At 69.7% G+C, this 56,032-nt stretch carries 53 protein-coding genes and 2 pseudogenes (1 of these 55 cut by a window edge); 23 read left to right on the forward strand and 32 right to left on the reverse strand.

All coding sequences use genetic code 11. The features are described 5' to 3' along the window. From ACIQM0_RS28595 to ACIQM0_RS28625, 7 genes and pseudogenes are all read left to right on the forward strand, one after another. A protein-coding gene (locus tag ACIQM0_RS28595) for an SMI1/KNR4 family protein (RefSeq protein WP_401291988.1) crosses the window boundary here: on the forward strand, nt 1-553 show its 3' portion. It extends 35 nt beyond the left edge of the window; 553 of the gene's 588 nt are visible here — the last part of the coding sequence; the start codon falls outside the window, past its left edge; it ends in the stop codon at nt 551-553. 466 nt (nt 554-1,019) lie between these two features. After that, entirely contained in the window at nt 1,020-1,712 is a 693-nt protein-coding gene (locus ACIQM0_RS28600; RefSeq protein WP_401291991.1) for a DUF4232 domain-containing protein, read from the forward strand. 616 nt (nt 1,713-2,328) lie between these two features. Then, nucleotides 2,329-2,484 (forward strand): hypothetical protein, encoded by a 156-nt coding sequence (locus tag ACIQM0_RS28605; RefSeq protein ID WP_363030670.1) that lies wholly within the window; start codon nt 2,329-2,331, stop codon nt 2,482-2,484. Between the two features lie 255 nt (nt 2,485-2,739). Further along, complete coding sequence (locus tag ACIQM0_RS28610) at nt 2,740-3,324, forward strand: DinB family protein (RefSeq protein ID WP_401291993.1); 585 nt, start codon at nt 2,740-2,742, stop codon at nt 3,322-3,324. 242 nt (nt 3,325-3,566) lie between these two features. Further along, nucleotides 3,567-3,690, forward strand: a pseudogene (locus ACIQM0_RS28615) (transposase); the annotation flags it as partial. A 175-nt stretch (nt 3,691-3,865) separates the two neighbouring features. Further along, the gene (locus ACIQM0_RS28620; protein ID WP_401291996.1) at nt 3,866-4,615 is read left to right on the forward strand and encodes a hypothetical protein; all 750 of its coding nucleotides are present in this window, start codon (nt 3,866-3,868) and stop codon (nt 4,613-4,615) included. 484 nt (nt 4,616-5,099) lie between these two features. After that, nucleotides 5,100-6,065 (forward strand): S1 family peptidase, encoded by a 966-nt coding sequence (locus ACIQM0_RS28625; RefSeq protein ID WP_401291998.1) that lies wholly within the window; start codon nt 5,100-5,102, stop codon nt 6,063-6,065. A gap of 421 nt (nt 6,066-6,486) precedes the next feature. Here the strand turns inward: ACIQM0_RS28625 and ACIQM0_RS28630 are convergent, their stop codons facing one another. Further along, nucleotides 6,487-7,335, reverse strand: a complete 849-nt coding sequence (locus ACIQM0_RS28630) for a LysR family transcriptional regulator (RefSeq protein ID WP_401292001.1) — start codon at nt 7,333-7,335, stop codon at nt 6,487-6,489. A 95-nt stretch (nt 7,336-7,430) separates the two neighbouring features. Here ACIQM0_RS28630 and ACIQM0_RS28635 point away from each other — a divergent pair, with 95 nt between their 5' ends. Continuing rightward, entirely contained in the window at nt 7,431-8,162 is a 732-nt protein-coding gene (locus ACIQM0_RS28635; RefSeq protein WP_363030665.1) for an SDR family oxidoreductase, read from the forward strand. Nucleotides 8,163-9,250: 1,088 nt separating this feature from the next. Here the strand turns inward: ACIQM0_RS28635 and ACIQM0_RS28640 are convergent. The 4 genes from ACIQM0_RS28640 to ACIQM0_RS28655 all read right to left on the reverse strand — a co-directional run bounded on the left by ACIQM0_RS28640 (nt 9,251) and on the right by ACIQM0_RS28655 (nt 14,218). Continuing rightward, nucleotides 9,251-12,325, reverse strand: coding sequence for a glycosyl hydrolase (locus ACIQM0_RS28640; protein WP_401292004.1), 3,075 nt, complete (start codon nt 12,323-12,325; stop codon nt 9,251-9,253). Between the two features lie 94 nt (nt 12,326-12,419). Next, nucleotides 12,420-12,596, reverse strand: a complete 177-nt coding sequence (locus tag ACIQM0_RS28645; RefSeq protein ID WP_401292006.1) for a hypothetical protein — start codon at nt 12,594-12,596, stop codon at nt 12,420-12,422. A gap of 602 nt (nt 12,597-13,198) precedes the next feature. Further along, a complete protein-coding gene (locus ACIQM0_RS28650; RefSeq protein ID WP_401292009.1) occupies nt 13,199-13,327 on the reverse strand; it encodes a hypothetical protein in 129 nt (42 codons plus the stop codon). Nucleotides 13,328-13,360: 33 nt separating this feature from the next. Beyond that, on the reverse strand, nt 13,361-14,218 hold the full coding sequence (locus ACIQM0_RS28655) for a hypothetical protein (RefSeq protein ID WP_401292012.1): 858 nt from the start codon (nt 14,216-14,218) through the stop codon (nt 13,361-13,363). Nucleotides 14,219-14,607: 389 nt separating this feature from the next. Between ACIQM0_RS28655 and ACIQM0_RS28660 the strand changes: the two genes are divergently transcribed. Together ACIQM0_RS28660 and ACIQM0_RS28665 are read left to right on the forward strand one after the other, a co-directional pair. Further along, nucleotides 14,608-15,270, forward strand: a complete 663-nt coding sequence (locus tag ACIQM0_RS28660) for an IS5 family transposase (protein ID WP_401292015.1) — start codon at nt 14,608-14,610, stop codon at nt 15,268-15,270. Next, nucleotides 15,270-15,395, forward strand: a complete 126-nt coding sequence (locus tag ACIQM0_RS28665) for a hypothetical protein (RefSeq protein ID WP_401292306.1) — start codon at nt 15,270-15,272, stop codon at nt 15,393-15,395. Before ACIQM0_RS28660 ends, ACIQM0_RS28665 begins: the two co-directional genes overlap by 1 nt. Here the strand turns inward: ACIQM0_RS28665 and ACIQM0_RS28670 are convergent. Next, nucleotides 15,352-15,576 (reverse strand): annotated as a pseudogene (locus tag ACIQM0_RS28670) (hypothetical protein); the annotation flags it as partial. The gene ACIQM0_RS28665 and the pseudogene ACIQM0_RS28670 overlap by 44 nt on opposite strands. Before the next feature lie 437 nt (nt 15,577-16,013). Then, on the reverse strand, nt 16,014-16,166 hold the full coding sequence (locus ACIQM0_RS28675; protein WP_401292018.1) for a hypothetical protein: 153 nt from the start codon (nt 16,164-16,166) through the stop codon (nt 16,014-16,016). 446 nt (nt 16,167-16,612) lie between these two features. Between ACIQM0_RS28675 and ACIQM0_RS28680 the strand changes: the two genes are divergently transcribed. From ACIQM0_RS28680 to ACIQM0_RS28690, 3 genes are read left to right on the forward strand one after another with little or no spacing between them, the layout of a single operon-like run. Continuing rightward, nucleotides 16,613-17,911 carry an ABC transporter substrate-binding protein gene (locus tag ACIQM0_RS28680; protein WP_401292020.1) on the forward strand — a complete coding sequence of 433 codons (1,299 nt, stop codon included), beginning with the start codon at nt 16,613-16,615 and terminating at the stop codon, nt 17,909-17,911. Beyond that, a complete protein-coding gene (locus ACIQM0_RS28685) occupies nt 17,911-18,900 on the forward strand; it encodes a carbohydrate ABC transporter permease (RefSeq protein ID WP_401292023.1) in 990 nt (329 codons plus the stop codon). The genes ACIQM0_RS28680 and ACIQM0_RS28685 overlap by 1 nt, the downstream gene beginning before the upstream one ends. 58 nt (nt 18,901-18,958) lie before the next feature. Further along, nucleotides 18,959-19,762, forward strand: a complete 804-nt coding sequence (locus ACIQM0_RS28690) for a carbohydrate ABC transporter permease (protein WP_401292026.1) — start codon at nt 18,959-18,961, stop codon at nt 19,760-19,762. Between the two features lie 105 nt (nt 19,763-19,867). On the opposite strand, the gene ACIQM0_RS28695 is transcribed toward ACIQM0_RS28690, so the two are convergent. Next, a complete protein-coding gene (locus ACIQM0_RS28695) occupies nt 19,868-20,155 on the reverse strand; it encodes a hypothetical protein (RefSeq protein ID WP_401292029.1) in 288 nt (95 codons plus the stop codon). Between the two features lie 87 nt (nt 20,156-20,242). On the opposite strand from ACIQM0_RS28695, the gene ACIQM0_RS28700 reads away from it, so the two are divergent. Beyond that, nucleotides 20,243-21,250 carry a transposase gene (locus ACIQM0_RS28700; RefSeq protein WP_401292031.1) on the forward strand — a complete coding sequence of 336 codons (1,008 nt, stop codon included), beginning with the start codon at nt 20,243-20,245 and terminating at the stop codon, nt 21,248-21,250. 215 nt (nt 21,251-21,465) lie between these two features. Next, nucleotides 21,466-21,855 (forward strand): hypothetical protein, encoded by a 390-nt coding sequence (locus tag ACIQM0_RS28705; RefSeq protein ID WP_401292034.1) that lies wholly within the window; start codon nt 21,466-21,468, stop codon nt 21,853-21,855. Between the two features lie 964 nt (nt 21,856-22,819). Here the strand turns inward: ACIQM0_RS28705 and ACIQM0_RS28710 are convergent. Together ACIQM0_RS28710 and ACIQM0_RS28715 are read right to left on the reverse strand one after the other, a co-directional pair. Next, nucleotides 22,820-24,235 (reverse strand): class I SAM-dependent RNA methyltransferase, encoded by a 1,416-nt coding sequence (locus ACIQM0_RS28710; RefSeq protein ID WP_401292037.1) that lies wholly within the window; start codon nt 24,233-24,235, stop codon nt 22,820-22,822. 137 nt (nt 24,236-24,372) lie between these two features. Continuing rightward, nucleotides 24,373-26,421, reverse strand: coding sequence for an APC family permease (locus ACIQM0_RS28715; protein WP_363030638.1), 2,049 nt, complete (start codon nt 26,419-26,421; stop codon nt 24,373-24,375). Between the two features lie 352 nt (nt 26,422-26,773). On the opposite strand from ACIQM0_RS28715, the gene ACIQM0_RS28720 reads away from it, so the two are divergent. After that, the gene (locus ACIQM0_RS28720; protein ID WP_363030637.1) at nt 26,774-27,442 is read left to right on the forward strand and encodes a TrkA family potassium uptake protein; all 669 of its coding nucleotides are present in this window, start codon (nt 26,774-26,776) and stop codon (nt 27,440-27,442) included. Continuing rightward, entirely contained in the window at nt 27,442-28,119 is a 678-nt protein-coding gene (locus ACIQM0_RS28725; RefSeq protein ID WP_363030636.1) for a TrkA family potassium uptake protein, read from the forward strand. Before ACIQM0_RS28720 ends, ACIQM0_RS28725 begins: the two co-directional genes overlap by 1 nt. 84 nt (nt 28,120-28,203) lie before the next feature. Here ACIQM0_RS28725 and ACIQM0_RS28730 read toward each other — a convergent pair whose 3' ends face one another. The 12 genes from ACIQM0_RS28730 to ACIQM0_RS28785 form a co-directional block, all read right to left on the reverse strand. Further along, nucleotides 28,204-28,968: a DUF3159 domain-containing protein gene (locus tag ACIQM0_RS28730; protein ID WP_401292040.1), complete on the reverse strand. Its 765-nt coding sequence runs from the start codon at nt 28,966-28,968 to the stop codon at nt 28,204-28,206. 3 nt (nt 28,969-28,971) lie between these two features. Further along, entirely contained in the window at nt 28,972-29,388 is a 417-nt protein-coding gene (locus ACIQM0_RS28735; protein WP_363025965.1) for an OB-fold nucleic acid binding domain-containing protein, read from the reverse strand. An 87-nt stretch (nt 29,389-29,475) separates the two neighbouring features. Next, entirely contained in the window at nt 29,476-30,168 is a 693-nt protein-coding gene (locus ACIQM0_RS28740; RefSeq protein ID WP_401292043.1) for a response regulator, read from the reverse strand. A 50-nt stretch (nt 30,169-30,218) separates the two neighbouring features. After that, nucleotides 30,219-32,762, reverse strand: a complete 2,544-nt coding sequence (locus ACIQM0_RS28745) for a sensor histidine kinase KdpD (protein ID WP_363025968.1) — start codon at nt 32,760-32,762, stop codon at nt 30,219-30,221. A 169-nt stretch (nt 32,763-32,931) separates the two neighbouring features. Beyond that, a complete protein-coding gene (locus ACIQM0_RS28750; protein WP_401292046.1) occupies nt 32,932-33,669 on the reverse strand; it encodes an ABC transporter ATP-binding protein in 738 nt (245 codons plus the stop codon). Between the two features lie 107 nt (nt 33,670-33,776). Next, complete coding sequence (locus tag ACIQM0_RS28755; RefSeq protein ID WP_401292048.1) at nt 33,777-34,454, reverse strand: potassium-transporting ATPase subunit C; 678 nt, start codon at nt 34,452-34,454, stop codon at nt 33,777-33,779. A gap of 6 nt (nt 34,455-34,460) precedes the next feature. Continuing rightward, the gene (gene kdpB, locus ACIQM0_RS28760) at nt 34,461-36,587 is read right to left on the reverse strand and encodes a potassium-transporting ATPase subunit KdpB (protein ID WP_401292051.1); all 2,127 of its coding nucleotides are present in this window, start codon (nt 36,585-36,587) and stop codon (nt 34,461-34,463) included. Continuing rightward, nucleotides 36,584-38,248, reverse strand: coding sequence for a potassium-transporting ATPase subunit KdpA (gene kdpA, locus ACIQM0_RS28765; protein ID WP_401292054.1), 1,665 nt, complete (start codon nt 38,246-38,248; stop codon nt 36,584-36,586). Before kdpA ends, kdpB begins: the two co-directional genes overlap by 4 nt. A gap of 7 nt (nt 38,249-38,255) precedes the next feature. Then, nucleotides 38,256-38,345, reverse strand: coding sequence for a K(+)-transporting ATPase subunit F (kdpF, locus tag ACIQM0_RS28770; RefSeq protein WP_037777601.1), 90 nt, complete (start codon nt 38,343-38,345; stop codon nt 38,256-38,258). Between the two features lie 338 nt (nt 38,346-38,683). Next, nucleotides 38,684-39,457, reverse strand: coding sequence for a DUF3710 domain-containing protein (locus ACIQM0_RS28775; RefSeq protein WP_401292057.1), 774 nt, complete (start codon nt 39,455-39,457; stop codon nt 38,684-38,686). 1 nt (nt 39,458) lies between these two features. Then, nucleotides 39,459-39,992: a dUTP diphosphatase gene (dut, locus tag ACIQM0_RS28780; RefSeq protein ID WP_363025978.1), complete on the reverse strand. Its 534-nt coding sequence runs from the start codon at nt 39,990-39,992 to the stop codon at nt 39,459-39,461. Beyond that, nucleotides 39,992-40,576: a PaaI family thioesterase gene (locus ACIQM0_RS28785; RefSeq protein ID WP_401292060.1), complete on the reverse strand. Its 585-nt coding sequence runs from the start codon at nt 40,574-40,576 to the stop codon at nt 39,992-39,994. Before ACIQM0_RS28785 ends, dut begins: the two co-directional genes overlap by 1 nt. 58 nt (nt 40,577-40,634) lie before the next feature. On the opposite strand from ACIQM0_RS28785, the gene ACIQM0_RS28790 reads away from it, so the two are divergent. Continuing rightward, nucleotides 40,635-41,093, forward strand: coding sequence for a DUF3093 domain-containing protein (locus ACIQM0_RS28790; protein WP_401292063.1), 459 nt, complete (start codon nt 40,635-40,637; stop codon nt 41,091-41,093). A 21-nt stretch (nt 41,094-41,114) separates the two neighbouring features. Here ACIQM0_RS28790 and ACIQM0_RS28795 read toward each other — a convergent pair whose 3' ends face one another. From ACIQM0_RS28795 to ACIQM0_RS28810, 4 genes are all read right to left on the reverse strand, one after another. Further along, nucleotides 41,115-42,080 carry a hypothetical protein gene (locus ACIQM0_RS28795; RefSeq protein ID WP_401292065.1) on the reverse strand — a complete coding sequence of 322 codons (966 nt, stop codon included), beginning with the start codon at nt 42,078-42,080 and terminating at the stop codon, nt 41,115-41,117. Nucleotides 42,081-42,093: 13 nt separating this feature from the next. Further along, nucleotides 42,094-42,390, reverse strand: coding sequence for a DUF4193 domain-containing protein (locus ACIQM0_RS28800; RefSeq protein WP_003965732.1), 297 nt, complete (start codon nt 42,388-42,390; stop codon nt 42,094-42,096). Nucleotides 42,391-42,794: 404 nt separating this feature from the next. Continuing rightward, nucleotides 42,795-44,036: a sensor histidine kinase gene (locus ACIQM0_RS28805; RefSeq protein ID WP_401292068.1), complete on the reverse strand. Its 1,242-nt coding sequence runs from the start codon at nt 44,034-44,036 to the stop codon at nt 42,795-42,797. Further along, nucleotides 44,036-44,689, reverse strand: coding sequence for a response regulator transcription factor (locus ACIQM0_RS28810; RefSeq protein WP_024490544.1), 654 nt, complete (start codon nt 44,687-44,689; stop codon nt 44,036-44,038). The genes ACIQM0_RS28805 and ACIQM0_RS28810 overlap by 1 nt, the downstream gene beginning before the upstream one ends. 395 nt (nt 44,690-45,084) lie before the next feature. On the opposite strand from ACIQM0_RS28810, the gene ACIQM0_RS28815 reads away from it, so the two are divergent. After that, the gene (locus ACIQM0_RS28815; protein ID WP_401292071.1) at nt 45,085-45,258 is read left to right on the forward strand and encodes a hypothetical protein; all 174 of its coding nucleotides are present in this window, start codon (nt 45,085-45,087) and stop codon (nt 45,256-45,258) included. An 85-nt stretch (nt 45,259-45,343) separates the two neighbouring features. Here ACIQM0_RS28815 and ACIQM0_RS28820 read toward each other — a convergent pair whose 3' ends face one another. Next, nucleotides 45,344-46,165 carry an inositol monophosphatase family protein gene (locus ACIQM0_RS28820; protein ID WP_401292074.1) on the reverse strand — a complete coding sequence of 274 codons (822 nt, stop codon included), beginning with the start codon at nt 46,163-46,165 and terminating at the stop codon, nt 45,344-45,346. Nucleotides 46,166-46,211: 46 nt separating this feature from the next. After that, nucleotides 46,212-47,339: a ferrochelatase gene (locus ACIQM0_RS28825; protein WP_401292076.1), complete on the reverse strand. Its 1,128-nt coding sequence runs from the start codon at nt 47,337-47,339 to the stop codon at nt 46,212-46,214. 159 nt (nt 47,340-47,498) lie between these two features. Here ACIQM0_RS28825 and ACIQM0_RS28830 point away from each other — a divergent pair, with 159 nt between their 5' ends. After that, the gene (locus ACIQM0_RS28830; RefSeq protein WP_401292079.1) at nt 47,499-48,746 is read left to right on the forward strand and encodes an MFS transporter; all 1,248 of its coding nucleotides are present in this window, start codon (nt 47,499-47,501) and stop codon (nt 48,744-48,746) included. Continuing rightward, a complete protein-coding gene (locus ACIQM0_RS28835; protein ID WP_401292082.1) occupies nt 48,703-50,025 on the forward strand; it encodes a D-arabinono-1,4-lactone oxidase in 1,323 nt (440 codons plus the stop codon). The genes ACIQM0_RS28830 and ACIQM0_RS28835 overlap by 44 nt, the downstream gene beginning before the upstream one ends. A gap of 13 nt (nt 50,026-50,038) precedes the next feature. Here ACIQM0_RS28835 and ACIQM0_RS28840 read toward each other — a convergent pair whose 3' ends face one another. Beyond that, a complete protein-coding gene (locus tag ACIQM0_RS28840) occupies nt 50,039-51,130 on the reverse strand; it encodes a hypothetical protein (RefSeq protein ID WP_401292084.1) in 1,092 nt (363 codons plus the stop codon). Nucleotides 51,131-51,627: 497 nt separating this feature from the next. On the opposite strand from ACIQM0_RS28840, the gene sepH reads away from it, so the two are divergent. Beyond that, nucleotides 51,628-52,692: a septation protein SepH gene (gene sepH, locus ACIQM0_RS28845; RefSeq protein WP_401292087.1), complete on the forward strand. Its 1,065-nt coding sequence runs from the start codon at nt 51,628-51,630 to the stop codon at nt 52,690-52,692. A 163-nt stretch (nt 52,693-52,855) separates the two neighbouring features. Here the strand turns inward: sepH and ACIQM0_RS28850 are convergent, their stop codons facing one another. After that, complete coding sequence (locus tag ACIQM0_RS28850) at nt 52,856-53,686, reverse strand: sulfurtransferase (RefSeq protein ID WP_401292089.1); 831 nt, start codon at nt 53,684-53,686, stop codon at nt 52,856-52,858. A gap of 233 nt (nt 53,687-53,919) precedes the next feature. Between ACIQM0_RS28850 and ACIQM0_RS28855 the strand changes: the two genes are divergently transcribed. Beyond that, nucleotides 53,920-54,696 carry a VOC family protein gene (locus ACIQM0_RS28855; RefSeq protein WP_401292092.1) on the forward strand — a complete coding sequence of 259 codons (777 nt, stop codon included), beginning with the start codon at nt 53,920-53,922 and terminating at the stop codon, nt 54,694-54,696. Nucleotides 54,697-54,744: 48 nt separating this feature from the next. On the opposite strand, the gene hypB is transcribed toward ACIQM0_RS28855, so the two are convergent. Then, a complete protein-coding gene (hypB, locus tag ACIQM0_RS28860) occupies nt 54,745-55,470 on the reverse strand; it encodes a hydrogenase nickel incorporation protein HypB (RefSeq protein WP_401292095.1) in 726 nt (241 codons plus the stop codon). Between the two features lie 57 nt (nt 55,471-55,527). Beyond that, on the reverse strand, nt 55,528-55,857 hold the full coding sequence (locus ACIQM0_RS28865) for a hydrogenase maturation nickel metallochaperone HypA (protein WP_327339388.1): 330 nt from the start codon (nt 55,855-55,857) through the stop codon (nt 55,528-55,530). Nucleotides 55,858-56,032: the final 175 nt, after the last annotated feature.

The following is a 56,032-nucleotide window of genomic DNA, read 5'->3' on the forward strand; positions in this document are numbered from 1 at the left end:
GGCCGCGATCCCGTTCCAACCCCTGCGCAGCCACTCCTTCGGGGAAGAGCAACACGAGTTTCGCCTCGGTCCGAAACTGGCGGAAGCAAGCCTCGCAGCGTTTGAGGCCGAGCACGAGATCGTCCTGCCCGACGCCTATCGGCAGTTCCTCACACACATCGGCGGTTCAGGCGCGGCGCCGTTCTACGGCCTCATGCCGCTGGAGCGGTGTTCCCTCCTGTTCATGAATCCGCGCGGGGAGCCAGGAGCACCTCGCGGCTTCAGCGACACAGGATCCGGGACTCACGAACGCGACCGCTTTCTCCACGTCATCGAGATGGGCTGCACCGACGTATGCCTCATCGCGGTGACCGGTCCCCTCACCGGCCGCGTCCTCATCGGCAACGGTGACGGCCACTGGGGCCCCAACGTCTCCTCCGCCACCGACTTCCTCGACTGGTACGAACGTTGGCTCAACCACATGAGCGCCGGACGCGACAACCGGGCCCTGGAACTCACCTCACCCCAGCTTCGTGCCCATCCCGGCCGGCATCGCACGGCCCCAAAGATCTGACTCTCCATGACAGCCACACGGGATGCGCGCCAGAACCCGATCACCAGGCCGCCCGCCCTCGTCCTCGACGATCCCAGTGAAGCGCTGACGCGTGGCAACTGATCGTCGACCCCGCCGAAGCCAACGCCCTGCCCCGGGCATCCGTCTCCTGCCCCAACACCCCGCTCAAACCCTCCTCGCCCGCTAACCACGCCAAGAGTGGAGGACCGGGCTCACTCCCCGGCCCCGTCGTGCGCCTACTCGACAACGACGTCCCCTTTCGTCAGCGACCGGGCTCGAGCACCGACACCAGTAGTGCGACAAGTTGCGCATGAAGGAAGAAAATTCAGATGAGTGACCATACGGGTCGTTAGTTGGGCCGATACGCCTGTGACGGAACGGAGACGCCACGAAGAATCGCCTGTAACTCGGTGCGAGATACAAATTGTTCTGACCGCACAGGCCGCACTTCTCACGGGGGAAGACCATGAAGCACACCCGCATCACCGCTCTCGCCACCATCAGCCTCGCCGCCACCCTCTCCCTCACCGCCTGCAGCGGTGACGGCTCCGGCAAGGACTCGGCAGCCTCTTCCTCGGCCGCGTCTTCGTCTTCTTCGTCCTCGGACGGTGGCTCGAAGTCGGGGGGCAACGCGAACTCCAGCAACTCGAACTCCGGCAGCTCGACCGCCAACAACGCGGAGCCGGACTCCGCCAACCAGGACACCCAGGCGGGCGCCGGCAACACGAACAGCGCCGCGAAGTCCAGCGACAAGGTCACGTTCTGCAAGACCGAGGACCTCGCCATCGACGCCACCAACGCCGCGCCCGACCAGACCTCCGGCCGGATCAACATCGCCATGATCAACCGAGGTTCGACGACCTGCTCGGCCACCGGCTTCGCCGGCGTCGACATCAAGGACGCCGACCACACCTCGAACCCCATCGAGCGCGGCCCGGCCCAGCCGCGCGTCACCATCCTGAAGCCCGGTGACGCCGCGATCTTCGACCTCGCCTACACCATCGACACCACCGGCAACAGCCTCGCCTCCCCGACGAACATCCTGGTCACTCCGCCGAACGAGACCCACACCATCAGCCTGGAGTGGCCCACCGCCGCCGGCCAGATCAAGGGCGCCTACACCGACGTCCAGGTCTACCCCACCCACACCACCAAGTAGCCACGACGGCCCCTGCCCCAGCGGCGGACTGCTTCACCACCCCCAGACACGGGTAACGCCAACCGTCCGGAGCCGGACCTCGCAGCCCTGGAGCCGCAGTGAATTGCTGCGGAGAACTGACCGCGATCGAGGGCAGGCCGATGCTGCGGCAGCGGCTTGCCGTGAGCACGTCGTCGGCGGCGGCCGCGCTCATGATGGGGGACGTCTGGTTGCAGGCCCGCTTGTTCGCAGCAGCCCCAGCACTCTTCTCGATCAGCACGCGTATCCAGCTCTGCATCCATCGTTCCCCGGCCTGCTCAACGCCATCGCACCTCGACGACGCTGACAAAAGGGGTGCCGAAGGGGTGTCCCCCATTCGCGGCCAACCAAAATTACAGCAGACGGCGCGATCGGCCCGCCATCCGGCAACAGCGTCATGGCCCGCAGCACCAGCCGATGCATAGGCAGTCGAGAGTGGGGCACACGGTGAGAGCACGACAAGAATCCAGTCACCGCCGACTGCGGGTGACGAGGATTCTGCCCGGGTTCTGGTAACGCCGGGCTGGAAGAGGTGCTGCGAGCCGGGCAAGGCCAAAGGCTCGCATGCACCCAAGAGGAATGAAGATCTGGAGCTGAAATGATTATTCTTGGCGCTATTCTGCTCATCGTCGGCATGCTGGCCGGTGTATCGCTGCTGACGACCGTCGGCGGTGTGCTGGTCGTGGTCGGCGCGGTTCTGTGGATCCTGGGCGCAAGCGGTCGCAAGGTCGGCAGCCGCAAGCACTATTTCTAGGAGCCGCGCCTTTAAGCGCCCTTCGCCGATATGGCTGCATTACTGACGCGGTTTCCCCGGCAGAGTTCGCGCAGCCGGGGAAACCCTCTTCTTTTGCGACCACGGGGACCAATAAGTTGTCTCACGTGGCAAATTTTTCGAGTTTCTTGTAGCAGGGCAGGGCGGCGGCCCTGGCCAGTCCTCGGCTCTGCCGGCCGTTGCGGACCACGTACCGGATCTTGAGACTACGAGCAGCCCATGGCAGGCTCATGTCGCATGATCGATGAATTCGCGAAGGACAACCTGCACGGGAGACTGCGGCGGGACCGCAAGGCGCTGCTCTGGAAACTCGACGGTTTGTCCGAGTACGACGCCCGCCGACCTTTGACAGCGACCGGGACCAACCTCCTCGGCCTGGTCAAACACATGGCCACCGTCGAGGCCGGGTACTTCGGCGAGGTCTTCGACCGCCCTTCCCCGGAACCGCTGTCCCGGTGGCAGGACTCCGACGGCAGCGATCAGTGGGCGGCCGAGGACGAGACCCGCGACCAGATCATCGGGTTCTATCGGCGCACGTGGGAACACTCGGACGCGACGATCAACGGGCTTCCCCTCGACGCTCCCGGCCACGTGCCATGGTGGCCGGAGCCTTACACCAACACGAACCTGTTCGCTGTCATGACCCATGTCCTCAGCGAGACCGTCCGGCATGCCGGGCACGCCGACATCCTGCGCGAGGGCCTCGACGGCCGGACCGGGCTGCGCGCCGAACACGAGCAGCAGATCGACGAGGATGCCCGTGCAGCCCACCGCGCGAAGATCGAGCTGGCCGCCCGGTCGGCCGCACCGATCAAGGCTTAGAGGATGCCTCACGTAGCGAGTTTCGCGAGCCGCTTGTAGCAGGGCAGGGCTGCGTCAGGCCGAGAAAGGCAAGGAAGTGGCTTCCCTCTTCCAGCGGTGCCGGCCGAGTCGCTCGCCGGACTCAATGCCGCGAAGTCGTACGCCTTATCCGCGCGAGTCTTCACCGCCCGTCTCCGGCTGGGCCCGCGCCGGGAGCGGACGGCGGGTATGTCGAGGATCAGAGGACGGCGGAAGCAGTCGCAAACGGAACCCGAGGCAAGACTGTCCTGACCGATGTCGGCCCGGTCGGGACATCCCTGCCCGCGCGACCGTGAGGGCTCCTTCGAGCCGAGAACCGTCACGAGGCGACAGAAGCGCTTGTCCGGCTCCGGGAAAGCGCGTGGGAGGAGTTCCCTCCGCCCCTCCGTCTCGACGCCGAGAACCGCCGCATCACCTGTCCAACGAACACGACAGCACGTGAGCAGCCCTCAACAACCCGAGTCACAGCGCTCGTTTGACAGACCCGTGCAGACCGCCAAGTTCACCCGTTTATCCTGGCCAAATGATGGATGCGGGGGACTTCCGGGTCGGCGATGTGCTGTCGGTTTCCTGCCCCTTCACAACGACCACGGTCGAGCGGGGTCTCACGTGGGATGAAGTGGCGGTGCGATGGCCATGGTGGGAAATCGACACCACCGGCGAGTTCGGGCACTGGAACGGAATCGTCGCCCTCGGTGCAGGCAGCGGCGGGCGCGTCTCGCCTGACGTAGCGGCCGAGCTGTTTCGCACCGACCCTCCGCCCGAACAGCTGAAGGCGGGGGACGTCTGCCGGGTCGGTGTGCCACCCACCCTGGTGCACGTGACGGCTGTCGATCACCACGATCCTCCGCTCGAGACGGTCTGGCTGCCGCATCCCGCCCAGACCGTGTCCGTTCTGCGCCGAGGTCTGTCCTCTCGCGATTTTCCGGACGGGAGCCATCTCTATGGATCGGGGTACACCATCCACCCTGGCGACGGGATCCCCTTCTCCTACGAACTGCTGATGCGTCCGTACGCGTCCCTGCGGGTGGGCGACGAGGTCGCCGACGCCGTCGGCCGGGCATGGCGGTTCGGCGGGCCCTGGAACTGGACCGCCTTCGATGGAGAGTCTGTCGGCGCGGGCCCGGAGTGGCCCCTTGTCCTACTCACCCGAGCAGGAACGCCATGCTCTGCCGAGGGCGCGAAGGCAGTGGCTACGAGCACAGCGAGCGGTTCGCATCAGGAGACAGTCCGAGAGTGGGTGTCACTCACTGCGGCCTCGCCCACACCCTGACCCGCGAGGGGCACCTCCGGCGTCTCTCCCGTGGCTGAGCACTTTTCGAGATGGATGACATGTGGTCGAACTGGTCGACACTCCAAACGGCCAAGCTCTCGTCCCCCACTGAGGCGAAGCACGCCGCCGCCCGCTCCCAGCCCGCCGGACCCGAGTCTGCCCAAGGGTGATCAAAAAGACCCAATCGGTGGCCCAGTGATACGAACCCGCGCATACGCGGGCGGTCGAGCCGGGTCGCTGAGTCCTCGAAGTCTCCTCCAGCACCGGGCACGGTCCGTATCCGGTCCGTGTGCGGAGCGGGCGCTCCGCACAGTGGGACTGGCCCTCCTCTGCCGGGCAGTCACGTTCCGGGCCGCGAGCTTTCCCCAGTACAGAGGGGGGGCTAGCCACACGGCCGACCGGCCCGTTGCCCGGATGGTCCGGCAGACCTCGAACAACGAGGCTGAATACATACGGATCCACCATGCAGGAAAAGGAACGCTCTGTGTTCAGCTTCAAGCCGCCGCGCCGCCGTACCGCTCGCACTGCCACCATCGGCGCTCTCGCCGCCGCGGCCTGCGCCACCGTCATGGCCGGCAGTGCCGGCGCCATCGTCAATGGATCGGACTCCGCCGAGAAGTACCCGTTCATGGCGACCATCCCGGAGTCGGCCCCCACGCTGGGCCTGAACGACGGGACGTGCGGCGCGTCTCTGATCGATCAGCAGTGGGTGCTGACGGCGGCACACTGTGTGAAGGGCGACGGCCTCGAACTGGACGGCATCGTGCGCGTCGGCAGCGACCACCGCAAGTCCGGTGGCACGGTGCGGAAGATAGACCGGACCTTCATCCACCCCGGTTATGTGAACGGCGACGGCAAGGTCGCCAACAAGAAGGACATCGCGCTGATACGTCTGGACCGTCCGGTCGCCCAGCAACCCATCAAGATCGCCGAGCAGGCCGGACGGCCCGGCACACCGACCCGGCTCCTGGGCTTCGGCACGACCGTCGACACCACGTTCAAGTTTCCCGACCGGCTGCAGGAGCTGAACACCCGCAGGGGCGCCGTGTCCGAGTGCGCGCCCGGCTACGCGGACCGGACCAGGCTGTGCACCGTCACCACCGTGCCCAAGGCCATGGCGTGCTTCGGGGACTCCGGCGGACCGCAGGTCCAGAAGGGCCGGGACGGTCGCTGGGAGCTGATCGGGGTGACCTCAGGACCTGGTGCCCCGAAGGTGCCGTGCTCGCAGGGCCCCGGCCTCTACACCAGCGCGCCCGCCTACGTGGGCTGGATCGACGAGACCATGAAGACCAACAGCGCCCAGCCACCTGCGGCCCGGGGCTCCAACCTCGCCGAGACCGGTACGAACGACACCACCGCGGCGATCACTGGTGTGGCTGCCGCGCTGATCGTCGCCGGTGGCGTTACCGCCGTCGTGGTACGCCGGCGCAAGGCCCGCCGGGCCGCCTGAACGAAACCGGCGCAGCCCAAGGGCGGCCTCGAGTGCGATCCGATCCTGCCCTCGGACACTGTCACCGGGTCGAGCAACGTGTCGCACCCGCACGTGTGAGACCACAGCGCAGGGCGCATCGGCGGGTCGTTCTCGCCGCCGTCTTCTTGGGTTGTGCGGGTGGAGAAGGCAATCCCGTAGCGGTCTGACGCCCTCTTGATCACGCCACCTCCCCCCTGAGCCCCGCCTGATCTCCGAGGCCAGCAGGATGAGTCCACCCTCCACCTGCGGCCCGGGGTGTTGCTGTTGATGGGCAGGGCACGGCCGAGCGCCACAACTGGCCCCTGAGCGTTCTGGTTGACCAGCGCGGAGGATGGCCTCGCAGGACAGGTGAGACGGGACACGACGGGTGGAACCTGGTCAGACATGCGGGAACTGCTGGCTAGAGACGTGTCGCAGTCCGGACAAGGTCGGCGACGGCTCTGGACCGGCTGTGCGACGGCCAGGCGATCACGGTGGTGACTGTCGGCGCGTCCAGCACGCGCACGGCCGCAAGGTCACCGTGCAGTTCGGCTCGGCACGACTCCGGTGAGACCGCGCAAGCACGGCCGAGCGCGACGAGCTGCAACAACTGCGCGTGGTCGCGGACCTCCGGGCCGGGGCCGGGCGGATAGGTGCCGTCGGAATCGGGCCAGCGTGGCAGGGGCAGGCCCGGCAGCCCGGCGATGTCGGCCATGTACACATGGGGCCGGGCGGTGAGCGGATGTCCGGACGGCAGGACCACGACCTGGCCCTCCGTGCCGAGCTCTTCCGCGTCGAACCCGGCCGTCGAGTCGAACGGCCGGTGCAGCAACGCCACGTCGGCCCGGCCCTCGCGCAGGAATCGTTCCTGCTCGGCCGGACCGCACAGGATGACGTCGACGGCGACCGCGCCGGGTTCGGCGGCATACGCGTCGAGCAGTTTCGCCAGCAGTTCTCTGGACGCGCTGGCCTTCGTGACCAGAACCAGACCGGGACGGCCGGTCGCAGAAAGGGCAGCGCGGCGGGTCCGGCGCTCGGCGGCGTCGACCGCGTCGAGGGCCGCCCGGCCCTCGACCAACAGCATCCCGCCGGCCTCCGTGAGCGTGACGGTGCGGCTGGTCCGGTCCAGTAGAGCTGCTCCGAGCCGACGTTCGAGCTGCTGGATCGCCCGTGACAGCGGCGGCTGCGCGATCCCGAGCCTCTGTGCGGCGCGCCCGAAGTGCAACTCTTCTGCGACAGCGACGAAATAGCGCAGTTCCCGGGTCTCCATCTCGCCACGGTAACCCGGATCAATACCCTGACGGTATCGCCTTCCACCCGATCGGTCTTGGACGCCCACCGGGCTCCGCGGGCAGCATGGTCCCCATGAGCGAACGAACGATTGCGCTGGTCACCGGCGCGAACAAGGGAATCGGTTACGAGATCGCCGCGGGCCTGGGCGCCCTCGGCTGGAGCGTCGGCGTCGGCGCCCGCGACGATGAGCGCCGCAGGGCCGCGGTGGAGAGACTGCGCGCGGCCGGCGTCGACGCGTTCGGCGTACCACTGGACGTGACCGACGATGCGAGCGCGACCGCCGCCGCACGGCTGATCGAGGAGCAGGCCGGGCGCCTCGACGTGCTCGTCAACAACGCCGGCATCACCGGCGGCATGCCGCAGGAGCCCACCCTGGTCGATCCCGCCGTCATCCGGACGGTCGTGGAGACCAACGTGATCGGCGTCATCCGCGTCACCAACGCGATGCTGCCACTGCTGCGCCGCTCGGCCTCACCACGGATCGTGAACATGTCCAGCAGTGTCGGCTCCCTCACCCGGCAGTCGGGAACCGGTGCTGAGCAGACGACGGGCCCGGTGGCCGTGGCATACGCGCCGTCGAAGACGTTCCTGAACGCCGTCACCCTCCAGTACGCCCGGGAGTTGACCGGCACGAACATCCTGATCAACGCCGGCTGTCCCGGCTACGTCGCGACCGACCTCAACGGCTTCCGCGGCGTGCGTACTCCCGAACAGGGCGCGGCGATCGCCATCAAACTCGCGACCCTGCCCGACGACGGCCCGACCGGCAAGTTCTTCGAGGACGCCGGCGTAGTGCCCTGGTGATGTGCACGGCAGTCACCAGCCGCCGGACGAGACGGCTTCGCCCGTGCGTCTCGAACAGGTCTGTCGACGCCGGTTCCACAGGAAGGGCAGTTCACCGCAGGTTCCAGGAAGCCTGGCCATGTGGTTCCGACCAGCGTGTCCCGCGAGCTCGAACCGCCAGGTCACCACACGCATACGGTTCCGGCTAACGCTGACTGTCGCGCTCCGGCACAGCAGGGAAGCGGGGAGGAGGGGTTCCCCGGGCGAGGCGGTGCCGGAGCCGGAGCCGGTCATTGGGCTCCAGCGAAATGACCGGTGATCGCGGATTCGCTCGTGCGCCGGAGCATCGGTGAGGGCCGACGCCCTCGGTCCCGCCGATCCCGGTCGCACCTGTCGGCCTGAGCCGTAGGGCCGAGAGATGCATCGAGGTGGGCGGCATCTCTATTCCTGGGCAAGGCATCCGGCGCCACCGCGACGCGTGGATCGGGCACGGGATCCCCGCTGGCGCACACGGCCTGATGCACGGTGAAAAAACTTCGACGATCTCGACGACGGTTGGGGCACCCTGGACGGGCACCGGCCCGTTCTGACCGCACTGGCTCCCCAGTGCTGGCGTGCTCCCGGCTGGGAAACCGAGACGCGTGCGATCGCCACCCGGCGCGACGGCGTTGCCGGACTGCGCGTCTCCCCAGCCTGGCGCTCAGTGCCCGATGGAGAGGAACCGTCCGTAGCGCGCGCAGGACAGCCCCCGCGCCCGCGGAGCCTGGCGGCGTCTACGGAGGCGCTCAGCGCAGCGCGGAGCGTGTTGTTCTGCTGGAGCGCCACGGTCCGCCGGCTGAATTCCTGCCTCTGTCGCGCGGCCTGTTCGCCGACGAGCCTGTGCTCCCGGGCCAGCCGCTCCCGTTCGCCCACCAGTTGCTTCCGTGCCCGCTCGCGCAGGGATTCGGTAGCGGACTCCACGGACTGGCGAGGGTCGGTGCGCTGGGCCCGGCGGCCGGTGTTGTCCTGCTCGATCGGCTGTCGCTCCGCCGCGTTGGGGGCACCAGGAACCCGTGCGTCACCACCCTGTGCAAAGACCTCGCTGACCAAGGAGCTCGGACACGATCGCGTCATGTGTTCCGTGGATGGACCACCGCGACGGCGAACGGGGTGATCATGACCGGTCCGCGCAGACCGTAGGAAGAGGTGCGCGTGCTGGTCTTGTTGTAGTGCGTGACAGCGTTGCGCAAGGTCGTCCGCACGACCACCTCGACCTCGTTGCGGCCGGCCTTGAGGTGGCCGGTGACGTCCCAGGGAATGTCGGAGACGATCTGCGTGCCCACCTGTTCGCCGTTGATGTGGATCTCGGCGGTGCCATCCACGGTGCCGAGGTCGAGGCGGACTCCCCGGCCGCGGCCGATCCAGGTGTCCGGGACGGTGAAGGCGCCGGTGTACGTGCCGATGCCGGACGCACCCGCCAGCTGGTCGCGGTCACGCCAGTCCCAGAGGGGGAAGGTGCCGGACAGGGTGGAGATGTCGATCTTCTTCGGCCCGCCGGGCGTATCGGCCTCGACGGACAGGCCCCACGCGTACGGTCCTTGGCGTGCGGTATCCATGCGGGCCGGCTGCGCCGTCACCGTCGTACGACGGCCATCGCTCAGGGTGAAAGTGCGGTTTCCGGCCTCCGCGGTGTGCAGTTCGATGCGGCCGTCGACCACGACCAGGTCATCGTGGACGGTGTCGGTGTCGGTGACGTGCACCGGGACCGGGCCGCGGGTGTCGAGTGCCAGCACCCGGGTCTCCTGGGCGCGCAGCCGGACGGGCACGAGGGTGCGCCCGTGCTCGAACGCGTACTGGGCGGATGCTTCGATACCGCCGTTCCACAGGTCCAGCACGGACACCGCACCCGTGCCCTCGATGGCGGGTGTGAACTCCACGACGTCGTTCGTCGGGTTGTACAGGTACACGTATCGCACGCCGTGGGAGTACCGGAGCTGCGTGAGGACGTGAGCGCCGCTCCACGACACGCGCGGAAGCGCCTTCGCCCTGTGCAGCGCCTGCAGGACTTCCGCCTGCGTGTCGACCCGGACCGCGTGACGGCTGCTCAGCGTTCGCGCGAGGGAGTCGGTCACTTGCTCGTCCGCGTCGCGACCCGCCCGGTAGGCCGTGTCGCGCTGCGGGAGTTCACCGACGAAGACGACGGTCACGCCTGCCTCGACGGCTCGCTCGACGGCTCGGGCCGCCTCGACGGGCAGGGCACGTTCGTCCACGACCAACGCCCGGTACTGCGGCCCGGACGGACACAGCACGCCCTTGCCCACGGCGCCCTTCTCCGCGAGTCCGACCGGATCGATGTACTGCACGGAGTACCCGTTGCGTTCGAGCGCGAACGTGTCGAACAGGGCGGCCGGCTGGGTGCCTTCGTCCGAGGACAGGCGTGCCGCGGTGGTCAGGAATCCGTCGCGGTAGACGGCCACGTCGCAGCGGGGAGACCCGGACTCCAGGATCAGGGCGCCTCGCGCCCAGTACTCGGTGGTCCGGGCGAGGGCCGGCCACTGCGGGTTGTGGGCGTCGTTGAAGCTGTCCAGGTTGTCCCCGAAGCGGTACTTGCCGGGCCAGGCGGCGCCGGCGCTCATGTACTGGAAGCCGTGCAGGAAGGGCTGGGTGATCCCGGCGGCCCACTCCTTGTCGATCATCGCCTTGTAGTCGCCGGGGCTGACCTGGTGGCACTGTTCCGGCTGGGCGCCCAACTCGGTCGACACCCGCACGGCCCCACCCTGATGGGCTCCCCCGACCACGGCACGCTGCCAGTCCAGGGCGTAGCGCCATCCGTAGGAGCGGATGTCCGTGGGGAACCGGTCTCCGGAGTTGTACGACTCCCCCTCCACCCTGCCGCCCGCGCGCGCCAGTTCACGGTTGCTGCGGATCGGCTCCAGGTCCTGCCCGTAGGCCGCCTGCGCCTTGTACGTCATCCCGTAGCCCCGCGCCCAGTCCTGGAAGGGTCTGAGGTGGTTCTCGATGTACAGGTCGGTCAGAAGACGGTAGTAGTCGGCGCGCACCTTGGACGCCTGCCCGTCGGACGACTGGAAGTCGGCACGCGGTGGCTCGGTGGGAACCCAGTAACGGCTCATGCCGTGCTGGAACACCAACGGCAGGAAGGGTACGAGGTCGTAGCCGCGCCGCTTCTCGAACTCCTCGGCGAACGCGGGCGCCCAGAACAGGGAGTCCGCGTTCAGTTCGAGGGAGTCCTCGAAGAAGTCGCCGCCGCAGCGCCTCAACGCGTCGGCGTTGTCCTTGCCGACCTGGTGCTCATCGAGGTACTCCGTGGCTCTGCGTGCGGCCTCGGCATCGAAGACGCTGGTCACGGCGCGCTCACCCTCGCGACGCCAGAACCCGAGGACGATCCAGTCGCCTGCATGCGGGGCCTGCCAGGTCAGCTTCCCGTCGACCACCTTGTCGGTCACATCCCGCAGCGAACCGGCTTTCAGAACGGTGGACTCGGCCGGAATCCTGATGGGCGTGCCGTACGGGGGGCGTTCGTTCGCGGGCAGCAACTCGGCTGCCGGGCCGCGCTCGACGACCAGCGCCACCGTGGCGGCGACCAGAGTGGCCTTCCGCTTCTTGTCCGGGTCGTCGAAGGGCCAGGGCACCTCGCCCGTGAAGCGGCCGCCTTTGGCATCCGCCCGCCCGTACTGGAGTTCCTGCTGCGCGTAGCCGGATCCGGAACCCGTGTTCGGTGTCTGGACGGGCCAGTTCGCACCCATGGTCATGCTGACCCGCATGCCGAGCGGGGCCGCCGCGTCGAGGACGGCCCGCAGGTTCTTGCGCTGGTCCTCGTTGCCCCAGGAGTCCGACGAGTACGCGATCTCGACTTCGCCGAAGCCTGCCTCGGCGATCGCGGTGAACTCCCGCACACTCTCCTCGACCGACAGAGGCGCCGCCCACCACCAGCGCACCGCGGGCCGGTAACGGGCCTCCGGGGACGCGAACGCCGCCCCGGGCACGGGCGCGGGCAGACGTGCGGCGTTGGCTGCCTCCACCTGTTCGGCCCGCGCGACCGACGCGGTCACGGCCCGCTCCGCCGCCCGGGCCTGGTCCGCACCGCGCGTTGCAATGGCGGCGGTGGTGGCGGTCGCGGCTCCGGCCACGAACAACGATCTACGGGACAGCATGGCCACGTGCCTCGGCTCCTTCACGTTCGACATCGAGGCATACCTCACCCGCGCGTCGACTGATACGTTTCATTGCCGCGCTGACGCTACCGACTCGTTTCACACAAGCCCATAGCCCTGCAGGCATTCAAAGTTCAGGGATTCCGGTTGAACGATTCAATAACGTCGGCGTGGGTGGCGGCCGGGTACGGCTCGACGCAGGGGACGCGGGCTCAGGTTCATCGGCGCCGCCGTCGCGGTCGGCGCCTTCCAGGGTGCCGACCGCGACGCCCAGGAACTCGCGGGTGGTGCGATAGCTGAGCATCAGTTTCGCCGTGCGAGCGACCCCGCAGGTTGACGCCCAGGCTGCCCGGGGTGACCTGGTTGCCATAGATCCTCAGCTGTGTGTCGAGCGACGAGGAAGATGTCGTCGCCGTCCCGGGGCGCCATGGCGCGCAGCGTCATCCAGTGCTCGGCAGAGGCCCGCGGCCTCGTTCACGACGATGTGCCGGCAGGGGTAGCGCATCCAGGCGCCCGTCCCGGACTGCGCATGCTGCCGGGGCCCGCCGGACTCCTCCTCCCGGCGACGGGGCTCCTCGATCTTGTGCCGCCGGGCCATCTGCGACTGAACTGCGCGTGAGGCGACTTGGTGATGTGCCGGCTTCTTCGCCCCGTACGAACTCCGGGACGCCGATGGCTTCGATCCGGTCGCCGTCACTCGCGTGCTTGGTCCGGCGCGCGTTCGTGACCGGCCATTCCTCAGAGAAAGGCACAGGTGAGAGGCGGTTATTGGCTCTCTGCTCCGAGTGCGGGCGCCCAGAGCGTCAAATGCGCGTCATGGCCAACAGTCCATCGGGATCCGCCGTCGCACGGTGCCCGGGTGGTCACTACAAAGGCCGGCAGGGGCAAGGCGCCTGCCGGGAGCGGCTACAGGTGTAGTCCCACATGATTCACGATGAACCGCTTCTCCTCGGAATCGAGGGCGAAGTAGATGCGTCCGACCTCGTTGGGCGAGACGGCGTCCCGGACCTTGCTCTGGGGCAGTCCGAGCTCCACGAGTCTGATCGCCCTTGTCCACGGCCTGATCCGCTACCTACCGCGCCTCAAGACACGCCTTCCACGGCCCGGCTGCGGGATCCGCTCCCCGTCTGCGGTCGGGGAGCCCTCGTCCTGAACGACTTCCCCCGTGATGACCTGGCCGGCAGGCTTGGCGAGTTCCAGGCCGGAGAGGTGCGTCTTGAGCCTTCTGGACATGGGGCGGAAGGTCGCGAAGGTGAGCCCGCCGGACATCACAGCCCCGACGAGGGGAATGGCCTTCGAAACGGACTTGGCAAAGGTCTGCTTCGTCATCTCGACGCCGAGGTAACCGGCGACCTTCTTCACGATGGGGTAGACGACACCCTGGGTCAGTGCCTTCTGAGGCAGCTTCTTGGCTACCTGCTCCGACATCATCCCCGCCACCTTCCCCACGGCGGCGTTCGCGGACTGGGTTCCGAACATCACTCCGAAGAAGAGCGTGAGCACTCCTTTGGTCGCGTCATCCAGGTCGTCGTTGTCGACAGAAAACAGATCGGGCCAGCTGTAGAGGTAGGCGAGCTTCTGCGCGATGCGCAGCATGTGGGCGACGTATTGGGCCACATCGGCCGGTACCGTGGCGGGCAGGGCGATGAGTCCAGGAATCCCAGCAGCTGCGGAGACCGCGCTCACCTTGGCGGTTTCGTAGCGAATGGACTCGTTGGCCACCCTGTCCAGAACAGCGAGAGGGATACCCGCCGCTGCGGGGGTCTCTTCTGTCGCTCTGCGCAGTTCATCCTCCGAGCAATGACGGGCCAGCGCCGTCCGGAGGTACGCCTCCCTGTCGATCCGCACGCCCGGAAGCCTTGCGGCGCCGACCAGAAGAGCGGAGAAGCGCGACTCCGCGTTCTCGCTCACTTTGCCCGTGACCATGCCAGGAACGTACAGCAGACGGGTGACCCGCATCCCTCGGATCGGTCATTCCGATCCCGGATCGGGATTGCAGGGCGACGCGCTCCTGGCCGAGGACCCGGTCGCCTGATCTGGTCAGCCATTAGTAGCTGTTGTCGTTCCCATCTTGAGGGGGGCTGTCGAACGGGAGTCTCGTTCGGGTGATCGCGGTCGGCCGTGGGCATGAAGGCAGGGCCTCTTGGTAGCTCGGGGCTGCGAAGCCGACCGGGATCCAGGAGACCCTGCTGGAGCAGTTGTGCGTGTGCGCGCCGGTGGAGTTCAACTCGGCTGCTCCGGCGTGTGATTGTGTCGCTCACCGGTTCGGCGATGCGGCCGATCACCCGGAACGTGTTCGGCGGTATCCCTCGGACGTGACGGACGCGGAGTGGGCCGTGGTCCGGCCACTGCTGCCGGTGCCGGGCTGGCTGCGGGGCCGGGGCGGGCAGCCGGAGGCGTACCGCCACCGGGCGATACTGGACGCGGTCCGCTACCTCGTCGACAACGGCAAGTGGCGGGCGATGCCGCCCGACTTCCCGCCGTGGGACCAGGTCTACGCGTTCTTCCGCCGCTGGCGCGACCACGTGCTGGTCCGGGAGTTCCACGACCGGCTGCGCGGCCGGGTCCGCGAGAAGGCGGGGCAGGATGCGGAGCCGACGGCCGGTGTGATCGACTCGCAGTCGATCAAAGCGGACGCCGTCGTCGGCGCCGACAGCCGCGGCTTCGACGGCGGCAAGCTGATCAACGGCCGCAAGCGGCACGTCGTGATCGACACCCTCGGCCTGCTACTGGGCGTCGTGGTCACGAGCGCGGACATCGGAGACCGCGCCGCCGCGAAGGCGCTGCTCGCCCAGGCGTCCGAAGCCCACTACCGCCTGAAACTCGCCTGGGCCGACGGCGGTTACACCGGCAGCCTCGTCGAGCACTGCCTGCCGCGTTCGGCCTGGTCCTGGCGATCGTCAAGCGCAGCGACGACACGCGCGGTTTCGTGGTGCTGCCCAAGCGGTGGATCGTCGAGCGGCTCTTCGCCCACCTGATGCGAAGCCGCCGCCTGGCGCTCGACGTCGAACGCCGCACCACCAGCGCCGAGGCAATGGTCTACTGGTCGATGACCATGATCATGACCCGCCGCCTGGCCCGCACCCGCCCCGCGCGAGCGTGAAGCGGCCCGGCGACGACTCGGTCAGCCAGCCCCGCGCGACCAGGCGTTTCGCCTTCGACCGCAACGCCTCCGCCTTGGCCGGCACCACGTCCATACTGAACGCGGAGGCCATCTCCTCGCAGGTCAGCGGGCCCTGACCGAGACGGACCCGGTCCTCGAGGGCGGCCAGGATGCGCTGGTGGACGAGCTCGCCTGGGTGGCTGCGCACCGAGCGCCTGCGTTGAGCGCGCTGCTGTCGCAGGCATCGCCACCCGGAAACCGGTTCACCCCAAGTGATCCTTTTTAGTACGGAGTTGGCCGGCCCTATCGGGCGACGAGGCCACCTGGGACGATCGCTTCTACACCAGCAGAGCGCTGCCGGATCCACACTCGCCGTTGACCACGCCCTGCCCCACCGGCGTGGGCACCTGCACCGCCAGGAGACCTGGTGGTGGAGGGGAACCCGACGTCCCCGGTGGGCATGCCGGTGGCGCAGGTCGCCTCAGCAGCCAGGCGACGGGTTCACCCGGGAAGGCAGTGAGGGTGGTAGCGGTCGAGGCGCCCAGCCGGGTCACGTGGCCGTCTCCGATTCTGAGGCCGGGCAGTTCGCGCTTCCCAGGTCAGGTAGTGGGATGTCTGCTACAGGATCTCAAGCACCGCGCGGCAAAAGCCGGGAGCGGGAGCAAGAGCTTCTCGATGCAGATGCTGTCGGCGAACGGAGGCGTCGTGCAGGCGAGCGCGGCGGCTGCCGAACTGTTCCAGACCGGCCTGTCCGACCTCGTCGGCCGCCACGCGCACATCATCCTTGCACCGGCGCCCGAACCTCGGCCAGCTGCACCGGAGATGGAACGGCCTGATGGCCCGCCGTGTGAGACGGGTGGAGACGTCCGCCGCGCTCGTCGACGTCCAGGGGCGGCAGCGCCGCGCACAGCTCCACCTGAGGCGCGGCCGTCGGGCCCGCGGCCGGCGCCGGGATCGTACGAATCCGCGCGGGCGAGCGGTGTGCCGCCACCCTCCGCGGATGCCTTTGCTGCGGCTCCGATGCCGCGAAAGGTGCTCACAGAGGATCGAGGGGTGCGCAAAGATGATTCAAAGCACCCTTGACCCAACAACTTTGAGCAAATAGCGTCTGGGCGTTCCGGTTTTAGGGCAGCGTCCCCCACGGAACGGACCGTGTCGCTTCCCACGGCTTCTCCCACGCGGTGAGGCTGCGGCCCCCCACCCCAGGAAGGCTCCGCGTGCGCAGACGTTCCCTCCTCACAGCGGCTGCCGCCACGACGCTCGCGGCGGCCCCGCTCGCGTCCGGCTGCAGTTCCTCCTCGTCGCCCTCGCCCTCCTCTGGCGGCGGCTCCCGGCGTGGCCATCTCACCTACGGCGTCTGGGACGTCTACCAGGTGCCGGCCATGAACCGGGCGGCGCGGGAGTTCGAGCGCACGCGGCCGGGCGTCACCGTCGATGTGCAGCTCACCCCCAACGGGACGTACTGGACCAAACTGCGCACGGCGTGCACCGGCGGCGCCGCACCGGACGTCTTCTGGATGAACGGGCCCAACTTCGGCCTCTACGCCGATGCCGGGCAGCTCCTCCCGCTGGAGACCGAGGGGTCCGACGCCGTGCTGCGCCCCGCCGACTTTCCGGCCGACCTGGTTTCCCTCTACCGCTGGAAGGGCACTCAGTACGGCGCCCCCAAGGACTTCGACACGGTCGCGTTGTGGTTCAACAAGGAGATCTTCGACCGGGCCAAGGCCGACTACCCGGACGCCTCCTGGACCTGGCAGGACCTGATCGCCACCGCCCAGCGGCTCACCGACCGCAAGCGCGGGATCTACGGCGTCGGGGCCCCGGTCCGCGCACAGGAGAACTACTACAACTCGATACCCCAGGCCGGCGGCTGGGTCATCTCCCAGGACAAGGAGCACTCCGGCTACTCCGACGACCGCACGCGGGAGGGGCTGCAGCTGTGGATCGACCTGATCCACCGCTACCGCGCCGCCCCGTCCCTGCAGCAGATGACCGACACGGACCCCACCCAGATGTTCCAGTCAGGAACGCTGGCCATGACCTACGAGGCGTCCTACAACGCGGCGACGTTCTACGCCGACCCCGAGCTGCGGGCCAAGGTGGACGTCGCGCCGATGCCCAAGGGCCGCCGCCGTGCCACCGTCCTGCACGGCCTGGCCAACGTCGTCTACGCCCGGACCCGGCAGCCCGAGCTGGCCCGGGAGTTCGTCCGGTTCCTCGGCGGGGAGCGGGCCTCACTGCTCCAGGGCAAGTACGGCACCGCCATCCCGGCCCGCAACGGCACCGCGAAGCCGTGGGCGGCCGGAATGCCGCGCTTCGACCTCCAGGTGCACCTGGACGCGCTCGACTACGCGGTGCCCTTCCCCGGCTCCGCCAACAGTGCCGCCTGGCAGCACAAGGAACAGATGTGGCTCGCCAAGGCGTGGAGCGGCGACGCGACCCTCAAGGGCGCCACCGGCTCCCTGACCGATGCGATGAACCAGCTGCTCGCCCAGGAGAGGAAGGGCCGGTCCTGATGAGCCTTGATGTACGTACGCGGTCCGTCGTATCGGCGCAGCGCTCCGGGCCGGACGTCCTGGACCAGCGGGAGCTGCGCCGGCGCGAGCGCCGCTTCAGGAACCGGGACAAGTGGTGGGGCTACGCCCTGATCGCCCCGGCCGGCCTCGGCCTCGCGGTCTTCTACCTGTGGCCGGTGGTGCAGACGCTCTACTACAGCTTCACCGAGTGGGGCGCCTTCGGCGGGACCACCTGGATCGGCCTGTCCAACTACCGCACGCTGGTGGGCGACCCGGAGTTCTGGCACTCGCTGGGCAACACGGGCATCTACACCGGGCTGGTACTGCTCGGCATCCCGCTGTCGATGGCGCTCGCCGTGCTGCTCAACATCAAGGGCCTGCGCGGCACCGGCGTGTACCGCACGCTCTACTTCCTGCCAGTGGTCACGATGCCCGCCGCCGTCGCGGTGGTCTGGCGCTGGCTCTACAACGGCGACGTCGGCATCCTCAACCACGCACTGTCCTCGATCGGCATCGACGGCACCTACTGGGTGTCCGACCCGCACACCATCCGCTTCGCCGTAGCGGTCGTCGGCGTGTGGATGACCGTCGGCTACAACATGATCCTGCTGCTCGCCGGCCTCCAGAGCATCCCCGGCGACTACTACGAGGCGGCGGCACTCGACGGCGCGGGACGGGTGCGGCAGTTCTTCTCGGTCACCCTGCCGCTGCTGAGCCCCACCCTGTTCTTCACCACCGTGCTCTCGATCATCCAGTCCCTGCAGGTCTTCGACCTCGTGTACCTGATCATCGGCGCCAACACGACGAACTCGCTCCAGAACCCCGCCTACGGCGAGGGCCAGACCGTCGTGATGCTCTTCTTCCAGAAGGCGTTCTTCGACAACCAGCGCGGCTACGGCGCGGCCATCGTCTGCGTGCTGTTCGTCCTGATCATGGCGCTGACCACCGTCCAGTTCCGGTTGCAGAAGAGGTGGGTCCACTATGCGTGAGGCGACTGTGCGTGACGCTGCGCCTAAGCCGACGCGGCGGGCGAGCCGCGAAGGCAGGATGTGGCCCGCCCACGTCCTGCTCACCCTCGGCGCGGTCATCACCGTGTTCCCCCTGGTGTGGGAGCTGCTCACCTCCTTCAAGAGCTTCGGTGAGTCCGTGCAGGTGCCACCGACGATCCTGCCCGCGCACTGGGACTGGTCGAACTACAGCAAGGTCTTCGACGGCATCCCCTTCGGGCGGCAGTTCATCAACACCGTCGTGATGGCGCTGCTGCGCACCGCCGCCCAGCTGCTGCTCTGCTCGATGGCGGCCTACGCCTTCGCCCGGATCCGCTTCCCCGGGCGCGGGGCGATCTTCCTGGCCTTCCTCGCCGTGCTGATGGTGCCCGGACAGCTCTTCCTGCTCCCGCAGTACCAGATCATGCAGAACCTCGGCTGGCTGGACTCCATGCAGGCCCTCGTGGTGCCCGGCATGTTCTCCGCCTTCGGCACCTTCCTGCTGCGCCAGTTCTTCATGGGGCTGCCGGAGGAGCTGGAGGAGGCGGCCCGCCTGGACGGTGCCAATCCGTTCACCGTCTTCTGGCGCGTCGCCCTGCCGCTGGCACGGCCCGGGCTGCTGGCGCTGGGCATCCTCACGTTCCTGTGGTCCTGGAACGACCTGATGTGGCCGCTGATCGTGAACACCGACCCGGCCAAGATGCCGTTGTCGGCCGGCCTGGCCTCGCTCCAGGGCGCCCACCTGACCGAGTACCCGGTACTGATGGCCGGCTCCCTCCTGGCGACTCTCCCGGTGATCGTCGTGTTCGTCGCGATGCAGCGCCAGTTCATCCAGGGCATCGCCTTCTCCGGCATGAAGGGCTGAGCACGCCTGACCGACACGTCCATCCGTACCGAGGGTCGGCCGGAGAACTCCCGCTGTGCGGCAACGGGCGGCGCAGCGGGAGGGACCACGGGGCCGGTCAGCGGTTCACCGGCCGGGTGTCGGTGTCGAGCCCCAGCTGCCGAGCAGCGGCATCGACTCCTCGGAGGCCGAGCCGGGCGCGGCATGGAAGGTGACCAGCGACATGTCCTGGTCGGCCCGCGGGGAGCGGGGGTTTGCTCGTCCGATGGCCGTCCTGAGGCGCTCGATGTTCACCGCGATGACCGCCAGGACGTGCTGGATGTGGGCCTTCGCGAAGAAGTCCGCCGCGGAGGTGGAGAACGAGAAGCTGCGGCAGCAGGTGGCACGGCCGGAGAAGGATCTGGCCCGGAACAAGGCCGCACTCGAGGTGACGGGAAAGCCTCCCGCCCTCTTGGAAATGATCTCCGAGAGCGCGGACTGAAGCCTGCCGCTGTCCCTGTCGTGGACGAGGCGTTCACCGGCGTCGAAACTCAGCTGGGCATCACGGCCGCGTGCCGGCTGACCGGCCGCTCCAGAGCCGCCCACTACCGCAGCCTCAAGCCCCCGACGGTCCGTGCACCCCGCTCCTGCATGCAGGTGCAGCCCTCGGCTCTGACGGACCAAGAGCGCGCTGCGGTCCTGAAGTTGATGAACAGCGACGAGTACGCCGAGCTGGCGCCCGCGCAGATCTGGGCCCGGGAGCCGGACGCCGGCCGCTATCACTGCTCGGTCTCGACGATGTACCGGATCCTGCGCGAGCAGGGCCAGTCCGGTGAACGCCGGCGGCAGGCCACCCATCCCGCCAGGGCGGTGCCCGCACTGGTCGCGACCGGGCCCTCGCAGGTGTTCACCGGGGACATCGCCAAGGCGGCCGGACCGGCCAAGGGCACCTGGTATCACGCCTACGTGATCATCGACATCTTCAGCCGCTATGTCGTCGGCCACACCGTCGAGCGGGCCGGATCAGCTGTGCGGGCAGAGGAACTGATCCGCGAGACCATCATCCACAACGACATCGTGCCCCAGACCGTGCATGCGGACCGCGGCACCTCGACGACGTCGAAGAAGGTCTCCCAACCACTGATCGATCCGGGCGTGGCGTGGTCGCACTCGGGGCCGCGGGTCTCCAACGACACCCCTTACAGCGAGGCCCAGTTCAAGACCGCGAAGTACGTGTCGGACCATCCCGAACGGTTCGATTCGCCGGTCCACGCCCGCGAATGGTCCGACGCGTTGATCGCGTACTACAACCAGGAGCACCGGCACTCGGGCATTGGCTGGCACACGCCCGCCTCCGTCCACTTCGGGACCGCCGGGGAAGTCCGCGACCAGCGCGCCGTCACCCTCGCCCAGGCATACACCCGCCACCCCGAACGCTTCAGCCGCCGCCCCAGACCACCCGCACTACCCCAGACGGCCTGGATCGACGACCTGGCCAAACGCAGAGTCTCCGCACCACCAACCTCATAGCGTCACGACCGTCTCACTGGACTTGAGACTCACCGCCCTTGCCACCACGGGTTGCGCCACGTCCAGGACCAGCTCACCACCTGGCCCACTGCCCGGTGCGCCAGCGCCCCCACCTGGACAGTGGTCGTAGCCGGCCCGGCTCCCGCCTCGGATACCGTGTTCCTCTACGGGGTGCCATAACGGATGTGGCGCCCCCCACCGGAGGTAGTCAGCGTATGAGTTCAAAGCGCAGCAAGAATCCAGCCCTGCCCCTACTTGACGACGCATTCCGACTCGCGTCGGTCAAGGACGCCGAAGAGTCCACCCGTGACTTGGCCGCGCGGCTGGCCACCACCGAGCTGCGCCGCGCTTCCCACCCGGGCCGGATCACCTGGGAGCCCACCGAACAGGCCGAGCCCGTGCCGGTCCCGCCGAGTGTGGTCGACGGTGACGGGGACCTGTGGCTGCGGGACCGGGGCACTGGCACCTGGACCATGCCCGAGTTCAACCCGAAGGAGTTCCCGGCCCGCTGTGGCGAGGTTCTGACGTGGAACCAGCTTGCCTGCGAGTTCGGCCCGCTTACCGCACTGGCCGACGACCGCCGCATCGGCGGCGGCCGGCGCTGACCGCGCGGCCTTCTGGGATGACCGCGCCCCTGAAGCGCCCGTCACGGGTGGCTGGAAGCTCCAGCTCGCCGCCGAGCTCGACGATGGCGGCGAGCAGGTGAGCGTGGTGGTCGGTCACGATGTCTCCATATGGCAGCCGGATACGTCGTCGCTGTCCGTGGGGTCGGGGTGGAAGAAGCGGATGTAGCGGAGTCCGGTCTCCGGAGTGATGTTGAACACCGCGCATAGGTGCTACGGGTCAGCGCCGGTGACGGCGGCCTCTTCGAGGATTCGGTCCTCGCGAAGTTGCTGGGCGGTGACCGACGGCCGACCGGGACCCATCCGCCTCACTCTCGCTGACGAGCGTGTGAAGCCAGCGCGAGGACGGGAGTACTTCCCGATTTCCGCCACCCCTTTGATCCTCTCCATCGCTGAGCAGCCGCTCGGCGAGATCGGCCGCTGAGCAAAGCGAAGTTCAGGGCTCGGTCTCCGCGCCTCGGCCAGGGCGCCAGAGACTGCAGGGCCCCGCCAGGGGGTTCCGGCGCGGCGCTCGCACCTCACACGCGTCTCACTCGCCTGGACCACCCTGGCCCCCACAAGACGCGATCTACAACCTGCGCCATGTGGGACCGGCACCCCTGTCAGCACCGAAGGGCAAGACCCGGATCAAGGACGGCCCCACACGGGTTTCTGCCTAGCATTTCCCTCCGTCTCTGCAGCTCAGAAGCGGTGGAAGCCTTGCATCGCCAGCAGACGAAGTACCTACCGCCACTCTGCGCGGGTGACCGAGTGGGGCCGCTCTGCACCACGAAATTTGCGGCATCCTGCCGTTCCCGCCCAGCCAGGGGCGCCTGACCAGTGGGGAAACGCGCCTGATAACCCATCAGAACGAGCGTCAAGATGCCTCGTAGGGCGTCAATTCAGCGTCAAGATATCGCCCGTAACACCCGCAGTGCACATAACGCACACCACACGAACCCGCAGGTCAGTCGTCCTTCTTCACCGGCTCCAGAATCGCCACGCACTCCACGTGCGAAGTCATCGGGAACAGGTCGAACGCCCGCAGCGTCCGCACCTTGTACCCGCCCTCCGCGAAGTACGCCAGGTCCCGCGCCAGTGCCGCCGGGTCGCAGGCCACGTACGCGATGCGGCGGGCGCCGAGGGCGGCGAGGCGCTTGACCGTCTGCTTGCCGGCTCCGGCGCGGGGCGGGTCCAGGACGATCAGGTCGGCCTCGGTGATGCCGGTGCGGGGCAGGATCTGGTCGACCTTGCCGTGTTCGATGCGGACCCGCTCCAGGTCCTTGAGGTTGTGGCGGGCGTCCTCCACCGCGCGCTTGCCGGACTCGATGCCGAGGACCGCGCCCTTGTCGCCGAGGCGTTCGGCGAGGGAGCCGGCGAACAGGCCGACGCCGCAGTAGAGGTCGAGGGCCATTTCGCCCTTGCGCGGCATCAGGCCCTGCATGACGGCCTTGACCAGGGTGTAGGCGGCCTGCGGGTGGACCTGCCAGAAGCCGCCGGAGCCCACGCGGTAGGTGCGGTCGTCGGCGCGTTCGCGGACGAAGCCGCGGCCGTGGACGCGGTGCACTCCGCCGTCGTGCTCGTCCACGCGCAGGACCGAGACGGGCTTGTCGAGCTCGACCAGCGGGAGGCGCCCGCCGGAGCGGGGGGTGAGGATGACCTGGCGGTCGTTGGAGCCGGTGGCGGCGATGGCCTCCACCGTGGCCATCTGGGGCCAGTCCTGCTTCTCGATGCCGAGCTCGGTGACGCCGGGGGCGGCGATCAGGCACTGGTCGATGATCTCGATGTCGTGCGAGCGGTGCTTGCGCAGGCCGACCCGGCCGTCCTCGTCGATGGCGTACTGGACCCGGGTGCGCCACGCGGGCACCTCGCCCGGCGGGAGCTTGTCGCCCTCGGCCGGCATGACCGTGCCGTCCCAGCCGGCCTCCTCAGGGGTGAGGCCCGCGAGGTGCTGGAGCTGTTCGGCGATCACTTCGCCCTTGAGCCGTCGCTGGGCGCCGGGCTTGGCGTGCTGCCAGTCGCAGCCGCCGCACTTGCCGGGGCCCGCGAACGGGCAGGGCGCCTTCACGCGGTCCTTGGACGCCTCGATGATCCGTACCGCGTCGGCGCGCAGGAAGCGGGAGTCGGCCGCGCCGTCGGTGACCCGGGCGACGACCGTCTCGCCGGGGAGCGTGTGGCGCACGAACAGGACCTGGCCCTCCGAGGTCCTCGCGATGCAGTGGCCGCCGTGTGCGACCGGGCCGACCTCGACCTCGTACTCCTGCCCCACCAGTGATGCCGCTGATTCCACTGCTTCCACTGATTCCACGGCCTGCGATTCTTCCGCCTGCGGGTCTCCGGCCTGCGTTTCCCCGGTCTGCGGCGAAGTGGATTCGTTCTGCATGAGGGGGTGGCTCCAGAGATCAAGGGAAACGGGGAACGAACGCGACAAGAAAGCGGCCGGACAACAACCTACGAGTCTACGTGGGTGTCGTCCGGCCGCTTACCAGGATGGGCCGACGCCCGCACACCTGACCCGCGTCAGTTCTTCTGCGTGGGCTCCTTGGACCTGCGCTCCACCGGGCCCCGGCGCACCGAGCCCGGGGCGCTCCAGTCGGCACGCTTCCTGGCGCGCTTCTTGGCCGCCTCGGAGGACTCCAGCTGGTACGGAACGGAGGTGACCATCACACCGGGCGTGAAGAGCAGCCGGCCCTTGAGGCGCAGAGCGCTCTGGTTGTGCAGCAGGTGCTCGTACCAGTGGCCGACGACGTACTCCGGGATGTAGACGCTCACGACGTCGCGCGGGCTCTCCCGGCGCAGGCCCTTGACGTACTCGATCACGGGACGGGTCACTTCGCGGTACGGCGAGTCGAGGATCTTCAGCGGTACGTTGATGCCGCGCCGCTCCCAGTCCTCCCTGAGGACCTTCGTCTCGGCCGGATCGACGCTGATGGACAGCGCCTCCAAGTGGTCGGAACGGATCAGCTTGGCGTAGGCGAGGGCGCGCAGGGTGGGGCGGTGGAGCTTGGAGACCAGGACGATCGAGTGGACCCGGGAGGGGCGGATGCTCTCGTCGGACGGGGTCTCGTCGGCGGCGATCTCCGCGGCGACCCGGTCGTAGTGCTTACGGATCGCGGTCATCGTGCCGTAGAAGATCACCATGCCGAGCAGCGCGACCCAGGCGCCGTGGGTGAACTTGGTGGCGAGGACGACGACGAGCACCAGGCCGGTGAAGAAGGCGCCGAAGGTGTTGATCGCGCGGGAGCGGATCATGTGGCGGCGCTTGAGCGGGTCCTTCTCGGCCCGCAGGTGGCGGTTCCAGTGCCGGACCATGCCGGTCTGGCTGAGGGTGAACGACACGAACACGCCGACGATGTAGAGCTGGATCAGCCGGGTCGAGTCCGCCCCGTAGATGACGACCAGCAGGATCGCGGCGCCGGCCAGCAACACGATGCCGTTGGAGAAGGCGAGGCGGTCACCGCGGGTGTGCAGCTGGCGCGGCAGGTAGCTGTCCTGGGCCAGGATCGAGCCGAGCAGCGGGAAGCCGTTGTACGCGGTGTTCGCGGCCAGGAAGAGCACGAGTGCGGTGGCCCCGGCGAGGATCACGAAGAAGAACGTTCCGTCCCCGAAGACGGCGGCCGCGACCTGGGAGATCACCGGGTCCTGGACGAAGGTCGAACCGACCGGGGTGCCGTTGTTGATCAGGTCCGTCGCGGGGTTCTCGGCCATCTTGACGTCGGTGGCCATGGCCAGCCCGATGATGCCGCAGAACATCGTGACGGCGAGCAGGCCCATCGCCGCGAGGGTGGTGGCGGCGTTCTTGCTCTTCGGCTTGCGGAAGGCGGGGACGCCGTTGCTGATCGCCTCGACGCCGGTGAGGGCGGCGCAGCCGGAGGAGAACGCCCGCAGCAGCAGGAAGACCAGGGCGAAGCCGGCCAGGCCCTGGTGCTCGGCCTTGATCGTGTAGTGCGAGGTCGGGGCGTGCATGGTGTCGCCGAGGACCAGTCCCCGGAAGGCACCCCAGATGATCATGATGAAGACGCCGGCCACGAAGAGGTACGTGGGGATGGCGAAGAGCTTCCCGGACTCCTTCACGCCGCGCAGGTTCATCACCGTGAGCAGCACGATGGCCGCGACGGCGCAGGCGGTCTTGTGCTCGACGACGAACGGGATCGCGGAGCCGAGGTTCTCCACCCCGGAGGCGATGGACACGGCGACGGTGAGGACGTAGTCGACCAGCAGGGCGCTGGCGACGGTCAGGCCGGCCTTCGGGCCGAGGTTGGTGGTCGCGACCTCGTAGTCGCCGCCGCCGCTCGGGTACGCGTGCACGTTCTGCCGGTAGGAGGCGACGACGGTGAACATCAGGACCACGACGGCGACCGCGATCCACGGGCTGAAGTGGTAGGCCGACACGCCTGCGATGGACAGCACCAGGAGGACTTCTCCGGGTGCGTAGGCCACCGAGGACAGCGGATCGGACGCGAAGACGGGCAGGGCGATGCGTTTGGGGAGGAGTGTCTCCCCCAGCTTGTCGCTGCGCAGGGCCCGTCCGATCAGGATCCGTTTGGGCACGTCGGTCAGTTTGGACACGCTGAGGATCGTAAGGGTTCCGTATGGAGCCCGCCGACACACCGCCCCCGTATCAGTTGAATCTCCTGCACTCGGAGGAAAAAGCCACGAAATCCTTAACGGAATCCTTGCACCGCGGCCCCCGGAACGGACCGGAACACGCACCGGCACCCTTCGGCTTACTGCCCCTTTGCCATCGCGGCCCCGGCGAAAGGACACTCGAATGAGGCAACGCACCCGGCGCCGCATAAGCTCATCCTGGGCAACGGGGCGAACCGTTGCCCCATTGTTTGCCCGGCCAGCCGAGGAAAGAGTGTGAGCAGGGTGTTTTCGCAGGTCAGCCGGACGACCAGGAGTGCGAGGTAGGCGCAAGGTGCACATCGTCATCATGGGCTGCGGGCGAGTAGGAGCCGCTCTCGCGCAGACCCTGGAGCAGCAGGGGCACACGGTCGCCGTCATCGACCAGGACCCCACCGCATTCCGGCGCCTCGGCTCCGGTTTCGGCGGCCGTCGCGTCAGCGGCGTCGGTTTCGACCAGGACACTCTCCGCGAGGCGGGGATCGAGGAGGCCGGCGCGTTCGCGGCGGTGAGCAGCGGCGACAACTCGAACATCATCGCGGCCCGGGTGGCGCGCGAGATGTTCGGCATCGAGAACGTCGCCGCCAGGATCTACGACCCGCGGCGTGCCGAGGTCTACCAGCGCCTCGGCATCCCCACGGTCGCCACCGTGCGCTGGACCGCGGACCAGATGCTGCGCCGGCTGCTGCCCTCGGGCGCCGAGCCGCTGTGGCGGGACCCGAGTGGTGGTGTGCAGCTCGCCGAGGTGCACACCACACCGTCCTGGATCGGCCACAAGATCAGCACGCTGCAGGAGGAGACGGGCGTCCGCGTGGCGTTCCTCACCCGGTTGGGCGAAGCCGTACTGCCGTCGTCGCAGACGGTGCTGCAGGAGGGTGATCTGGTCCACGTGATGATGCGTACGGACGAGATCGCGAAGGTCGAGGCGGCCTTCGCCGAGGGCCCTGAGGAGGGCGGTCACTGATGCGTGTCGCGATTGCCGGGGCCGGTGCGGTGGGCCGTTCCATCGCGGCCGAGCTGCTGGAGAACGGCCACGAGGTGCTGCTCGTCGACAAGGCGCCGACCGCCATCTCGGTGGAGCGGGTGCCGATGGCCGAGTGGCTGCTGGCGGACGCCTGCGAGATCACCTCGCTGGACGAGGCGGCGTTGCAGCGGTGCAACGTCGTGATCGCCGCGACCGGAGACGACAAGGTGAACCTGGTCGTCTCGCTGCTCGCCAAGACGGAGTACGGCGTGCCGCGGGTCGTCGCCCGGGTGAACAACCCGAAGAACGAGTGGCTGTTCAACGAGTCGTGGGGCGTCGATGTGGCGGTGTCCACGCCGCGGCTGATGTCGGCCCTGGTCGAGGAGGCGGTGAGCGTCGGCGATCTGGTCCGGCTGCTGCGCTTCAGCCACGGCGACGCCAACCTGGTCGAGCTGACGCTGCCCCCCGAGTCGGCGCTGGCCGGCACGCAGGTCGGTGAGGTGGCGTGGCCCGAGGACACCTCGCTGGTGACGATCATCCGCGGACAGCGGGTTCTGACGCCGAGCACGGAGGAGACCCTGGAGGCCGGTGACGAGCTGCTGTTCGTGGCGGCCCAGGCGCGCGAGGAGCAGTTGGAGGACCTGTTGTCGGTGCGCCGGGGCGATCCGGAGAGCTGAGACACGGGACACACGGAACGTGAAAGGGGCCCTGAGCCGCCAGTGGCGGCTCAGGGCCCCTTTCACGTTCCGTGTGTGAGGACCTCAGAATTCCTGGCTGCGTGCCGCCGCTTCGGCGGCCGCTGCCTTCCGGTCCTTCTCGGCCTGCTCCTCGGCCTCCATCTCGGCGAAGACGTCGATGGGCGGCGGCGCCTTGGCGAGGAAGACCCAGGTGAGGTAGACCGCGAGCAGGAACGGCGGGATCTTCAGCGCCACCAGGACCCAGCCGAACTGGGTGGTGTCGCCCCACCAGTACAGCGGGAAGAGGATCGCGCACTTGGCGAGCAGGATCAGTCCCCAGGCGTAGCTGGCCTTGGCGTAGGCCTTCTTGCGGCCGGGGTTCCTGGTGCGCCAGGAGAGGTTCTCCTTGAAGACCGGGCCCAGGATCAGGCCGATCAGCGGCAGTCCCGCCACCGTGGTCACGAGGTAGGCGAGGGCCAGTCCGAGCGTGTAGATCATGCCCGGCAGATAGAAGTCCTTGGCGTTGCCGGTCATCTTCGCGAAGACGACACCGAAGGCCACGCCGAAGACACCGCTGAAGGCGTGCTTGACGGTGTCCCTGCGGATCAGCCGGACGGCCACGAGCACCAGCGACACCGCCACGGCCGCGATGGCCGAGTACGTGAGGTTCTTGTCGATGGTGAAGATCGTGACGAAGAGCAGTCCCGGCAGGACTGTCTCCACCATGCCCCGGATGCCACCGAAGGCCTCGAAGAGCGCGGCCTCGGTGACCGCCTTCGCGTCGGCCTCCTGCTGGTCGGTGCGGGTGGTGGGGTCCGTGTCGGACGTCGGCTTGTCAAGAGACGTCACCGGCTACTCCTTGCCGAGCGGTCGGAGTTCGTATTTGGGGTTGAACAGCACCCGGCGCCCGTGGCTCATGGAGATCCGGCCCGAGGCGATGAGCTTGCGGCCCGGTTCGATGCCCACGATCGAGCGGCGGCCGAGCCACACCACGTCCAGCGGAGCGGTGCCGTCGAAGAGCTCCGCCTCGAGGGCGGGCACTCCGGCGCGCGGTCGCAGGGTGACCGTCCGCAAGGTACCAGTGACCTTCACGATCTGGCGGTCGCTGCACTCCGAGATCCGGGTGCATCCCGAGGCGTGCGAGTCCTCCGCCAGCTCCTCGCACTCCAGGTCCTCCTGGGAGGTGGAGAGGCGGTCGAGCATCCGCCGGAAGCGCCCGGACGGCCGCTCGGCCTTCCCGGCCTTCTCGAATCGAGGAACAGCACTCATAACCGAAGGGTACCGGTCCCCGGGGGTCCGGGAGGATGACCGCCATCTCACTCGAACGGGTTACGGGGAGAGGCGGCACGGCGCCCTTCAGGCGCGCTCGAAGCGGTATCCCATTCCCGGTTCGGTGACGAAGTGCCTGGGGTGCGAGGGATCGGCCTCCAGCTTGCGCCGCAGCTGGGCCATGTAGACCCGCAGGTAGTTGGTCTCGGTGCCGTACGAAGGCCCCCAGACCTCCTGGAGCAGCTGCTTCTGGCTGACCAGTCGGCCGCTGTTGCGGACCAGGACCTCCAGCAGGTGCCACTCGGTGGGGGTGAGCCGCACGTCCCGTCCCTCGCGCTGGACCTTCTTGGCTGCCAGGTCGACGGTGAAGCCCGTGGTCTCGACGATCGAGATCTGGTCGACGCCGTCCTGGCCGACGGGTTCGGCGCGCCGCACCGAGGCGCGGAGCCGGGCCAGCAGCTCGTCCATACCGAACGGCTTGGTGACGTAGTCGTCGGCGCCCGCGTCCAGCGCCTCGACCTTCTCGTCGGAGGTGTGGCGGGCCGAGAGCACGAGGATCGGCACCCTGGTCCAGCCGCGCAGTCCCCTGATCACGTCGACGCCGTCCATGTCGGGCAGCCCGAGGTCCAGGACGACGACGTCGGGGTGGCGGGCGGCGGCGAGCTGGAGGGCGGTCGCCCCGTCGGGCGCGGCGTCCACCTCGTACTTGCGCGCCTTCAGGTTGATCACGAGGGCGCGTACGATCTGCGGCTCGTCGTCGACCACAAGCACCCGGGTCATCGCGGTCCTGCCTTTCTGCTGTACATCGGGTCCGCGGAGCTCTCCGCGGATCATGAGGTGACCCGCGCGGGCAGGTCGGGGCTGACCGGGACGTGTCCCGATGCCGCCCTGAGGGTCAGGACCATGGTGAGGCCGCCGCCCGGGGTGTCCTCGGCGTCCAGCGTGCCGCCCATGGATTCCACGAAGCCTCGGGCCACGGCGAGGCCCAGGCCGACCCCGGCGCCGCGCGGGGCGTCGCCGTAGCGCTGGAAGGGTTCGAAGATGCGTTCCTTGCCGTCGTCGGGGACGCCGCGGCCGCGGTCGGCGACCCGTAGCTCGACGCGGGCGCCGAGCGCGCTGGCGGCCACCGTGACGCGGTCGCCGTCGGGGCTGTACTTGACCGCGTTCTCGACGATGTTGGCGACGGCGCGCTCCAGCAGCCCGGGGTCGACGGCGACCATCGGCAGCGTCTCGGGGATGTCCAGGTCGACGCTGTCCTCGGGCACACCGCCCAGGGCCATGGGCACGACCTCGTCGAGGTCGATCTCGCGGATCAGCGGGGTGACGGTGCCGGTCTGGAGGCGGGACATGTCGAGGAGGTTGCCCACCAGGTGGTCGAGGCGGTCCGCGCCGTTCTCGATGCCTTCCAGGAGTTCGGCCTCGTCGTCCTCGGACCAGGCGACGTCGTCGGAGCGCAGGGAACTGACCGCGGCCTTGATGGCGGCGAGCGGGGTCCTCAGGTCGTGGCTGACGGCTGCCAGCAGCGCGGTCCTGATCCGGTTGCCCTCGGCGAGCCGGCGGGCCTCCTCGGCCTCGCCGACCAGGCGCTGGCGGTCCAGTACGACGGCGGCCTGGGCGGCGAACGCGCCGAGCACCCGGCGGTCCTCCGCCGGCAGCACCCGGCCGGAGAGCGCGAGGGCCATGTGGTCGCCGACGGGCATGTCCACATCGGCGTCCTCGGGGCGGACGACCGGCGCCGGTCCGACGCTCCCGGCGCACGTCCACGGGTCGACGTCGCTCTGCCGCTCCAGCAGGGCGACGGACTCCATGCCGAAGGTCTCGCGGACCCGGTCGAGCAGCGCGGCCAGGGTGGTCTCGCCGCGCAGCACGCTGCCGGCCAGGAAGGACAGGATCTCGGACTCGGCACGCAGTCTGGCGGCCTGGTGGGTGCGGCGGGCCGCCAGGTCGACGACGGAGGCGACCGAGACCGCCACCGCGAAGAAGATCACGATGGCGACGAAGTTCTCGGGGTCCTGGACGGTCAGGGTGTGGGTGGGCGGGGTGAACCAGTAGTTCAGCAGCAGCGAGCCCGCCGCGGCAGAGGCGAGGGCGGGCCGCAGCCCGCCGAGCAGGGCGGCGGCGACGGTCATGAAGAGGAACAGCAGGACGTCGTTGGCGAGCCCAGGACCGTTCTCCAGGCCCTTGAGGAGCAGCGAGAGGAGGACCGGGCCGCCCACGCCGACGACCCAGCCCCAGATGATGCGGGCCCGGCCGAGCCGGGCGCCGCGGGCGATGGGCAGGCCCCGGCCCTTGGCGACCTCGTCGTGGGTGACGATGTGGACGTCGAGGTCGGTGCCGGACTCACGGGCGACGGTGGCGCCGACGCCGGGGCCGTAGATGTACTGCCAGGCCTTGCGGCGGCTGGAGCCGAGGACGATCTGGGTGGCGTTGACGCCGCGGGCGAATTCGAGGAGCGCCGAGGGGATGTCGTCGCCGATGACGTGGTGGAAGGTGCCGCCGAGGTCCTCGACGAGGGTGCGCTGGACGGTCAGTTCCTTGGGTGAGGCAGAGGTCAGTCCGTCGCTGCGGGCGATGTAGACGGCGAGGATCTCGCTGCCGGAGCCCTTGGCCGCCATCCGGGAGGCGCGGCGGATGAGGGTGCGGCCCTCGGGGCCGCCGGTGAGTCCGACGACTATGCGTTCGCGGGCCTGCCAGGTGGTGCGGATGTTGTGCTCGCCGCGGTACTGCTGGAGGTATTCGTCGACCCGGTCGGCCACCCAGAGGAGGGCCAGCTCGCGCAGGGCGGTGAGGTTGCCGGGGCGGAAGTAGTTGGAGAGCGAGGCGTCGATCCGGTCCGGCTTGTAGATGTTGCCGTGGGCCATCCGCCGGCGCAGTGCCTGGGGCGACATGTCGACGAGTTCGAGCTGGTCGGCGCGGCGGACCACCTCGTCGGGCACGGTCTCGCGCTGGCGTACGCCGGTTATCGACTCGACGACGTCGCCGAGTGACTCCAGGTGCTGGATGTTGACGGTGGAGACCACGTCGATGCCGGCCTGGAGGAGCTCCTCGACGTCCTGCCAGCGCTTGGCGTTGCGGGAGCCGGGCACGTTGGTGTGTGCCAGTTCGTCCACCAGGGCGACGGCCGGGGCGCGCTCCAGGACGGCGTCGACGTCCATCTCGGTGAAGACCGCGGAGCGGTACTCGATCTCGCGGCGCCGGGTCTGTTCGAGGCCGTGCAGCATGACCTCGGTGCGCGGGCGGTCGTGGTGCTCGACGAAGCCGACGACGCAGTCGGTGCCCCGCTCCACACGGCGGTGCGCCTCGGAGAGCATGGCGTACGTCTTGCCGACGCCGGGTGCCGCACCGAGGTAGATCCGAAGTTTGCCGCGCGCCATGGCCCCATTGTCTTCCCGGAACGGGCTGCGGCCGATGCGGCAGCCACTGTCGAAGCTACCCCGTGAATTTCCGGCATATCGGGCGGGGGGTGCTGGAGCGGAGCGTATTGACGTAATTCTGATGCCTGGGCCGGGCTCCCCGGGCCGGAGACACACCTGGTCGGCCCGCCTACACGTGCTCGACGATGTGCCCGTCACTGAGTTCGAGGACCCGGTCGGCGAGGCCGAGCAGCTGGGCGTCGTGCGTGGCGACGAGCGCGGTGACGCCCTCGCTGTGCACGACCGCGCGCATCAGTTCCATCACCGCGAGGCCGGTCTCCGCGTCGAGCTGTCCGGTCGGCTCGTCGGCGATCAGCAGGGCGGGCCGGTTGGCGAGCGCACGGGCGATGGCCACCCGCTGCTGCTGGCCGCCGGAGAGCTCGCCCGGGCGCTGGGCCGCGTGGTCGGCGAGGCCGACCAGGGAGAGCAGCAGCGACACCCGCTCCTCGCGCTCGCGGGGGTCGGCCTTGCGCAGCCGCATGGGTACGCCGACGTTCTCCGCCGCGGTCAGGATCGGGATCAGGCCGAACGACTGGAAGATGAAGCCGATCCGGTCGCGGCGCAGTTCCAGCAGCCCGTTCTCGCCGAGCGCGGAGAGGTCGGTGCCGTCCACGGTGATCCGGCCGCTGTCGGGGCTGTCGAGTCCCCCGACGAGGTTCAGCAGGGTGGTCTTGCCGGAGCCGGAGCGCCCCTTGAGCGCGACGAGCTCGCCGCGCGGTACCTCGAAGGACACCCCGCGCAGCGCGTGCACGGCCGCGGCGCCGGAGCCGTAGGAGCGGTGCAGGTCCTCGATCCGGACCATGGGCCTCTCGGCGAGGGTGGTGGCGCTCTCCCCGCCGGTGCCCGCCGCGGTGGTGCTGTCGGTCATGTCGCTCCCCGTACGTGCTCGGTCCGGCCGCCAGTATGTCCATCAGGCCGGGGGACGGGCAATGCCCGGGGCCGGCCGTGGTGGCCGGTCCCGGGCGTCGTGCGGGATCAGCGGCCCGCGGTGTCGCTCACGAGCCGGCGCAGCGCGACGTTCAGCTGGAGGACGTTGACCCGCGGCTCACCCGCGAACCCGAGGATCCGGCCGTCGGTGTGCCGCTCCACCAGCTTCGCCACCTGCCCCGCGTCCACATGGTTGCGCTCGGCGACCCGGCGGATCTGGAGCTGTGCGTAGGCCGGGGAGATGTGCGGGTCGAGGCCGGAGCCGGAGGAGGTGACGGCGTCGGCCGGCACCTGCGCGGGGCGCACGGGGTGGCCGGGGACGGAGTTGTCCTTCACCACCGCGGCCTTGGCGGCGGTGACCCAGTCGATCAGGTCCTTGTTGTCGCCGGAGCGGTTGGTCGCGCCGGAGACGAGGAGCGAGTACTGGGTGTTGACGCTGTTGGTGCCGAGGCCGTTGGACGGGCGGGGCTGGAACCACTTGAGATCGGGGTCCGGGGTCTCCTGGCCCTTCTTGAGCGGCAGGTCGTAGCGCTGGCCGATGAGTTCGGAGCCGACGGTCCTGCCGTCCGCCGTGATCTCGGAGCCGTTGGCCCGGCCCGGCATGAGGCCCTGGGCGATCCCGGTGACGGCGAGCGGGTAGAGGACGCCGCAGACCGCGGTGAGGACGAGCAGGGCGCGCAGTCCGGCCCAGAGGAGCCGGGCGGAGTTTCCTACGGAGTTGTTCATGGCAGGTCAGCCGATTCCGGGGATGAGGGAGATGATCAGGTCGATGATCTTGATGCCGATGAACGGGGCGATCAGGCCGCCCAGCCCGTAGATCCCGAGGTTGCGCCGGAGCATCGAATCGGCGCCCGCGGGCCGGTAGCGCACGCCCTTCAGCGCGAGTGGCACCAGCGCGACGATGATCAGCGCGTTGAAGATCACGGCGGACAGGATCGCCGACTCGGGTGAGGACAGGTCCATGATGTTGAGCTTGTCCAGGCCCGGATAGACCACGGCGAACATCGCGGGGATGATCGCGAAGTACTTCGCGACGTCGTTGGCGATGGAGAACGTCGTGAGCGCGCCGCGGGTGATCAGCAGCTGTTTGCCGATCTCGACGATCTCGATCAGCTTGGTCGGGTCGGAGTCCAGGTCCACCATGTTCCCGGCCTCCTTGGCGGCCGAGGTTCCGGTGTTCATGGCCACGCCGACGTCGGCCTGGGCCAGCGCCGGGGCGTCGTTCGTCCCGTCGCCGGTCATCGCGACGAGTTTGCCGCCGGCCTGCTCCCGCTTGATGAGGGCCATCTTGTCCTCGGGCGTGGCCTCGGCGAGGAAGTCGTCGACCCCCGCCTCCTCCGCGATGGCCTTCGCGGTCAGCGGGTTGTCGCCGGTGATCATGACCGTACGGATGCCCATCCGGCGCAGTTCGCCGAACCGCTCGCGCATGCCCTCCTTGACGACGTCCTTGAGGTGGATGACACCCAGGACCCGGGCGCCGTCCCCGTCGTCGACCGCGACCGGCAGCGGCGTACCGCCCTCGCGGGAGATCCGGTCGGTGAGTGTGGCGACATCGGGGTGGACCGTGCCGCCGCGCTCGCGGACCCAGGCGACGACCGAACCGGTGGCCCCCTTGCGGATCCGGCGTCCGCCGACGTCCACCCCGGACATCCGGGTCTGGGCGGTGAAGCCCACCCACTGCGCGGTGGCCAGTTCCCCCTGATGCCGCTCGCGGAGCCCGTACGCCTCCTTCGCCAGGACGACGACGGAGCGGCCCTCGGGCGTCTCGTCGGCCAGCGAGGAGAGCTGGGCGGCGTCCGCCAGCTCGGCCTCCGTCACGCCCGCGACCGGGAGGAGCGCCGCGGCCTGCCGGTTGCCGAGGGTGATCGTGCCGGTCTTGTCGAGCAGCAGGGTCGACACGTCGCCCGCCGCCTCGACGGCGCGCCCCGACATGGCGAGCACGTTGCGCTGCACCAGCCGGTCCATGCCGGCGATGCCGATCGCGGACAGCAGGGCGCCGATGGTGGTCGGGATCAGACAGACCAGCAGCGCGGCCAGCACGATCATGGACTGCTCGCTGCCCGCGTAGACGGCGAACGGCTGGAGCGTGACCACGGCCAGCAGGAACACGACGGTCAGCGAGGCGAGCAGGATGTTCAGCGCGATCTCGTTGGGCGTCTTCTGCCGGGCCGCGCCCTCGACGAGCGCGATCATCCGGTCGATGAAGGTCTCGCCGGGCTTGGTGGTGATCTTGATGACGATGCGGTCGGAGAGCACCTTCGTGCCTCCGGTCACGGCACTTCGGTCGCCGCCGGACTCCCGGATGACCGGTGCCGATTCGCCGGTGATCGCGGATTCGTCGACGCTCGCCACCCCCTCGACGACGTCTCCGTCGCCCGGAATGATGTCGCCGGCCTCGCAGACCACCAGATCACCGATGCGCAGTTCGGTGCCCGGGACCCGCTCCTCGCGGGTCCCCGTCAGCCGGCGCGCGACGGTGTCGGTCTTGGCCCGGCGCAGAGTGTCGGCCTGGGCCTTGCCGCGGCCCTCGGCGACCGCCTCCGCCAGGTTGGCGAAGACGGTGGTCAGCCAGAGCCAGACCGTGATCGCCCAGCCGAACCAGTCCCCCGGGTCGAGCGCCGCCAGCACGGTGGTGAGCACCGAGCCGGTCAGCACCACGAACATCACCGGGGACTTGATCATCACCCGGGGATCGAGCTTGCGTATCGCGTCGGGGAAGGCGGCGATCAGCATCCTGGGGTCGAACAGACCCGCGCCGACGCGCCCTTCGGGGCCGTGCCCGGCCGGGGTGTCCCGGTGCGGTGCGCGGGCCGGTGTGACTGTGGACATCGCGTCCTCTTGCTTCGTACGGAGGGTCATGACGCCAGCCCCTCGGCCAGCGGCCCCAGAGCCAGGGCCGGGAAGTAGGTCAGACCGGCGACGATCATGACGGTGGCGACCAGCAGTCCGCTGAAGAGCGGTTTGTGCGTGCCGAGGGTGCCGACGGTCGCCGGTACGGGCCGCTGCGCGGCGAACGAGCCCGCCAGGGCGAGGACGAACACCATGGGCAGGAACCGGCCCAGCAGCATCGCCAGTCCGATCGTGGTGTTGAACCACTGGGTGTCCGCGGCCAGTCCGGCGAACGCGGAACCGTTGTTGTTGGCGCCGGAGGTGTAGGCGTAGAGGATCTCGGAGAAGCCGTGCGCCCCGGAGTTGGTCATCGAGTTGCCCGGGGTGGGCAGGGCCATCGAGACGCCGGTGAAGCAGAGCACCAGCGCCGGGGTGATCAGGATGTAGCAGGCCGCGAGCTTGATCTCCCGGGTGCCGATCTTCTTGCCGAGGTACTCGGGCGTGCGGCCGACCATCAGGCCGGCGATGAACACCGCGATGACCGCCATGATCAGCATCCCGTAGAGACCGGAGCCGGTACCGCCGGGTGCGATCTCGCCGAGCTGCATGCCGAGCATCGTGATGCCGCCGCCGAAGCCGGTGAACGAGGAGTGGAAGGAGTTCACCGCGCCGGTCGAGGTGAGCGTGGTGGCCACGGCGAAGAGGGACGAGCCGCCCACGCCGAAACGATTCTCCTTGCCCTCCATGGCCCCGCCCGCGATGTCGAACGCGGGCCCGTGGTGGGCGAATTCGGTCCACATCATCAGCGCGGTGAAGCCGAGCCAGATGACGCCCATGGTGGCGAGGATCGCGTAGCCCTGCCTGAGCGAGCCGACCATCCGGCCGAAGGTGCGGGTCAGCGCGAACGGGATGACGAGGATCAGGAAGATCTCGAAGAGGTTGGAGAGCCCGTTGGGGTTCTCGAAGGGGTGGGCCGAGTTGGCGTTGAAGTACCCGCCGCCGTTGGTGCCCAGCTCCTTGATGACCTCCTGGGAGGCGACCGCGCCGCCGTTCCACTCCTGCGAACCGCCCAGGAACTGCCCGACGGAGTGGATGCCGGAGAAGTTCTGGATCGCCCCGCAGGCGACCAGTACGAGCGCGCCGACCACCGAGATCGGAAGGAGGATCCGCACCGTGCCGCGCACCAGGTCGGTCCAGAAGTTGCCGAGTTCACCGGTACGGGTGGCGGCGAGGCCCCGTACCAGCGCCACCGCGACGGCGATGCCGACGGCGGCCGAGACGAAGTTCTGCACCGCGAGACCGCCGGTCTGCACGACGTGGCCCATGGCCTGTTCGCCGGAGTACGACTGCCAGTTGGTGTTGGCGACGAACGACGCCGCCGTGTTGAACGCCTGGTCGGGGTCGATCGAGGCGAAGCCGAGGGAGCCGGGCAGCGAGCCCTGGAGCCGCTGCAGCAGATACAGGAAGAGGACACTCACGGCGGAGAAGGCCAGGACACCGCGGAGATAGGCGGGCCAGCGCATCTGCGTGTTCGGATCGGCGCCGATGGCCCGGTATATCCACTTCTCGACCCGCAGGTGCCGGGGCGAGGTGTAGACACGGGCCATGTGGTCGCCGAGCGGGCGGTACGCCAGACCCAGTGCCACGACGAGCGCGAGCAGCTGGAGCACACCTGCGAGGACGGGGCTCATTTCGGGCTCAGAACCTCTCCGGGTAGAGAAGGGCGAGGACGAGATAGCCCAGCAGGGCGACGGCCACGACGAGGCCCACCACGTTTTCTGCGGTCACAGCTTCGTCACCCCCTTGGCGATGAGTGCCACCAGCGCGAAGACCGCGATCGTGGTGACGACGAAGGCCATATCGGCCATCGGGTGCTCCTGGATGAGGTGCGGATTTCTCGGACCTCATGAGCAAACCTGCCGCAGACACCGCTTTGACCTGCGTTGATGGCTTCCATACGGAGATGGGCCCGCCCTTGACGGCGCCCCTACGCGCCCGATACGCGCCCCATACGGGCCGCTGTGCCCACGGGCCGGGGTGACGCCCCCGCGGACAGGGAAAAGCCGGTGGGCCGCACCCCCGTGAAAGAGGTACGGCCCACCGGCCGGTGCTTGCGGGTGCGGGGGTCAGCGCACCTCGGTGATCTCGGGGCCCCGCTGGAGCTGGCCCATGCCACCGGAGAACTTCGAGCCCTCCTGCTCCTCCTGCTGAACGCCCTCGGGCACCATCTGGGCGTCGTTGGGGAGCTTGAGGACGATCGGGTCGCGCGGGGCCATCGGGCCGTCACCACGGACCACCACGGTGTCCCGGAAGACCGTCTCCAGCAGACCGGCGGCCTCCGGCTGCACGGCGCCCTGGCCGGAGATCACACCGCGCAGGAACCAGCGCGGGCCGTCGATGCCGACGAAGCGGACCAGCTGCACGCCGTTCGCCCCGTCGGGAAGCTGTACGGGGACCTGCGCGCGCAGCTCCCAGCCCAGCGGGCCCTCGACCTCGTCGATGATCCCGCCCTGCTGGGTGATGCCGGAGGCGATCTCGTCGCGGACCTCGCCCCAGATGCCCTCCTTCTTGGGGGCGGCGAAGGCCTGCAGCTGGATCGCGCTGTCGCGCAGCACGACGGTGGCGGCGACGATCGCGTCACCGGCGACCTCGACGCGCAGCTCCATGCCCTCGACTCCGGGTACGAAGATGCCGCCCAGGTCGACCCGGCCCTCGCCGGGCTGGGAGACCTCTTCGATGTCCCACGGCCCGTCCGGTCGCGGCGCCGGCGGAAGGTTCATCCGACGCGAGCCGCCCTTGGCGGCATCGGCGTCATCGAGCTCGTCGACGACCTGCTCGGCCTCGCGCGCTTCGTCCGCCGCGTCCTCGGCGGAACCACTGTTCTTGCGACGTCCGAACACGTCACTGTCCTTCCCGGTCGGATTCGACCGAAGCGTAGCTGTTCCCGTCCTGGGGAACCCCGCCCCGGACGCCATCAACATCAACGGCGGCATGACCGCCGGTGGACCCGAAGCCCCCTTCGGCCCGCGCCGAACCGGGAAGCTCCGACACTTCGTGGAAGCGCACCTTCTCGACCTGCTGCACGACCAGTTGGGCAATCCGGTCGAACCGCTCGAACCGCACGGACTCGCGCGGGTCGAGATTGATGACGATCACCTTGATCTCTCCACGGTACCCGGCATCAACCGTCCCCGGGGCATTCACCAGTGCGACTCCACAGCGCGCGGCGATGCCGGATCGGGGGTGCACGAACGCGGCGTACCCGTCCGGCAGCGCGATCGAAACCCCTGTGGGCAGCACGGCCCGCTCGCCCGGTGCCAGTTCGGCGGCCTCGGTGGTCACCAGATCGGCCCCGGCGTCACCGGGGTGCCCGTACGCCGGGATGGGCACGCCGGGGTCGGTCCTGCGGATCAGTACGTCCACGGGATGGCGCATCAGGGGTTCACCTCGAAGGCGCGGGCGCGCTTGGCCTGGTCGGGGTCGGCCATCGCGGCCCGGATCTCGGCCGGGCGGCCGTTCTCGATGAAGTGGTCGACCTTGACCTCGATGAAGAGGGCCTCGGCCCGGACCGCCACGGGCCCGTCCGGACCGCCGATCCGGCCGGTGGCCCTGGAGTAAATCTTCCGGCCGTGCACGGCGGTGATCTCCGCGTCGAGGAACAGCACCGTGCCGACCGGTACGGGGCGGACGAAGTCGGTCTCCAGCCGTCCGGTCACCGCGATCACCCGCAGCAGCCAGTTCAGCGAGCCGAGCGTCTCGTCGAGCGCGGTGGCCAGCACCCCGCCGTGCGCCAGGCCAGGGGCGCCCTGGTGAGCGGCCTGCACGGTGAACTCGGCGGTGACCCCGACGCCCTCGCCGGCCCGTGCCTGGAGGTGCAGCCCGTGCGGCTGCCCCCCGCCGCAGCCGAAACAGTGTTCGTAGTGCGCGCCGAGGAGTTCGCCGGGGGGCGGCGCGTCGGGATGCCGGACCGGTTTCACCGCATCGGCCGGGGGCTTCAGAGCCGCAGATGTTCCACTCACAGCCGCAGACCTTACCCGCGCGGGTACCCGCAGGTCGCGCCGTGCCAAGCTTGGGCTCATGCAGCCTTCCGCCCCGCCCTTCGACGAACGCCTCACCGCACCCCGTTCCTGGTGGGTGATCTGCTTCCTCTTCGGCATCGCGTGCGCGCTGATGCTGCTGCCGCTGGGCACCCTGCCGCTGCTCGCCGGGCTGGTGGGCGGCACCGCCGCGTCGGCGGTGGTGGTGAGCTCGTACGGCTCCGTCCGGATCCGGGTGGTGGGTGACGCCCTCGTGGCGGGTGACGCACGGATCCCGGTCTCCGCGCTCGGTGAGGCCGAGGTGCTGGAGGCCGAGGAGGCGCGCGCCTGGCGCTCGTACAAGGCGGACACCCGGGCCTTCATGCTGCTGCGCAGCTACATCCCGACGGCGGTGCGGGTGAAGGTCACCGATCCGCAGGACCCGACTCCGTACCTCTATCTGTCGACACGCGAGCCGAAGGCCCTGGTGGCGGCAGTGAAGGCGGCTGTGCGGGCCTAGAGGGAACCCGGGGGAAGGGCTCTAGTCCTTCGGGGGCCGGTCCTCCGAAGGGCCGGGGAAGGCTTCGTACGGGAGCGCGGGCCGTTCCAGCGGCGGCAGCTCCGGGAGCCGGTCCCAGGGGATCTGCCGTTTCCGCAGATCCTTCCTGACCCGTTCGGCGAGTCTTCTGGTCTCGCGGCGGTTCATCATCGCGCCGACCGTGGCGCCGATCATGAACGGAATCAGGTTCGGCAGATCGCGCACGGTGCGCTTCATGATCTGCTGGCGCAGTTCGCGCTTCATCTGGCCGCCGAGCGCGGCGTTGACCGTCACGGGGTGCATGACGTCGATGCCTCGCTCCTCGGTCCAGGAGGTGAGGTAGGCGGTGGAGCGCTGACCGATGCCGCCGGGCGGACGGAGTCCGTACACCTCGTGCAGCTCGGCGACGAGCTTCATCTCGATCGCGGCCACACCGGTGATCTCCGCGGCCAGCTCGGCGAGCATGGCGGGCGGTACGGGCATCATGGCCGCCGCGCCGATTCCGGCGCCGACGGTGGCGGTGGCCTTCCCGGCGCCCGCGATGAGCCGGTCGGCCAGCTCCTCGGGCCCGAGGTCCGGGAACTGCTTGCGCAGGGTGGCGAGATCGCGCACAGGGACGCGGGGAGCGATATCGATGATCAGGTCGGCGATATGACCGATCGCTGCCCTGGCGCTCTCCCCGCCCTTGCGTACGCCCCGTTTCACCGATTTCAGACGGCCTGCCCCGGTCACGGGCTCCGTCCTGTCGACCTGTTCGGCCCTGTCGGCCGTGTCGACTTCTGCAGCTGCTCCGGCTGCTTCGAGCGAGGCCGGCCGGCCCCGCTCGTCCTGTCCGCCCGGCGAGGGTGGCAGGGCGGACGGCTCGGCAGGCGCTGCTACGCCTTCTGCCGGGCCTGTACCGCCCTGATACGCCTCCGACGCCTTACTGCGCCGGAGGCGCCGCTTCCGGAACGGTGTGTCCCCTGCCATGGCCGACCGGACCTCAGTCGCAGTCGCGGCAGATCGGCTGGCCGTTCTTCTCGCGGGCCAGCTGACTGCGGTGGTGCACGAGGAAGCAGCTCATGCACGTGAATTCGTCGGCCTGCTTGGGCAGGACCCTTACGGCCAGCTCTTCGTTGGACAGGTCTGCGCCGGGCAGCTCCAGTCCCTCGGCCGCGTCGAACTCGTCGACATCGACGGCCGAGGCCGTCTTGTCGCTCCGACGAGCCTTGAGCTCTTCAAGGCTGTCCTGATCGACGTCGTCGTCGGTCTTTCGTGGGGTGTCGTAATCCGTTGCCATGTCGCTCTCCCCCTCTGGGTGTCTGCGGTGTCTCAGCGCACGTAACGCGTGAGAGGCCGGACTTGTGCCCGACCCGAGGCGGAGATTTTGCCTCACATCAAGGTCTGTTACTCAATCGACACCCAAAAGGACCGCTCGAGAGCGATCGGCTTGGGTGGCGATGGGGACCGTACACGGTCCCGGCGGCGCCCTTCACAGGCGCCACCCCGTGTACTTCCCGTGATAATGGCCCCCGAAAACCCCGACTTTTGCCGGATTTCCGGTGGCGGCCCTGATCACGGAGCGTGGACGGCCGTAAATTCGCTCCTGTGATCGATCACACACGGGCCCCCCGGGATCGGGTCCCGAAAATTCCGCTCAAAGCGAACAAAATAATCCGCGTGCGAATCGCTTCGTCCGGCCTGTCAGACAGGCAGTGAGACGCGCATCACAAGACCACCGCCCTCGCGGGGCTCCGCGATGATACGGCCTCCGTGAGCGCGCGCGACGGACCGCGCGATCGACAGGCCGAGCCCCACCCCCTTGTCGCTGCCCGTCCGCTCCGTACGCAGCCGTCTGAAGGGCTCGAAGAGGTTGTCGATCTCGTAGGCGGGCACCACCGGACCCGTGTTCGAGACGACGAGCAGGGCCTGGCCCGGCAGGAGCTCGGTGGTGACCTCGACCCAGCCGCCGTCCGGGACGTTGTAGCGCACCGCGTTCTGTACGAGGTTCAGCGCGATCCGCTCCAGCAGCACGCCGTTGCCCTGGACCACGGCAGGGGCCAGCTCGGCACGCATCTCCACGCCCTTGGCCTCGGCCTCGCCCCGTGCCTGGTCCAGGGCGCGCGAGGCGACCTCGGCGAGGTCGACGGGTTTGCGCTCGACGATCTGGTTGTCGCTGCGGGCGAGCAGCAGCAGGCCCTCGACCAGCTGCTCACTGCGCTCGTTGGTGGCCAGCAGCGTCTTGCCGAGCTGCTGGAGCTCCGCGGGTGCCTGCGGGTCGGCGAGGTGGACCTCCAGCAGCGTGCGGTTGATCGCCAGGGGCGTGCGCAGCTCGTGCGACGCGTTCCCGACGAACCGCTGCTGCGCGGTGAAGGCCCGCTCCAGCCGGTCCAGCATGTCGTCGAAGGTGTCGGCGAGCTCCTTGAACTCGTCGTCCGGGCCGTCCAGCTCGATGCGCCTGGACAGGTCCGTACCGGCCACCCGGCGGGCGATACGGGTGATCCGGCCCAGCGGCGAGAGCACCCGTCCCGCCATCGCGTAACCGAAGGCGAAGGCGATGATGCTCAGGCCCACGAGGGCCAGCAGGGACCGGTTGAGGAGTGTGTCGAGCGCCTGCTGGCGCTGGTGGTTGACGCAGGAGTTCATCGCCGCGTTGACGGAGTTCGGCGAGGTCCCCTCCCCCAGCAGGTTGCAGACGTTGCTGGACACATGACCGTCGACGATCTTGAACGGCAGCTCACTGCCCACGTGCAGGGCCTGTGCGGCCAGCATGTAGATGATCGACAGCAGCAGGATGCCGGCGATCAGGAACATGCCGCCGTACAGCAGCGTGAGACGTATCCGGATCGTCGGGCGCAGCCAGGGGTACGGGGGCTCCTGCTGCTTGGGCTCCCACGTGGGTTTGGGTGGCGCCGTCGCGGGCGGCTGGACCGTGGGCACCGGCATCAGATCCGGTAGCCCGAGCCGGGCACGGTGACGATCACCGGCGGCTCGCCGAGCTTGCGCCGCAGGGTCATGACGGTCACCCGGACGACGTTGGTGAACGGGTCGGTGTTCTCGTCCCAGGCCTTCTCCAGGAGCTGCTCGGCCGAGACCACGGCGCCCTCGCTGCGCATCAGGACCTCCAGCACCGCGAACTCCTTGGGCGCGAGCTGGACCTCCTGCTCGCCCCGGAAGACCTCCCGGCGGTTCGGGTCGAGCTTGATCCCGGCACGCTCCAGGACCGGCGGCAGGGCCACGGTCGTACGGCGCCCGAGGGCCCGTACCCGCGCGGTCAGCTCACTGAAGGCGAAGGGCTTGGGCAGATAGTCGTCGGCGCCGAGCTCCAGTCCCTCCACCCGGTCGCTGACGTCTCCGGAGGCGGTGAGCATGAGCACCCGGGTCGGCATGCCGAGCTCGACGATCCTGCGGCAGACGTCGTCGCCGTGCACCAGGGGGAGGTCCCGGTCCAGCACCACGACGTCGTAGTCGTTGACCTCGATGCGCTCCAGTGCCGCCGCACCGTCGTACACGACATCGACGGCCATGGCCTCCCGGCGCAATCCGGTGGCCACCGCATCGGCGAGCAGCTGCTCGTCCTCCACGACGAGTACGCGCACGGCGCTTCCTTCCTTAGAACTTCCACAACAGAGCTGCACAACGTCCGGAACGGACCGGCACAACGTCCGGATCTGGCCGGTGGCCCATGATCCGGACCGTGTCCGGGCACGGTCCGTGCGCCTCCATCCTGCCCGTAACGCGTATAAACCGGCGGTAAGGCGGCGCGGTCCTACCTGCGGCTTCCCGGAAGGCAGCGGTTTTCCGGGCCAGTTGAGGTTTCCCTGAGGGTTGGGCTGGGGAGGACGAGTTCACACCCGCGATCACGGCTCGTAAGTGGCGTGCCACTGGCCCCCTCCGTTCCCCCGGAGGATGCGTGATCACCCGCCCTACCGCCTCGGCGGAGGGAAACCCGGGCACACCCCCGTGCCACCGACCCACGATGAGGGGGCGCCTCATGGACGCTTTCACCGCAGGTCTGCTGCAACGCATCAAGACCACAGAGTCCGACCTCACGAAGGCCCGCGAGACGGGCGACGACTTCCTTGCGGACGTCGAGCAGAGCGAGCTGGAGGATCTGCACCGCATCGCGGCCGAGCACGGAGTCCACATCGGCGCCACAAGCGTCTGAGCCGTCACGAGAAGGCCCCGCGGCGCCCTGTGGGCACACGCGGGGCCTTCTTCGTCGCGGTGCCGTCCACGGCCCGCACAGCGGCTCAGTCGTGCCAGGCGCCCAGTTCCTCCAGCAGGGAGCTCAGCGGCTCGTAGACGCCCGGTGACGCGGCGACCGTCAGGTCTCCGTCGGCGGGCGTACCCGGCCGCCCGCCGGTGAGCGCGCCGGCCTCCCGCGCGATGAGGTCACCGGCCGCCAGGTCCCACGGGTGGAGGCCGCGCTCGTAGTAGCCGTCGAGGCGGCCCGCGGCGACGTCGCAGAGGTCGATGGCGGCGGAGCCGCCGCGCCGGATGTCCCGCAGCCGCGGGACCAGCACGCGCACCACGTCGGCCTGGTGCGCGCGGACGTCGGCGACGTAGTTGAAGCCGGTCGACACGAGCGCCTGGTCGAGCGGCGGGGCGGGACGGCAGCGAAGGGCTGCCCCGTCGTCGCCGAAGGCACCGCCCTTCGCGTACGCACCGCCGCCGAGGACCGCGTGGTACGTCTCGCGGCGCATCGGGGCCTCCACCACGCCCACGACCCGCTCGCCGTCCCGTTCGGCGGCGATGGACACGGCCCAGGTAGGCAGCCCGTACAGGTAGTTCACCGTGCCGTCGAGCGGGTCGATCACCCAGCGGATGCCGCTGCTGCCCTCGGAGCTGGCGCCCTCTTCCCCGAGGAAACCGTCCTGGGGGCGGCGTTCGGACAGGAAGCCGGTGATCAGTTTCTCGGCGGCGATGTCCATCTCGGTGACGACGTCCACCGGGCTGGACTTGGTCGCGGCCACCCCCAGGTCGGCGGGCCGGCCGTCGCGCAGCAGCGCGCCGGCCCGGTGGGCGACGTCCAGGGCGAGGTCGAGCAGTTCGGACAGCAGGGGGTCGGTCACGGCGCTCCCAGGAGGATGAGGAGGTGGGGGTCGGGTCGGTGGGGCGTCACGCGTACGGGCTGTCGGCGCCCGCGGCGGCCGGCCTGGCGGCACGGGCCGGGCAGCAGCCGGCCGGGCAGAGGTCGTGGCTCGCCCCGAGCGCCCCGAGGGCGCACCTCTCCGGGTCGCGGCCCTGTTCGGCGGCGGCGCGCTCCAGCACGAGGTCGCGCACCGCCGCGGCGAACCGCGGGTCGGCGCCGACGGTCGCGGACCGGCGCACCGGCAGGCCGAGCTCGGCGGCCTTCGCGGTGGCCTCGGTGTCGAGGTCGTACAGGACCTCCATGTGGTCCGAGACGAAGCCGATGGGGGCCATCACCACGGCGGGGACACCGTCGCTGTGCAGCAGCTCCAGGTGATCGCAGATGTCGGGTTCGAGCCACGGGATGTGCGGGGCGCCGCTGCGTGACTGGTAGACGAGCCGCCAGGGGTACTCGACGCCGGTCCGCTCCCGGACGGCCTCGACGATCACCCGTGCCACGTCGAGGTGCTCGGCGACGTACGCGCCGCCGTCGCCGTGCGCCTCCGGCGGGCCGGAGACATCGGCCGCCGAGGTGGGGATGGAGTGCGTGGTGAAGGCGAGGTGCGCCCCGGCCCGCACGTCCTCGGGAAGGCCGGCCAGGGAGGCGAGGACGCCGTCCACCATCGGCTCGACGAAGCCGGGGTGGTTGAAGTAGTGCCGCAGCTTGTCGACGCGCGGCACGGGCAGCCCTTCGGCCTCCAGGACGGCCAGTGACTCGGCGAGGTTCTCGCGGTACTGCCGGCAGCCGGAGTAGGAGGCGTAGGCGCTGGTCGCCAGGACGGCGATGCGGCGGTGTCCGGCCTCGGCCATCTCGCGCAGGGTGTCGGTCAGGTAGGGCGCCCAGTTGCGGTTGCCCCAGTACACCGGCAGGTCGAGTCCGTGATCCGCGAAGTCCTCGCGCAGGGCGTCGAGCAGGGCTCTGTTCTGGCCGTTGATCGGGCTGACGCCGCCGAACAGGAAGTAGTGCTTGCCGACCTCCTTGAGCCGCTCCTCTGGGATACCCCGGCCGCGGGTCACGTTCGCCAGGAACGGAACCACGTCGTCCGGGCCTTCGGGGCCTCCGAAGGAGAGCAGCAGCAGGGCGTCGTAGGGGGCGGGCTCACGCAGATCGGACATGGCATCGATCCTGCCACCCGTCCCCGGCGCCGCTCCCACCGACATCCGCCCCGGACGGCGGCCGGACTCCCGCGGACGGCGCCCTGCACTCCCCCGTAAGCTGTGTCGGCCACCTTCACCCCTGACACCGCGCGTGACCGCGCCGTACCGGAGTTCCCCTTGCCCAGTCCCTATCGCGCGATCTTCGCCGCCCCCGGCTCCAAGGGGTTCTCCTCCGCCGGCTTCTTCGGCCGGATGCCGCTGTCCATGATGGGCATCGGCGTGGTGACCATGGTTTCCCAGCTGACCGGCAGGTACGGGCTGGCGGGCGCCCTCTCGGCGACGCTTGCGATGGCCGCGGCGGTGGTGGGGCCGCAGATATCCAGGCTGGTCGACCGGCACGGGCAGCGCCGGGTGCTGCGCCCGGTGACGCTCGTCGCCCTGGCGGCCGTGGCCGGTCTGCTGGTCTGTGCGCAGCAGGGGCTGCCGGACTGGACGCTGTTCGTGTTCGCGGCCGGAGCCGGCTGCGTCCCCAGCGTCGGTTCGATGGTCCGGGCCCGCTGGGCGGAGATCTACCGGGGCTCCGCGCGGCAGCTGCACACCGCGTACGCGTGGGAGTCGATCGTCGACGAGGTGTGCTTCATCTTCGGCCCGATCATCTCGATCGGGCTCTCCACCGCCTGGTTCCCCGAGGCGGGCCCGCTGCTGGCCGCGGGCTTCCTGCTGGTCGGCGTCTTCTGGCTGACCGCGCAGCGGGGCACCGAGCCGGTGCCGCATCCGCACGCGCGGCACACCAGGGGTTCGGCGATGAGCTCACGCGGCCTCCAGGTGCTCGTGGTGACCTTCGTGGCGACCGGAGCGATCTTCGGGGCGGTCGACGTGGTGACGGTGGCCTTCGCGGAGGAGCAGGGCCACAAGGCCGCGGCGAGTCTCGTGCTGGCCGTGTACGCGCTGGGGTCCTGCCTCGCCGGGGCGGTCTTCGGCCTGCTGCACCTGAAGGGCAGGCCGTCCAGCCGGTGGCTGGTGGGAGTGTGTGCGATGGCCGTGAGTATGATCCCCCTCCAACTGGCCGGGAGCCTGCCGTTCCTGGCCGTGGCGCTCTTTGTCGCGGGCCTCGCCATCGCACCGACGATGGTCACCACGATGGCTCTCGTCGAACAGCACGTACCGCGCACGAGACTGACCGAGGGCATGACCTGGACGAGCACCGGGCTCGCCGTCGGTGTGGCGCTCGGCTCCTCGGCCGCCGGCTGGGTGGTCGACGCGTCCGGGGCGAAGGCGGGGTACGCGGTGCCCGCCGTGGCGGGAGCGCTCGCGGCCGCGGTGGCGTTCCTGGGGTACCGCCGGCTCAGTGGGCCGGTTCCTACGGAAGGGCGCGGGGAAGATGACCGACACCTACGCACGGACGACGACGAGCGCGTGGCGTAACTGGGCGGGGAACGTCACCGCCCGTCCGCTACGGACCGTGTCACCCGCCTCCGTGGACGAGCTGGCCGAGGAGCTGCGCAGGGCGTCCGACGACGGCCTGAGGGTGAAGGCGGTGGGCACCGGCCACTCCTTCACCGCGACCGCGGCCACCGACGGGCTGCTGATACGCCCCGATCTGCTCACCGGCATCCGGGAGATCGACCGTGCGGCGATGACGGTGACCGTCGAGGCCGGCACCCCGCTGAAGCGGCTCAACACCGCCCTGGCCCGCGAGGGCCTCTCGCTCACCAACATGGGCGACATCATGGATCAGACGGTCGCCGGGGCCACCTCCACCGGCACCCACGGCACCGGCCGCGACTCGGCGTCCATATCCGCGCAGATCCGGGCCCTGGAGCTGGTCACGGCGGACGGCACGGTGCTGACCTGCTCGGAGACCGAGAACCCGGACGTCTTCGCCGTCGCCCGGATCGGGCTCGGCGCCCTGGGGGTCATCACGGCGATCACGTTCGCCGTGGAGCCGGTCTTCCTGCTGACCGCCCGCGAGGAGCCGATGACCTTCGACAAGGTCACGACCGAATTCGATCAGCTGGTGGCCGAGAACGAACACTTCGAGTTCTACTGGTTCCCGCACACCGGTAACTGCAACACCAAGCGCAACAACCGCAGCGCCGGCCCCGCCGCTCCGCCCGGAAAGGTCAGCGGCTGGATCGAGGACGAGCTCCTCTCCAACGGGATGTTCCAGGCGGCCTGCTCGCTCGGCCGGGCGGTGCCCGCCACGATCCCCTCGATCGCCAAGCTCTCCAGCCGCGCCCTGTCGGCGCGCACGTACACCGACATCCCGTACAAGGTCTTCACCAGCCCGCGCCGGGTGCGGTTCGTGGAGATGGAGTACGCCCTGCCGCGCGAGGTGGCCGTGGCGGCGCTGCGCGAGGTCAGGGCGATGGTCGAGCGCTCTCCGCTGCGGATCAGCTTCCCGGTGGAGGTGCGTACCGCCCCCGCCGACGACATAGCGCTCTCCACGGCCTCGGGCCGGGAGAGCGCGTACATCGCCGTCCACCTGTACCGGGGCACGCCCTACCAGGCGTACTTCACGGCGGTGGAGCGGATCATGACCGCCCACGGCGGCCGCCCCCACTGGGGCAAGGTCAACACCCGCGACTCCGGGTACCTGGCCGGGGTGTACCCGCGGTTCGGCGAGTTCACCGCGGTCCGGAACCGGCTGGACCCGGACCGCCTCTTCGCCAACGACTACCTGCGCCGGGTCCTGGGCGACTGATCACCGCGCCCGCTCACTGACCGCTGTCCGTGCCGGTCGGTGCGTCCTCCTGCGCCGGCGCGCTGCCCGTGCCCGTCGGGTCGGGGGTGGTGCTGCCGCCGTCGCCGGGGGCGGACGGAGACGGGGCCGGGGCGACGGAGTCGTCACCCGCCGAGTCCGACGGGGTGGGGGTGGGCGTCGGGTCCGCCGTGGACTTGTCGCCCCGGTCCGTTTCCGGGCTCCGGCTCTGTCCGTCCGACCCCGGGTCGGTACCGGGAGCCGAACTGTCGCCCTGGCCCGGGGTCGGACGGTCCTGGCCCGGGTCGGTGCTGCCGGACGGTGTGGGGTCGGCCGGAGCCGATCCGCGCTCACCGCGTACGACGGAGCCCACGGTCGTTCCCCGGCCGCCGCTCAGGTCGTTGCCCGAGACCAGTTCGAACGTGGTGATCCCGGCCATCGAGACGGCGAACACCACCGCGGCCCCGAGCGCCGAGCGCTTCCAGCCGCGGATCCGGGTGCCGTGCGTGGTCGCCTGCGAGAACGCGTCGTCGTCGGCCCCGGGGGCGGTCGTGAGCGGCCGGGTCCCGTCGAGTGCCTTGATCAGCTGCGTACGGCCGGGGTCACCGGCCGCCTTGCGCAGGACGGTGGTGGCGTCCACGGCGCGCAGGACGGTGGTGGCGTCCGCGTCCTCGGGGGCGGTCGCGCCGTCCACCCGGCGCAGGACCGTCGTGGCGTCCAGCGCGGGCGGCACCGCGGCCGCGTCGGCGGAGCCCTCGGCCTCCCGGAGGGCGACCCGCGTCTCGGGGGTCCCCCACGTACCGTCCGCGTCCCCGGCATCACGCGTCTGGCGCGTGTGCACGGTCACCTCGCGGCCCGGGTGCTTCACCTGGACCGTGACCTCGCGGATCTGCTCACCCGTACGACGGAAGAAGTGCTGGAAGACCGAGCCGCCGCAGGTGGCCACGATGCTCATCACCCCGGCGCCGAGAATCGTTCCGTACACGCCCAGTTGCGAGGCCGCCACCGCTGCCGCGACCGCCGCTACCGCACTGCCCGCGACCTGGGGCAGACTGAGATCGATCCGCCTTTCTCTGGGTTCTATGTCACTTTCCGGCTTCTGCACCATTTCCAGCCCTTGATTGACATCGCTCCCACCATGCAACAAGAAGGGACATTTGAGCGAAGCCGATAGTTCCGCTTACGGTGATTCTGTGAAGCAGGACACGCGAGGGGAACATCCCGCCTCCGGCGGGGTGGCTCAACTCCCGTGCCTCGCGAGAACTTCGGCGGCGCGGCGGTCCACCCACATGGTCCTAATGGAGTACTGTGGCGAGCCCTGGGGCCGGACTCCCGCGTGGAAGTCCGCAACCTTCGGGAGGGGGCCGAAGGAGGCACTCGATCCGGCGGCGCCACGGCATCGCACGGGGGCCGGCTGCGCGGAGTGACCTAAGATCACTTTGTGTTGTGCAAGAGGTCACCGTGCCACACCGGCGATCAAGGGCTCACGCCCGACACGCCGGGCAACACGGCAATGTTGTGGCAGGCTGCAGCCGGGCAGGCCACACTCGACTAGCGGAAGCAGCGACGCACGTGACGTCGGCAGGCACCACCCGGGAGGTCCCCATGCCCGAACTGCGTGTCGTGGCCGTCTCCAACGACGGCACACGACTGGTGCTCAAGGCTGCAGACAGCACGGAGTACACACTTCCGATCGACGAGCGGCTGCGAGCCGCCGTGCGCAACGACCGCGCGCGGCTCGGCCAGATCGAGATCGAGGTGGAGAGCCACCTCCGCCCCCGCGACATCCAGGCCCGGATACGAGCCGGTGCCTCGGCGGAGGAAGTCGCACAGTTCGCCGGGATTCCGGTCGACCGTGTCCGCCGCTTCGAGGGCCCCGTGCTCGCGGAGCGCGCCTTCATGGCCGAGCGCGCCCGGAAGACTCCCGTGCGCCGTCCGGGCGAGAACACCGGCCCCCAGCTCGGCGAGGCGGTGCAGGAGCGCCTCCTGCTGCGCGGCGCCGACAGGGAGACCGTCCAGTGGGACTCCTGGCGCCGCGACGACGGCACCTGGGAGGTCCTCCTGGTGTACCGGGTCGCCGGTGAGCCGCACTCGGCGAGCTGGACGTACGACGCCCCGCGCCGGCTGGTCCAGGCGGTGGACGACGAGGCGCGCTCGCTGATCGGCGAGACCGACGACGTCGCCGCGCCCGAACCCAGCTTCCCGTTCGTCCCGCGGATCGCCCGGCTGCCGCGCGACCGGCCGCTGGACCGCGCCCTGGACCGCCAGATGGAACGCCCCGCCCCGCCCCCGGCCCCCGAGCCGGAGGAGCGCATCGGCGGGGTCACGGCGAGCGAACGCGATTCGCTCACCAGCCTCCTGGAGGCGGTACCGAGCTTCCGCGGCGACATGGTCGTGCCGGAGCGCCCCGCACCGCCGGAGCCCCCGGCGATCGAACCGGCCGCACAGGAGCCGGATGCCGAGGATCCGCCCGCCCCGGCGGCCTCCGCGGGCGCCGGTTCCGCTTACGCGGATGTGCTGATGCCCCGCGCGGTGGCCGGTCACCGCGACCGGCTGACCGGGACGACGGACCGCCAGGCCGAGGCGGACGGCGTCCGGCCGGGGCGCCGGGCCGCGGTGCCGAGCTGGGACGAGATCGTCTTCGGCACACGCCGTAAGAAACAGGACTGAACCGGGTGATCGCCGCATGACGGGGGCCCGTACGCGCTTGCGTACGGGCCCTTGCGCGCTGTCCGGGCGGAACCCGTCACCCCGGTTCGGGCCGGCTGTCCCCTTATGGGGCAGGTTCGGTTCACATATCCCGTTATGGAAAAGTCTCCGCCCGGCTGTCCCGTTACAGGGGGTCGGGCCCCGTGGCGACCGGACGGGATTCGTCGGCCGACCACTCGGACCAGGAGCCCGCATAGAGAGCCGCCCGGTGTCCGGCGATCTCCAGCGCCAGCACCTCGTGGGCACCCGAGACACCCGAGCCGCAGTAGACTCCGACGCCCGCGGTGTCCCCGTCGGCGCCCAGCCCGGCGAAGCGGGCGGCCAGCGCGTCGGCGGGCAGGAAGCGCCCGTCCGCGCCGACGTTCTCCCCCGTGGGGGCCGAGACCGCGCCGGGGATGTGCCCGCCCACCCGGTCGATCGGCTCCACATCGCCCCGGTAGCGCTCGGCGGCCCGCGCGTCGAGCAGCAGGCCCGAACGCGCCAGGGCCGCCGCTCCGTCCGCGTCCAGCAGGGGCAGCGCTCCCGGCTCGGGGACGAAGTCGCCCTCGGCGGGGGCCGGGGTCTCCTTCGACAGCTCGCCGGTCCAGGCGGCGAGACCGCCGTCCAGCACCCGGACGTCCCGGTGCCCCGTCCAGCGCAGCAGCCACCAGGCGCGGGCCGCCGCCCACCCCTGGCCGCCGTCGTACACGATCACCGAACGGTCCCGGCCGACGCCGGCGCGGCGCATCACCGCCCCGAACTCCGCCGGGTCGGGAAGCGGATGACGGCCGCCGCCGCCCGCCGGCCCGGCGAGCTCCGCGTCCAGATCGACGAAGACCGCCCCGGGGATGTGTCCGGCCTCGTAGTCGGGCAGGCCGTGGGGACCGCCCAGTTGCCAACGTACGTCCAGGAGCACCGGCGGACGTGGCCCCGCCGACTCGCTCACACATTCGGATGCGGAGATGATGGGCTTCATGGAAGCCATCCTCGCGCAGTTGCCCGCCCACCCGTAACAACGACGAAATGGTCGTACCGCAACAAACGGGATCCCGTCCGTCGAGATCGCGGAAAGTGCGGCGCGGCCGGGGCGCATCGGGCGCCGGGTGGTGCAAGCATCTGCACGGGGCGTACACATCCCGTACCGCACAACGGCGCGCAGGCCCCGTTCCCCCGTAAGGCCACCACGATGGTCCGAGGAGATAGTTGACGATGACCGAGGCTGCCGCTCGGCGTACACCCGGAACACCTTGCTGGGTGAGCCTGATCGTGCACGGCCTGGACACGACCCAGAACTTCTACGCCGAGCTGTTCGGCTGGGAGTTCGGACCGGGCCCGGAGCAGTTGGGCCCGTACGTCCGGGCACTGATCGACGGGAAGGAGGTCGCGGGCATCGGACAGCTGCCACCCGACCGGCACCTTCCGATCGCCTGGACGACCTATCTGGCCACCGACGACGCCGATGTCACCGCGGAGACCATCCGTGCCTGTGGTGGCACGGTCGGTGTCGGACCGCTCGACGCGGGCGAGGCGGGCCGGATGGCCATCGCCTCCGACCCGGGCGGGGCAGTCTTCGGGATCTGGCAGGCGGCCCGGCACGGCGGCACCGCGCTGGCCGGAGCGCCCGGCACGCCCGTCTGGAACGAGCTGGTGACCCGGGAGACGGCGACGGTCGCCAAGTTCTACCAGGCGGTCTTCGGCTACGAGACGCGGGCCGTGGTCTCGGCCGACTTCGACTACCAGACCCTGCATCTGGACGGCCGCCCGGTGGCGTCGCTGCACGGCGTCGGCCACGGCCTGCCGCGGGACCGCGGCCCGCACTGGATGACGTACTTCGAGGTCGCCGACACGGACGAGGCGGCGCAGCACGTGGTGGAGCTCGGCGGGCACATCCTCCAGCCCCCCAGGGAGGGGTCCAACGGCCGGGTGGCGACGGTCGCCGATCCGGAGGGCGCGGCCTTCTCGATCGTGCGGTCCGCGAGGCGCTGACGCGAGCGGGGCCGGACGGGGGCTGCGGAAGCCCCCGTCCGGCCCTGTTCACCGTTGCGCCGCGAGCCAGTCGTACCAGTGGTCCAGGCCCTCGCCGGTGGTCGCGGAGACCGTCAGCACGCGCACGTCCGGGTTCACCGAGCGTGCGTGCCGCGCGCACTGCTCGACGTCGAAGTCGACGTAGGGCAGCAGATCGGCCTTGTTGATCAGGATCAGGTCGGCGGCGGCGAACATGTACGGATACTTCAGCGGCTTGTCCGTGCCCTCGGTGACCGAGATGATCACGACCTTGGCGCGCTCTCCCAGATCGAACAGGGCCGGGCACACCAGGTTGCCGACGTTCTCCACCATGAGCAGCGAGCCCTCGGCCGGGGTCAGCGCCGTGAGCGCGTCCCGCATCATCTCCGCGTCGAGGTGGCAGCCAGCCCCGGTGTTCACCTGCACCACGGCGCAGCCGGTGCGGCCGATCCGGTCGGCGTCGAGCCTGGTCTCCTGGTCGCCCTCGATGACGGCCAGGGGCCGGCGGCCGCCGAGAGCGGTGATGGTGCGTTCGAGCAGGGTGGTCTTGCCGGCGCCCGGTGAGCTCATCACGTTCACGGCAGCGATGCCGCGCTGCGTCATCCAGGTGCGGTTGCGGTCCGCGAGGAGGTCGTTCTTGGCGAGCACCTTCTGCTCGATGGTGACGGTCTCGCCCGCGCCGTTCGGCTGATTTCCGCGCGGACGAGGGTGCGGATGCGGGTGTGCGTGGCCGGGTTCATCGTCCTCCCGGAGCATCGTGATCCTGGTCCCGCCGGACTCCTCCGAGCAACCGCAGGTGCCGCACATGGTGGTTCAGCCCACTCTCATGGAAACGATCTGCAGTTCCTGTCCCGATGTGATCTCCACATCCGCGCTGCCGCAGGGACACAGCAGAATCAGGTCGGTCAGGGTGAATTCGACAGCGCAGGTACGGCAGCGGCCGGCACCGGGCGGCTGCTCGATCTCCAGCTCGGCCCCCTCTGCGGCCGTCCCCTCGGTGACCAGGCCGAAGCAGAACCGCATCGAGTCGGGCACCACGGCGGTGAGCACACCGACCCGGACGCGGACCGTGCGGACGGGGCGCCCCTCGGCGCGTTCGCACACCGAGTCGACGACGCTCTGTGTGATGGCCAGCTCGTGCACCGGTGCCTCGTCCTTTCCGGGGTGGCTCCGACCGTAGGACCGCGGCGGTCCCGGCCGGCGTCCGACCGGACCGGTGCCCGGCCGGATCACCCGAGCGGTCCACGGAGTGCGGTCATTCGGCCCCCGGGAATGGGGCGTGCGATGCGTTCGCCGTGTTGCCGGTCCACCCGAATCG

It is taken from the genome of Streptomyces sp. NPDC091387, from assembly GCF_044756945.1.
Lineage (GTDB): Bacteria > Actinomycetota > Actinomycetes > Streptomycetales > Streptomycetaceae > Streptomyces.

Bases quoted from the DNA above. Each gene is read 5' to 3' on its own strand.
- ACIQM0_RS28600 (WP_401291991.1), top strand. From the start codon at position 1,020: ATGAAGCACACCCGCATCACCGCTCTCGCCACCATCAGCCTCGCCGCC.
- ACIQM0_RS28605 (WP_363030670.1), top strand. From the start codon at position 2,329: ATGATTATTCTTGGCGCTATTCTGCTCATCGTCGGCATGCTGGCCGGT.
- ACIQM0_RS28610 (WP_401291993.1), top strand. From the start codon at position 2,740: ATGATCGATGAATTCGCGAAGGACAACCTGCACGGGAGACTGCGGCGG.
- ACIQM0_RS28620 (WP_401291996.1), top strand. From the start codon at position 3,866: ATGATGGATGCGGGGGACTTCCGGGTCGGCGATGTGCTGTCGGTTTCC.
- ACIQM0_RS28630 (WP_401292001.1), bottom strand. From the start codon at position 7,335: ATGGAGACCCGGGAACTGCGCTATTTCGTCGCTGTCGCAGAAGAGTTG.
- ACIQM0_RS28635 (WP_363030665.1), top strand. From the start codon at position 7,431: ATGAGCGAACGAACGATTGCGCTGGTCACCGGCGCGAACAAGGGAATC.
- ACIQM0_RS28640 (WP_401292004.1), bottom strand. From the start codon at position 12,325: ATGTCGAACGTGAAGGAGCCGAGGCACGTGGCCATGCTGTCCCGTAGA.
- ACIQM0_RS28645 (WP_401292006.1), bottom strand. From the start codon at position 12,596: ATGCTCAGCTATCGCACCACCCGCGAGTTCCTGGGCGTCGCGGTCGGC.
- ACIQM0_RS28655 (WP_401292012.1), bottom strand. From the start codon at position 14,218: ATGGTCACGGGCAAAGTGAGCGAGAACGCGGAGTCGCGCTTCTCCGCT.
- ACIQM0_RS28665 (WP_401292306.1), top strand. From the start codon at position 15,270: ATGCGAAGCCGCCGCCTGGCGCTCGACGTCGAACGCCGCACCACCAGC.
- ACIQM0_RS28685 (WP_401292023.1), top strand. From the start codon at position 17,911: ATGAGCCTTGATGTACGTACGCGGTCCGTCGTATCGGCGCAGCGCTCC.
- ACIQM0_RS28690 (WP_401292026.1), top strand. From the start codon at position 18,959: ATGTGGCCCGCCCACGTCCTGCTCACCCTCGGCGCGGTCATCACCGTG.
- ACIQM0_RS28705 (WP_401292034.1), top strand. From the start codon at position 21,466: ATGAGTTCAAAGCGCAGCAAGAATCCAGCCCTGCCCCTACTTGACGAC.
- ACIQM0_RS28710 (WP_401292037.1), bottom strand. From the start codon at position 24,235: ATGCAGAACGAATCCACTTCGCCGCAGACCGGGGAAACGCAGGCCGGA.
- ACIQM0_RS28725 (WP_363030636.1), top strand. From the start codon at position 27,442: ATGCGTGTCGCGATTGCCGGGGCCGGTGCGGTGGGCCGTTCCATCGCG.
- ACIQM0_RS28735 (WP_363025965.1), bottom strand. From the start codon at position 29,388: ATGAGTGCTGTTCCTCGATTCGAGAAGGCCGGGAAGGCCGAGCGGCCG.
- ACIQM0_RS28740 (WP_401292043.1), bottom strand. From the start codon at position 30,168: ATGACCCGGGTGCTTGTGGTCGACGACGAGCCGCAGATCGTACGCGCC.
- ACIQM0_RS28745 (WP_363025968.1), bottom strand. From the start codon at position 32,762: ATGGCGCGCGGCAAACTTCGGATCTACCTCGGTGCGGCACCCGGCGTC.
- ACIQM0_RS28750 (WP_401292046.1), bottom strand. From the start codon at position 33,669: ATGACCGACAGCACCACCGCGGCGGGCACCGGCGGGGAGAGCGCCACC.
- ACIQM0_RS28755 (WP_401292048.1), bottom strand. From the start codon at position 34,454: ATGAACAACTCCGTAGGAAACTCCGCCCGGCTCCTCTGGGCCGGACTG.
- kdpB (WP_401292051.1), bottom strand. From the start codon at position 36,587: ATGACCCTCCGTACGAAGCAAGAGGACGCGATGTCCACAGTCACACCG.
- kdpA (WP_401292054.1), bottom strand. From the start codon at position 38,248: ATGAGCCCCGTCCTCGCAGGTGTGCTCCAGCTGCTCGCGCTCGTCGTG.
- dut (WP_363025978.1), bottom strand. From the start codon at position 39,992: ATGCGCCATCCCGTGGACGTACTGATCCGCAGGACCGACCCCGGCGTG.
- ACIQM0_RS28790 (WP_401292063.1), top strand. From the start codon at position 40,635: ATGCAGCCTTCCGCCCCGCCCTTCGACGAACGCCTCACCGCACCCCGT.
- ACIQM0_RS28795 (WP_401292065.1), bottom strand. From the start codon at position 42,080: ATGGCAGGGGACACACCGTTCCGGAAGCGGCGCCTCCGGCGCAGTAAG.
- ACIQM0_RS28800 (WP_003965732.1), bottom strand. From the start codon at position 42,390: ATGGCAACGGATTACGACACCCCACGAAAGACCGACGACGACGTCGAT.
- ACIQM0_RS28805 (WP_401292068.1), bottom strand. From the start codon at position 44,036: ATGCCGGTGCCCACGGTCCAGCCGCCCGCGACGGCGCCACCCAAACCC.
- ACIQM0_RS28815 (WP_401292071.1), top strand. From the start codon at position 45,085: ATGGACGCTTTCACCGCAGGTCTGCTGCAACGCATCAAGACCACAGAG.
- ACIQM0_RS28825 (WP_401292076.1), bottom strand. From the start codon at position 47,339: ATGTCCGATCTGCGTGAGCCCGCCCCCTACGACGCCCTGCTGCTGCTC.
- ACIQM0_RS28835 (WP_401292082.1), top strand. From the start codon at position 48,703: ATGACCGACACCTACGCACGGACGACGACGAGCGCGTGGCGTAACTGG.
- ACIQM0_RS28840 (WP_401292084.1), bottom strand. From the start codon at position 51,130: ATGGTGCAGAAGCCGGAAAGTGACATAGAACCCAGAGAAAGGCGGATC.
- sepH (WP_401292087.1), top strand. From the start codon at position 51,628: ATGCCCGAACTGCGTGTCGTGGCCGTCTCCAACGACGGCACACGACTG.
- ACIQM0_RS28850 (WP_401292089.1), bottom strand. From the start codon at position 53,686: ATGAAGCCCATCATCTCCGCATCCGAATGTGTGAGCGAGTCGGCGGGG.
- ACIQM0_RS28855 (WP_401292092.1), top strand. From the start codon at position 53,920: ATGACCGAGGCTGCCGCTCGGCGTACACCCGGAACACCTTGCTGGGTG.
- hypB (WP_401292095.1), bottom strand. From the start codon at position 55,470: ATGCTCCGGGAGGACGATGAACCCGGCCACGCACACCCGCATCCGCAC.